Annotated in this window: 50 protein-coding genes and 2 pseudogenes; 19 read left to right on the forward strand and 33 right to left on the reverse strand. The window is 69.3% G+C overall.

Features of this window, described 5'->3' with window-relative positions:
- Positions 1 to 126 precede the first annotated feature (126 nt).
- Entirely contained in the window at positions 127 to 867 is a 741-nt protein-coding gene (hisA, locus tag C463_RS02210; RefSeq protein ID WP_008440700.1) for a 1-(5-phosphoribosyl)-5-[(5-phosphoribosylamino)methylideneamino]imidazole-4-carboxamide isomerase, read from the forward strand.
- 132 nt (positions 868 to 999) lie between these two features.
- Here the strand turns inward: hisA and C463_RS02215 are convergent, their stop codons facing one another.
- Positions 1,000 to 2,112 (reverse strand): hypothetical protein, encoded by a 1,113-nt coding sequence (locus tag C463_RS02215; protein ID WP_137695503.1) that lies wholly within the window; start codon positions 2,110 to 2,112, stop codon positions 1,000 to 1,002.
- Between the two features lie 500 nt (positions 2,113 to 2,612).
- Here C463_RS02215 and hisB point away from each other — a divergent pair, with 500 nt between their 5' ends.
- From hisB to C463_RS02230, 3 genes are all read left to right on the forward strand, one after another.
- Positions 2,613 to 3,209, forward strand: a complete 597-nt coding sequence (gene hisB, locus C463_RS02220; protein ID WP_008440702.1) for an imidazoleglycerol-phosphate dehydratase HisB — start codon at positions 2,613 to 2,615, stop codon at positions 3,207 to 3,209.
- A gap of 68 nt (positions 3,210 to 3,277) precedes the next feature.
- Positions 3,278 to 4,165 (forward strand): YkgJ family cysteine cluster protein, encoded by an 888-nt coding sequence (locus C463_RS02225; RefSeq protein ID WP_008440703.1) that lies wholly within the window; start codon positions 3,278 to 3,280, stop codon positions 4,163 to 4,165.
- 111 nt (positions 4,166 to 4,276) lie between these two features.
- Positions 4,277 to 6,064 carry an L-aspartate oxidase gene (locus C463_RS02230; protein ID WP_008440704.1) on the forward strand — a complete coding sequence of 596 codons (1,788 nt, stop codon included), beginning with the start codon at positions 4,277 to 4,279 and terminating at the stop codon, positions 6,062 to 6,064.
- Positions 6,065 to 6,116: 52 nt separating this feature from the next.
- Here C463_RS02230 and C463_RS02235 read toward each other — a convergent pair whose 3' ends face one another.
- From C463_RS02235 to larE, 8 genes are all read right to left on the reverse strand, one after another.
- Positions 6,117 to 6,407: a DUF7861 family protein gene (locus tag C463_RS02235; protein ID WP_008440705.1), complete on the reverse strand. Its 291-nt coding sequence runs from the start codon at positions 6,405 to 6,407 to the stop codon at positions 6,117 to 6,119.
- The gene (locus C463_RS02240; RefSeq protein WP_008440706.1) at positions 6,404 to 7,024 is read right to left on the reverse strand and encodes a GNAT family N-acetyltransferase; all 621 of its coding nucleotides are present in this window, start codon (positions 7,022 to 7,024) and stop codon (positions 6,404 to 6,406) included. Before C463_RS02240 ends, C463_RS02235 begins: the two co-directional genes overlap by 4 nt.
- A 74-nt stretch (positions 7,025 to 7,098) precedes the next feature.
- The gene (locus tag C463_RS02245; RefSeq protein WP_008440707.1) at positions 7,099 to 8,238 is read right to left on the reverse strand and encodes a Brp/Blh family beta-carotene 15,15'-dioxygenase; all 1,140 of its coding nucleotides are present in this window, start codon (positions 8,236 to 8,238) and stop codon (positions 7,099 to 7,101) included.
- Positions 8,231 to 9,061 (reverse strand): lycopene cyclase domain-containing protein, encoded by an 831-nt coding sequence (locus tag C463_RS02250; protein WP_008440709.1) that lies wholly within the window; start codon positions 9,059 to 9,061, stop codon positions 8,231 to 8,233. The genes C463_RS02245 and C463_RS02250 overlap by 8 nt, the downstream gene beginning before the upstream one ends.
- Positions 9,062 to 9,191: 130 nt before the next feature.
- Positions 9,192 to 9,839 (reverse strand): phosphoserine phosphatase SerB, encoded by a 648-nt coding sequence (gene serB, locus C463_RS02255; protein WP_008440712.1) that lies wholly within the window; start codon positions 9,837 to 9,839, stop codon positions 9,192 to 9,194.
- Positions 9,840 to 9,913: 74 nt separating this feature from the next.
- Positions 9,914 to 10,102 (reverse strand): hypothetical protein, encoded by a 189-nt coding sequence (locus C463_RS02260; protein ID WP_008440715.1) that lies wholly within the window; start codon positions 10,100 to 10,102, stop codon positions 9,914 to 9,916.
- A gap of 88 nt (positions 10,103 to 10,190) precedes the next feature.
- A complete protein-coding gene (locus C463_RS02265) occupies positions 10,191 to 10,394 on the reverse strand; it encodes a hypothetical protein (RefSeq protein ID WP_008440718.1) in 204 nt (67 codons plus the stop codon).
- Between the two features lie 95 nt (positions 10,395 to 10,489).
- Positions 10,490 to 11,461 (reverse strand): ATP-dependent sacrificial sulfur transferase LarE, encoded by a 972-nt coding sequence (gene larE, locus C463_RS02270; protein ID WP_008440719.1) that lies wholly within the window; start codon positions 11,459 to 11,461, stop codon positions 10,490 to 10,492.
- A 141-nt stretch (positions 11,462 to 11,602) separates the two neighbouring features.
- On the opposite strand from larE, the gene C463_RS02275 reads away from it, so the two are divergent.
- Positions 11,603 to 13,630 carry a MutS-related protein gene (locus C463_RS02275; RefSeq protein WP_008440721.1) on the forward strand — a complete coding sequence of 676 codons (2,028 nt, stop codon included), beginning with the start codon at positions 11,603 to 11,605 and terminating at the stop codon, positions 13,628 to 13,630.
- Positions 13,631 to 13,663: 33 nt separating this feature from the next.
- Here C463_RS02275 and C463_RS02280 read toward each other — a convergent pair whose 3' ends face one another.
- The 3 genes from C463_RS02280 to tatC form a co-directional block, all read right to left on the reverse strand.
- Positions 13,664 to 14,044, reverse strand: coding sequence for a RidA family protein (locus tag C463_RS02280; protein WP_008440723.1), 381 nt, complete (start codon positions 14,042 to 14,044; stop codon positions 13,664 to 13,666).
- Positions 14,045 to 14,132: 88 nt separating this feature from the next.
- Complete coding sequence (gene uvrA / locus C463_RS02285; protein ID WP_008440725.1) at positions 14,133 to 17,084, reverse strand: excinuclease ABC subunit UvrA; 2,952 nt, start codon at positions 17,082 to 17,084, stop codon at positions 14,133 to 14,135.
- Between the two features lie 116 nt (positions 17,085 to 17,200).
- Positions 17,201 to 19,429 carry a twin-arginine translocase subunit TatC gene (tatC, locus tag C463_RS02290; protein ID WP_008440727.1) on the reverse strand — a complete coding sequence of 743 codons (2,229 nt, stop codon included), beginning with the start codon at positions 19,427 to 19,429 and terminating at the stop codon, positions 17,201 to 17,203.
- 156 nt (positions 19,430 to 19,585) lie between these two features.
- On the opposite strand from tatC, the gene C463_RS02295 reads away from it, so the two are divergent.
- Together C463_RS02295 and C463_RS02300 are read left to right on the forward strand one after the other, a co-directional pair.
- The gene (locus tag C463_RS02295; protein ID WP_008440729.1) at positions 19,586 to 20,839 is read left to right on the forward strand and encodes a twin-arginine translocase subunit TatC; all 1,254 of its coding nucleotides are present in this window, start codon (positions 19,586 to 19,588) and stop codon (positions 20,837 to 20,839) included.
- 200 nt (positions 20,840 to 21,039) lie between these two features.
- On the forward strand, positions 21,040 to 21,948 hold the full coding sequence (locus C463_RS02300; protein ID WP_239638837.1) for an EamA family transporter: 909 nt from the start codon (positions 21,040 to 21,042) through the stop codon (positions 21,946 to 21,948).
- An 88-nt stretch (positions 21,949 to 22,036) separates the two neighbouring features.
- On the opposite strand, the gene argF is transcribed toward C463_RS02300, so the two are convergent.
- The 13 genes from argF to C463_RS02370 form a co-directional block, all read right to left on the reverse strand.
- Positions 22,037 to 22,936, reverse strand: a complete 900-nt coding sequence (argF, locus tag C463_RS02305) for an ornithine carbamoyltransferase (RefSeq protein WP_008440733.1) — start codon at positions 22,934 to 22,936, stop codon at positions 22,037 to 22,039.
- A 58-nt stretch (positions 22,937 to 22,994) separates the two neighbouring features.
- On the reverse strand, positions 22,995 to 24,158 hold the full coding sequence (locus tag C463_RS02310) for a [LysW]-lysine hydrolase (RefSeq protein ID WP_008440734.1): 1,164 nt from the start codon (positions 24,156 to 24,158) through the stop codon (positions 22,995 to 22,997).
- A complete protein-coding gene (locus C463_RS02315) occupies positions 24,158 to 25,285 on the reverse strand; it encodes an aspartate aminotransferase family protein (RefSeq protein WP_008440736.1) in 1,128 nt (375 codons plus the stop codon). Before C463_RS02315 ends, C463_RS02310 begins: the two co-directional genes overlap by 1 nt.
- Positions 25,282 to 26,232 carry an acetylglutamate/acetylaminoadipate kinase gene (locus C463_RS02320; RefSeq protein ID WP_008440738.1) on the reverse strand — a complete coding sequence of 317 codons (951 nt, stop codon included), beginning with the start codon at positions 26,230 to 26,232 and terminating at the stop codon, positions 25,282 to 25,284. Before C463_RS02320 ends, C463_RS02315 begins: the two co-directional genes overlap by 4 nt.
- Entirely contained in the window at positions 26,229 to 27,275 is a 1,047-nt protein-coding gene (argC, locus tag C463_RS02325) for an N-acetyl-gamma-glutamyl-phosphate reductase (RefSeq protein WP_008440740.1), read from the reverse strand. The genes C463_RS02320 and argC overlap by 4 nt, the downstream gene beginning before the upstream one ends.
- Entirely contained in the window at positions 27,272 to 28,207 is a 936-nt protein-coding gene (gene lysX / locus C463_RS02330; RefSeq protein WP_008440743.1) for a lysine biosynthesis protein LysX, read from the reverse strand. Before lysX ends, argC begins: the two co-directional genes overlap by 4 nt.
- A gap of 79 nt (positions 28,208 to 28,286) precedes the next feature.
- Positions 28,287 to 28,475, reverse strand: a complete 189-nt coding sequence (lysW, locus tag C463_RS02335) for a lysine biosynthesis protein LysW (RefSeq protein ID WP_004599337.1) — start codon at positions 28,473 to 28,475, stop codon at positions 28,287 to 28,289.
- Positions 28,476 to 28,695: 220 nt separating this feature from the next.
- A complete protein-coding gene (gene argH / locus C463_RS02340) occupies positions 28,696 to 30,219 on the reverse strand; it encodes an argininosuccinate lyase (protein ID WP_008440745.1) in 1,524 nt (507 codons plus the stop codon).
- Entirely contained in the window at positions 30,220 to 31,467 is a 1,248-nt protein-coding gene (locus C463_RS02345; RefSeq protein ID WP_008440747.1) for an argininosuccinate synthase, read from the reverse strand.
- 360 nt (positions 31,468 to 31,827) lie between these two features.
- A complete protein-coding gene (hemL, locus tag C463_RS02355; RefSeq protein ID WP_008440749.1) occupies positions 31,828 to 33,165 on the reverse strand; it encodes a glutamate-1-semialdehyde 2,1-aminomutase in 1,338 nt (445 codons plus the stop codon).
- Positions 33,166 to 33,264: 99 nt separating this feature from the next.
- A complete protein-coding gene (locus tag C463_RS02360) occupies positions 33,265 to 34,983 on the reverse strand; it encodes an ammonium transporter (RefSeq protein WP_008440750.1) in 1,719 nt (572 codons plus the stop codon).
- Positions 34,984 to 35,480: 497 nt separating this feature from the next.
- Entirely contained in the window at positions 35,481 to 36,512 is a 1,032-nt protein-coding gene (gene radA, locus C463_RS02365) for a DNA repair and recombination protein RadA (RefSeq protein WP_008440752.1), read from the reverse strand.
- Positions 36,513 to 36,727: 215 nt separating this feature from the next.
- On the reverse strand, positions 36,728 to 37,228 hold the full coding sequence (locus C463_RS02370) for an amino acid-binding ACT domain protein (protein ID WP_008440754.1): 501 nt from the start codon (positions 37,226 to 37,228) through the stop codon (positions 36,728 to 36,730).
- A gap of 147 nt (positions 37,229 to 37,375) precedes the next feature.
- On the opposite strand from C463_RS02370, the gene C463_RS02375 reads away from it, so the two are divergent.
- Positions 37,376 to 39,604, forward strand: coding sequence for an ATP-dependent DNA helicase (locus C463_RS02375; RefSeq protein WP_008440757.1), 2,229 nt, complete (start codon positions 37,376 to 37,378; stop codon positions 39,602 to 39,604).
- A 33-nt stretch (positions 39,605 to 39,637) separates the two neighbouring features.
- On the opposite strand, the gene C463_RS02380 is transcribed toward C463_RS02375, so the two are convergent.
- A complete protein-coding gene (locus C463_RS02380) occupies positions 39,638 to 39,997 on the reverse strand; it encodes a DUF7473 family protein (protein WP_008440763.1) in 360 nt (119 codons plus the stop codon).
- 78 nt (positions 39,998 to 40,075) lie between these two features.
- Positions 40,076 to 40,636, reverse strand: a complete 561-nt coding sequence (locus C463_RS02385; protein ID WP_008440764.1) for a TATA-box-binding protein — start codon at positions 40,634 to 40,636, stop codon at positions 40,076 to 40,078.
- An 83-nt stretch (positions 40,637 to 40,719) separates the two neighbouring features.
- On the opposite strand from C463_RS02385, the gene C463_RS02390 reads away from it, so the two are divergent.
- The 3 genes from C463_RS02390 to rpiA all read left to right on the forward strand — a co-directional run bounded on the left by C463_RS02390 (position 40,720) and on the right by rpiA (position 43,834).
- The gene (locus tag C463_RS02390; RefSeq protein ID WP_049905429.1) at positions 40,720 to 41,802 is read left to right on the forward strand and encodes a methyltransferase domain-containing protein; all 1,083 of its coding nucleotides are present in this window, start codon (positions 40,720 to 40,722) and stop codon (positions 41,800 to 41,802) included.
- 105 nt (positions 41,803 to 41,907) lie between these two features.
- Positions 41,908 to 43,032 (forward strand): ORC1-type DNA replication protein, encoded by a 1,125-nt coding sequence (locus tag C463_RS02395; protein WP_008440766.1) that lies wholly within the window; start codon positions 41,908 to 41,910, stop codon positions 43,030 to 43,032.
- 43 nt (positions 43,033 to 43,075) lie between these two features.
- Entirely contained in the window at positions 43,076 to 43,834 is a 759-nt protein-coding gene (gene rpiA, locus C463_RS02400; RefSeq protein WP_008440767.1) for a ribose-5-phosphate isomerase RpiA, read from the forward strand.
- A 117-nt stretch (positions 43,835 to 43,951) separates the two neighbouring features.
- Here rpiA and C463_RS02405 read toward each other — a convergent pair whose 3' ends face one another.
- Positions 43,952 to 44,119: a hypothetical protein gene (locus C463_RS02405; RefSeq protein WP_008440768.1), complete on the reverse strand. Its 168-nt coding sequence runs from the start codon at positions 44,117 to 44,119 to the stop codon at positions 43,952 to 43,954.
- 293 nt (positions 44,120 to 44,412) lie between these two features.
- On the opposite strand from C463_RS02405, the gene larB reads away from it, so the two are divergent.
- The 3 genes from larB (at position 44,413) to C463_RS02415 (ending at position 45,844) form a co-directional block, all read left to right on the forward strand.
- Positions 44,413 to 45,180, forward strand: coding sequence for a nickel pincer cofactor biosynthesis protein LarB (larB, locus tag C463_RS02410; protein WP_008440769.1), 768 nt, complete (start codon positions 44,413 to 44,415; stop codon positions 45,178 to 45,180).
- Positions 45,181 to 45,315: 135 nt separating this feature from the next.
- On the forward strand, positions 45,316 to 45,468 hold the full coding sequence (locus C463_RS19120; RefSeq protein ID WP_008440770.1) for a DUF7563 family protein: 153 nt from the start codon (positions 45,316 to 45,318) through the stop codon (positions 45,466 to 45,468).
- Between the two features lie 109 nt (positions 45,469 to 45,577).
- Entirely contained in the window at positions 45,578 to 45,844 is a 267-nt protein-coding gene (locus C463_RS02415) for a GIY-YIG nuclease family protein (protein ID WP_008440771.1), read from the forward strand.
- Positions 45,845 to 45,864: 20 nt separating this feature from the next.
- On the opposite strand, the gene hisG is transcribed toward C463_RS02415, so the two are convergent.
- From hisG to C463_RS02435, 4 genes are all read right to left on the reverse strand, one after another.
- Positions 45,865 to 46,755: an ATP phosphoribosyltransferase gene (gene hisG / locus C463_RS02420; RefSeq protein ID WP_008440773.1), complete on the reverse strand. Its 891-nt coding sequence runs from the start codon at positions 46,753 to 46,755 to the stop codon at positions 45,865 to 45,867.
- Positions 46,756 to 47,142: 387 nt separating this feature from the next.
- The gene (locus C463_RS02425) at positions 47,143 to 47,577 is read right to left on the reverse strand and encodes a PIN domain-containing protein (protein WP_008440774.1); all 435 of its coding nucleotides are present in this window, start codon (positions 47,575 to 47,577) and stop codon (positions 47,143 to 47,145) included.
- On the reverse strand, positions 47,574 to 47,870 hold the full coding sequence (locus tag C463_RS02430) for an AbrB/MazE/SpoVT family DNA-binding domain-containing protein (protein WP_008440777.1): 297 nt from the start codon (positions 47,868 to 47,870) through the stop codon (positions 47,574 to 47,576). The genes C463_RS02425 and C463_RS02430 overlap by 4 nt, the downstream gene beginning before the upstream one ends.
- Before the next feature lie 164 nt (positions 47,871 to 48,034).
- Positions 48,035 to 48,439, reverse strand: coding sequence for a hypothetical protein (locus tag C463_RS02435; protein ID WP_049905431.1), 405 nt, complete (start codon positions 48,437 to 48,439; stop codon positions 48,035 to 48,037).
- 128 nt (positions 48,440 to 48,567) lie between these two features.
- Between C463_RS02435 and uvrB the strand changes: the two genes are divergently transcribed.
- The 5 genes and pseudogenes from uvrB (at position 48,568) to C463_RS02460 (ending at position 55,133) form a co-directional block, all read left to right on the forward strand.
- On the forward strand, positions 48,568 to 50,622 hold the full coding sequence (uvrB, locus tag C463_RS02440; RefSeq protein ID WP_008440781.1) for an excinuclease ABC subunit UvrB: 2,055 nt from the start codon (positions 48,568 to 48,570) through the stop codon (positions 50,620 to 50,622).
- 67 nt (positions 50,623 to 50,689) lie between these two features.
- A complete protein-coding gene (locus C463_RS02445; protein WP_008440783.1) occupies positions 50,690 to 51,220 on the forward strand; it encodes a hypothetical protein in 531 nt (176 codons plus the stop codon).
- 75 nt (positions 51,221 to 51,295) lie between these two features.
- Positions 51,296 to 51,886 carry a hypothetical protein gene (locus C463_RS02450; RefSeq protein WP_008440790.1) on the forward strand — a complete coding sequence of 197 codons (591 nt, stop codon included), beginning with the start codon at positions 51,296 to 51,298 and terminating at the stop codon, positions 51,884 to 51,886.
- Between the two features lie 544 nt (positions 51,887 to 52,430).
- Entirely contained in the window at positions 52,431 to 53,459 is a 1,029-nt protein-coding gene (locus C463_RS02455; protein WP_008440791.1) for a ribonucleotide-diphosphate reductase subunit beta, read from the forward strand.
- 2 nt (positions 53,460 to 53,461) lie between these two features.
- Positions 53,462 to 55,133, forward strand: a pseudogene (locus tag C463_RS02460) (ribonucleoside-diphosphate reductase subunit alpha).
- A 186-nt stretch (positions 55,134 to 55,319) separates the two neighbouring features.
- Here C463_RS02460 and C463_RS02465 read toward each other — a convergent pair.
- Positions 55,320 to 55,709 (reverse strand): annotated as a pseudogene (locus C463_RS02465) (SPFH domain-containing protein); the annotation flags it as partial.

The following is a 55,709-nucleotide window of genomic DNA, read 5'->3' on the forward strand; positions in this document are numbered from 1 at the left end:
GTTCGTGGTCGATCCGCAGTCACCTATTTATAAACAAGCAACTGCGTCTTCGGAGCCGTTCACCGCGTAACCCTCCGTTTCGTCTCGAACCGACCGGTTTAATCGCCGGCCGCGACTCCCCTCCGTATGAGCGACGTTCCCGAGTTCGAGGTGATCCCCGCCGTCGACGTGCAGGACGGCGAGGTCGTCCAGTTGGTCGGCGGCGAGCGCGGGACGGGCAAACGCTACGGCGACCCCGTCGCGGCCGCCGAGCGCTGGATCGAGGCGGGCGCGCGCACGCTCCACCTCGTCGACCTCGACGGCGCGTTCGAGGGCGAACGCGTCAACGCGGCGGCGATCGAGGCGGTCGTCGAGAGCGTTCCGGACACGGTCGGCCTCCAACTGGGCGGCGGCATCCGAACGGCCGAGGGCGCGCGCGACCTCCTCGATATCGGCCTCGACCGTGTCATCCTCGGCACCGCGGCCGTCGAGACGCCCGAGATCGTCGCCGAGATCGACGAGACGCACCCGGGGAGCGTCGTCGTCAGCCTCGACGCGAAGGACGGCGAGGTCGTCGTCTCGGGCTGGACCGAGGGGACCGGGCTGGACCCCGCCGAGGCCGCGGCGCGCTACGAGGAGCTGGGCGCGGGCGCGATCCTCTTCACGAACGTCGACGTTGAGGGGCAACTGGCGGGGATCGACCGCGAGGCGGTCGAGAGCGTCGTCGACGCGGTCGGGATCCCCGTGATCGCGTCCGGCGGCGTCGCGACGGTTGAGGACGTGGTCGCGCTGAAAGAGGCCGGCGCGGCCGCGGCCGTCGTCGGCACCGCGCTGTACGAGGGCGAGTTCACGCTGCGGGAGGCGCAGGACGCGGCGGACGGGGTTTAAATTTAGCGCGCGGGTTCGGCGTTGATATCTTATAAATAACTGGCTGCGCATGAGGGTGTCGCAATACGATGTATATCTCTGTTGACCGACCTGTGAACTGGTCAGTACAGCAGTAGCGGCTGACGGATTCAATCAGGTATTGGCGAGAAATAGTTGGAGAGCTTTCGGAATGACGATGCTGAGGAGGAGTTGTGTCCAGATGCTGAAAGTCGCAGGGAATTCACGAGTGCCACTCACCGCATTAATTCGCTGTCGGATGTCCTCGACTTGGTCGGCTGTGTCTTCCGGGATTGTATACTGCCGGACATTCCAAGGGTTCTCGATGTAGTTTCGAAGTTCGGCTTCAAGCCGTTGAAGTTCCTTACGCTTCTCGCGGTGGAGGAAGCGGTGGAGGACGAAGACAGCAAACGCGACGGTGAGAATCGTGGCGATCCATACCCCGGTAAAGATTGCGCCTGCTGTGGGAGAAATCTCCCAGCCAGCGATGCTTGGCGCGTATGTGATCAGTGCATACGCGATTAGTCCAGCGACGACGAAGTAGTATGCTTTCTTGACTAACTCACCGAGAGGCCGAAGCCCACCGACGCCATGGGGGTCCAGAAAGTGGATGCCGACGTCGGAGGAGTACAGCCGCCAGGGAGCGATAAATTCGATGCTCACGTAGACGACGCAAAACTGGACAATAATTGGGGCGTAGACAAACGGAAAAATGACCCCGTTCGCAATCACGCCGGTGGTGGTGAAATCAGCGAAATCGGCAATCGTTCGGATGAGTTGTAGGCTTGCTGCCAAGCCAAACAGCGCCCATGGCAGCCATGGGGGCGTAAGGTTGGTAAACTGGTCGGGATCACTGGTGCGTTGTGAAATCCGCATCTCGCTGATCGCATGCTGATACGACTGGGTGAGTGAGTGAGCGGCGTAGACGCCCCCGAGGAGGACGATTGGTTGTAACAAGAAGTACGGGTTTCGTACGTAGATGGGGGTGTTGTTGAAAATGAAGAGGTCCAAACTGGCAGAGAGAAGTGTCCACCCGATAACCATCACTACCGCGTACACGTACGATGGCTGAACCGACGGACCGATTCGTTGCGCGATGTATCCACAGCCGAGTAGGCGAGCGAATCGGTCTAACCATAACTCTTCGCTGCCTTCCAGAGCGGAGGTGACAATCGGGGGATCGGGTCGGTTCTGTGCCGAAGCGTTGGGGACCGGTGCCTCCGGATCGGCGTCTGTCGTGTTTGTCATATATCTATATTGTCCAGAACACTGGTATAGTCTTTACCACAGAGTTGAAAATGTCCTTCTATTGTCCTATTAGCTTCGTGCCAATAGAGGTAGTAGGAAAGTTCTGACGGCTTATTTACCGGGTCTCGAATGAAACCAAAGCATAGCGCATAGTTCTATGACCCTTTTAATCACGGGTCGTTGGTGATAATCAACAAAGCCCCAGTCGCGAGACGGGCACACGCTCGTTGCGCTCCTCAGTCGCTCGCGTTGCTCGCTCCCTGCGGTGCTTACGTCGCCTGCGCCCGTCTCGCGACTGCCCCTTTGAGTCCCGCCCCGCACGGCACCGCAGCCTCACGCCTCCCCAGCCTCGTCGGTGGTCCTCCGCTTCGCTCCGGACCACCGACTCCCTCGCGCGTGCTAGCTTCGCGGCCGCCGGGGGCGGCCGCTCGCAGGCACGCGCCACCGCAGGGCGCGATTCCACCCGCAACCGACTTACGAATCCCCCGCGACGGGCCGGTATGAGCGAGCACGACCGGACCGCGGCCGTCACCCGCGAGACGAGCGAGACGACGATCGAACTCACCCTCGCGGTCGACGGCGACGGTGACAGCGAGGTCGACACCGGGATCGGCTTCTACGACCACATGCTGGAGTCGTTCGCCAAGCACGGCCTCTTCGACCTCACGGTCCGCTGTGACGGCGACCTCGCGATCGACGACCACCACACCGTCGAAGACGTGGCGATCTGCCTCGGTGAGGCGTTCGACGAGGCACTCGGCGACAAGCGCGGCATCCGGCGGTACGCCGACCGGCGGGTCCCCCTCGACGAGGCGGTCGCGAGCGTCGTCGTCGACGTGGCGGGCCGCCCCTACTACGAGTTCTCCGGCGAGTTCTCCCAGGAGTCCGTCGGGGAGTTCACGAGCGTCATGGCCGACCACTTCGCGCTCTCGTTGGCCCACAACGCCGGCCTGACCCTCCACGCGACGGTCGAGAAGGGGGACAACGCCCACCACGAGGTCGAGGCGCTGTTCAAGTCGCTGGCCCGCGCGCTCGACGACGCCACCCGCCTCGACGAGCGGCGGAGCGACACGCCCAGCACGAAGGGCGAACTGTAGGCCGGAACCTCACGTCTCCGTCTTTCCCGCCGATCCCTTATCACCTCGGGAACCGTTACCACAGACGTATGGAACTCGACTGCGAGGGCTGTGCCGGCTGCTGCGTCGACTGGCGCCCGCTCGACCCGGCCGCGGCGGGCTCCGACCGCACCGGGCCGCGCCCCCCGCTCGACGACGTCTACGACCTCGCGCCGCTCACCCGCGACGAGGTCGCCCGGTTCGTCGACGACGGCCTCGGCGACGCCCTGATCCCGCGCCTCTTCGAACCGGCCGAGCGCGACGACAGCGTCCGGATCGACGGGGTCGACCTCGCCGCGGTCGACGGCCGCCCCGTCTTCGTCGTCGGCCTCCGGAAACCCTCCAAACCGGTCGCGCCGATCGGGACCGACGAGCCGCGCTGGCTCGACGCCTGCGCATTCCTCGACCCGACGACGCTCCAGTGCCGGGTCCACGGCTCCGACCGGTACCCCGACACTTGCGCGAGCTACCCGGGGCACAACCTCGACCTCGGCGCCGAGACGGAGTGCGAACGCGTCGAGGCCGCGGGCGGCGGCGACCGCCTCCTCGACGACGCCCCCCCGGACGACCTCCCGTCGCCGGCGTTCGGCCCGCAGGCGCTCGGCGCGACGGTGTTCGCGTATCCCGATCCGGACGCCCTCGACGGCGTCGTCGCCCGACTCCGCGACGGGGCGGCGACCGCCGCCGACCGCGCCCGCTTCGCCGGCGCCGCCGTCGGCTCCCGCCCGGGGTCGCTCTCCGTGAACCGCGAGCGCATGGCCGACGCTCGGGAGGGCGCCCGCGAGGCCGACTCGTGGGTCGGAGCGGCGATCCGCGAGTGGACCGATCGCGCCGGCGACGACGGCGATCCGGTCGGCCTCGACGCCGACGCTCGCGCTCGGCTCGTCCGCGAGGTGGAAGCCGACGCGGGCGCGCCGGGTACGCCGGGCTGGGACTGACAGGGCGCGGCGACCCGCGTTCGCGACGCGACGAACGGTCGAGTGGCTCTCTTGCGTGCGCGCACGCACACGCGCGTGAGACTTACCCGTGCGCGGCCCCTCCGACATGATATGGCCGAACGCACACCCGCAGACGACGAGCCGGTCGAGTACGCCCGCGAGGACGTGTCCGTCCTCGTCGTCGGCGCCGGCGCGGCGGGCGCGCGCACTGCGATAGAGCTCGCCGAGCGCGGGGTCGACGACGTACTCGTGCTCGGCAAGCGCGGGCACGGCGACGCGCACACGACGTGGGCGCGCGGCGGGATCAACGGCGCGCTCGGCACGCACGATCCCGAGGATTCGCCGGCGATCCACGCCGCCGACACCCTCAACGAGGGCCACCACGTCAACGACCCCGCGAAGGTCGAGACGGTGACCGAGCAGATGCCCGAGCGCCTCCGCGAGCTCGACGAGTGGGGGATGGAGTACTCGCGGACGGACGACGGCGCGATCGACCAGCGCTTCTTCGGCGCGCAGTCGTTCCGCCGGACCGCCTTCGCCGGCGATCACACCGGCGAGTCGATGCTGAACACGCTCGTCGAGCGGGCGCAGGCGCTGTCCGTCCCGTACCGCGAGAACGTGATGATCACGAAGCTCGTCTCCGACGGCGACGCCGCGTACGGCGCCGTCGGGTTCGACATGGACGACGGCGAGTTCGTCCTGTTCAACGCCGGGAGCGTCGTCCTCGCCGCCGGCGGTCACGCGGCGATCTACGACCGCCACACCTCCCGCGACGACGAGAACAACGGCGACGGGGCGGCGCTGGCGTACGACGCCGGCGCGTCGCTGATGGACATGGAGTTCATGCAGTTCCACCCGACCGGGATGGCCGTCGACGAGGACGACCCCGAGTGGGAACCGTGGAGCGGCCGCCTCGTGACCGAGGCGGTCCGCGGCGAGGGGGGCCGCTTGTTCAACGCCGAGGGTGAGCGCTTCATGGAGCGCTACTCGCCCGACCAGATGGAGCTGGACGCCCGCGACGTGGTCGCGCGGGCGATCGCCCGGGAAGTCGCCGAGGGGCGCGGCACGGAGAACGGGGGCGTCTCCCTCGACATCTCCCACCGCGACGCCGAGTTCATCAAAGAGCGGCTCCCGCGGATGTACGAGCGGTTCCACGACCTCGGCGTGGACATGGCCGAGGAGCCGGTCGAGGTGGCGCCGACCTCTCACTACGGAATGGGCGGCGTCGCCGTCGACGATCACGGTGAGACCGACGTGAACGGCCTCTTCGCCATCGGCGAGACGATGGCGGGCGTCCACGGCGCGAACCGGCTCGGCGGGAACTCGCTGGCCGAGACGGTCGCGTACGGCGTCGTCGCCGGCGAGCGGGTCGCCGAGCGCGCGGACGGCCCCGGGACGGTCCCGGACGACCTCCGCGAGTCGCTCGTCGAGCCGCACTTCCGCGACCTGCGCGCGATGGCGAACCGCGACGGCGAACACGACGTGGACGCGGTGCTCGCCGACCTGCGCGAGCTGATGTGGGACCACGCCGGCATCCTCCGCGACGAGGCGTCGCTCCGGGAGGGGCTCGACCGCCTCGCCGACGTGCGCGAGCGCGTCGCCGACTTACGCGTCGGCCCGGTCACCAGCGAGTCGTTCGAGTTCGCCGTCGACCTCGGCTTCATGACCGTCGCCGCCGAGGCGGTGCTCCGCGGGGCGCTCGAACGCGAGGAGTCTCGCGGCGCCCACTTCCGCACCGACTTCCCCGACGTCGACGCCGACTGGCAGCGGAACGTCTACTTCGAGGCCGCCGACGTGGGCGGCATGCGACTCCGGACCGAGTCGGTCGATGAGCCGAGCGCGGCGGTCCAGGCCGCCCTCGACGAGGGCCACGAGCTGGACTACCACCAACTGGAGTAGCGGCGTCGACGCCGGCGGGGACGCGGGCTACCTGCGGACCCGCCTCGCCGACTCACCCGCCCCGCTTCCGGTACCAGACGCGCTCGCCGACCGGCGACTCGTCGTCGTCGATCGCGAGCCGGCTCACGAACAGGTCCCGCACCGCGAGCGTGAGCGTCAGCTCGACCAGCTCCCCGCGGCCCGCGTCCGCTGCCGTTTCGTCCCCCTCCTCCCCCTCCGGAGCGATCGGTCGAACCGTCACGACGCAGTGGCCGTCGCGCTCGCCGATCGACTCGACGACGCCGACCGTCCACCGGTCGACGTGGTGCGACGGCTCCCGAGCGTGGACGCGGTCGTGGTTCATTGGCCCGCCTCGGCTGCGCTCGCACTTCCTCCCCCATCGACGCGCCGCACGGCGAGCGCGCCCTCGCAGGTACACGGCTCCTCGCACTTCGGGCACTCCGTCGCGGGCCGCTCGATCGGGTCGCGGTGGACCGTCTCGTAGCCGTGCGCGTCGAACAGCTTCTCCGGCGAGTCGTCGCCGCCGTGGTACCACGAGTCCGCGAGGAACAGGTCGACGCCGCGTTCCGCGCCGACCTCGTGGAGCCGGGCGAGCAGCCGGCTCCCGATCCCCCGCCCGGTCGCACCGTCCCGGACGTACCCCATTTCGAGGTGGCCGTACAGGTCCGCGGCGGGGAGCAGGCCGGGGTCGTCGAAGAAGTACATCTCGTCGGCGACGGCGGCTGGCTCCGCGAACTCGCGGAGCGCCATGACGCCGAGGATCGCGTCGTCGGGGTCGTTTTCGCCCGCTCGCGTGTCGGCGGCAGTTTCCCCTTCGACCGCGACCAGCACGTGGTACGTCGGGTCGTCGAGCCCGAGGTCGACGCCGTAGGAACTCCCCTCGCTGAAGTGCGAGGTGATGAGCGCCTCCAGCGGCTCGGCGTCGCCCGGTCGCGGGTCGCGGATCGCGATCTCGTCCATCTGTCGGAGAGACGCCGCCACGGAGTAAGAGCGGTGCGGTGTCGGCGCCCGGACGATGCCTCGTCGCGCTCGGGTCAGCTCCCGGCGCCCGGCCGCCAGACGCCCTGTCGCCGGTCGAGCCACGCGACGACGACGACGTGCGGCAGGGTCATGGCGGCGATGGCGACCAGCGACACGGCGAGCAGATCGCCGGGCGCCGCCACGCCCGCGGGCACCGAGACCCCGACCGCGGCGACCGCGAGGAACCCGCCGAGCGTGAGCGGCGCGGCGTCCCGGCCGAAGCGGGCGAGCGCGCCCACCGCGTCGCCGGCGGACGCCGCGCTCGCGGCCTCGGGATCGACGAGGACGAGGCGCCCGACGTGCCGGAGCGCGTGCCACAGCGCGAAGTACACCCCGATCGCGAACACCGGCGCCGCCAGCAGGAACCACGCCCACAGGACCGCGAGTTCGCCGACATCGCGCCGCCAGCCGCCGGGATCGCGCCCGTTCCCGACCCGGTAGTAGCCGAGCCCGACCGACGCCAGCGTCGCGGCCGCCATCCCCACGCCGACACCGATCCGCACCGCGGGCGTGAACAGGGGGTTGACCGCGGTCGCCGCCGCGCCCGCGTCGACGAGGAACAGGCCGACGATCCACTCGGCCACCAGCCGGTACTCCTCGGGGTGCGCGAGCAGGGGGACGCCCATCGGGAGACCGCCGCGGACGACGAGCGCCAGCCAGCGCTCGGCCGACGAGGGCAGGTGGCCGACGCCGGCGACCGCGAGCGTCGCCACGTCTCCCTGCCCCCAGTGGAGCCACGTGAGCGCGATGAAGCCGACGAACGCGGCGACGGGCGCGGCGAAGAACGCGGCCACGACCGCCCCGCCGAGGACCGCGTAGACGACGGAGACGACCGCGATCGACCGCGGGAGCGACACGTCCGGCGCACCGCGGAGGGGAACGAGGTGGTCGACCGCGCCGTGCGCCATCCCGACGGCGAGGGTGCCGAGCGCGAACGTCGCGACGCCGACTTCGACCGGAAATAGGGGGGTGACGGCCCCGATCGGCAGCAGCGCGGCCAGCGCCACCGCCGGCCGGCGCGCGAACCAGCGGTCGACGCGTTCGCTCGCGGCGGTCACGTCACCGCGGACCGTCGCGGCCCCCGGTTCCGGCCCCCGCTCATGCCTGTCTGCGGACCCGGACTCGCTCGCGCCCGCTGACGGCGCCTCAGTCATCGACCACGTCGGGGTCCGGGTCGGTCGGCGGCTCCGGGCCAGGTACGTCCCGCTCGGCCTCGCCCGTCGCTGCCGGCTCCGCGACCCCGCCCCGACCGTCGTTCCAGTCGAGCACCCACTCGAAGAGGACGAGCCCGTTCACCGTCATCACGCCGGCCGAGGCGAAGAAGAGCATCTCCTCGATCGGGAGCCCGAGGACGGCGATTCCGGTCGTGAACTCGGTCGAGAGCTGCCACGTCCCCATCGCGATCGCGATCCGGTCCGCGACCCAGAAGTACGCGGCCGGGATCAGCGTCGCCGCGAGCCACATCCGCGGCGTGCGGACGAGGTACCCCCCGCCGACGGACCACTGGAGCGCGAACACCGGGCCGACCCACGCGATCAGCCCGCCGAGGTAGAGGTACGAGGGGTCGACGGTCGTGAGCCAGAGCCCCGCGACGACCATCGCGAGCCCCGCGACGACGCCGGCAATCCGCGGGGCCCGGTCGAAGTCGCCTTCGCGGAAGGTCGGGTCGAACCCGATCAGGTGCAGCGCGAACGCCGTGACGACGGTCTGGATGGTGAAGAAGAGGTACTCGCCGAGGGGGATCGACAGCGCCCGGACGAGCACCGCGCCGTCGGCGTACCACCACGCACCGCGCCGGATCATGTAGCTGATCCACGGCGTCGTGTAGAGGTACGCGATGGCGACGAGGATCGCGATTCCGACCGTCGCGCGTCGCCGCCGGACGGCGTCGTACCGCGGCGCGAGGTACCACAGCAGGGCCAATACGGGGAGACTGAAGACGAGGTGGAACTGGAGATACGTCAGCGTCGGTAGCATCGGATCACCCCGGCGAGGACGCTCATGCCAATACGTTCGGTGCGTCGCTCATTAACCCTTGAGCCAAACATGGTCAGGTATCGGGCGCTCGCGGCGAGCGCCGCGAACTCCCGGCGGCCGCCCCGCGGTCTCACTCCTCGTCGAGCACGCCGTGCGCCTCCAGCACCTTTCCGAGCCGGTACATGGAGGCGACGACCGAGTCGCAGACGGGCCGCACCGCGGACTTGGGCACGAACCCGACCGCGAGCCCTGCCACCTCCAGCATCGGGAGGTCGTTCGCGCCGTCGCCGACCGCCACCGTCTCCGCCATCGGCACCCCGACGTCGGCCGCGAGGTCGGCGAGCGCGTCGTCCTTCGTCCCCTCGATGAGCGGCCCCTCGGCCTCGCCGGTGAGCGCGCCGTCGGCGTCGGTCGGGAGTCGGTTCGCGACGATCGTATCGACCGAGACGCCCTCGCGGGCGAGCGCCGCCTCGACGCCGCGTTCGAATCCGCCCGTGAGTACGGCGACGTGGTGGCCCTCCTCGCGCAAGCGCTCGATGAGGCGCGCGGCGCCCGGGCGGATCCGGACCGCGTCGAACGCGTCTTCGACGTCCGCCGCCGAGAGGCCCTCCAAGAGTTCCGCGCGCTGATAGAGGCTCTCGGCGTAGCTGAGTTCGTCGTTCATCGCCCGCTCGGTGATTTCGGCGACCTCGTCGGCGACGCCCGCCCGCTCGGCGAGCAGGACCGTCATCTCGGAGTCGGAGAGCGTCCCGTCGAAGTCGAACGCGATGAGGCTCATAGCCCCCGTTCGTCGTGGCGGGGCCTTGAAGCGCGCGGTCGGCCGCGAGCGCTACCGACGGTCGGACCGTCCGCTCACAGCCGCTCGCCGCGGTACTCGAAGTACGTGACTTCCTCGGCACACCAGGCGCAGCCGCACTCGCTGTAGTAGCCGCTCCGCCCGGTGAGCCGGTCCGGGTGGGTGATCTCGATGCCGCGCCGGAACCGTTCCGCGAGCTCGTGGTATCGGTCACAGTCCCGCCAGAACGACGCCGCAGCGGCCATCACGTACACTCACGTGGAACTCGTACGTGAGCGTTGCTCCGGAACTCCCCCGCTCGGCGCCGCTGTGACTCCCCTCACGGCGCTCCGGTCACTCGCCGTCTGCGTCGGCGAGGAACTCTACATCGCCGGCGATCACCGCGCTCGCGATGACTCCGACGCCGACGAGGAGCGCGACCCCGAGCGTCGTCAGCATCACCGAGACGGCGGACCCACCGACCGCGACGCCGACGAAGGCCCCCACGGCCCCGCCGACGCCGCCGGCGATCACCGCCAGCGTCTGTGCCTCGCGCATAGCTGTCGGTTCAGTAACACGGGTTATAAGCGTTCCTGCCGGGTTCTCTCGGCTGATAACGCCGCGAGCGCGGTTCGAACTCGTTCGGCGCCGTCTCAGCGCGGATAGCTCCGACCGAGGTCGGCGCCGCCGGAATCGTCGTCTGCCTCCTCAGCGTCGGCGTCGCCGTCCGCGCCCTCGCTGCCGTCGCCGTCCACGCTGGCGGAACCGCCCTCGTCCCCGCCGCCTGGGCTCACGCTCCCGGTCCGGTAGCCGGCCATGTCGAGGGTGACGTACTCGAAGCCGAGGTCGGTGAGGTGTTCGTGGACGGCGTCGGCGAAGGCGGGGTCGAGCGCGCGCTCCAACTCGTCGGGCGCTATCTCGACGCGCGCGAGCCCGTCGTGGTCGCGGACGCGGAACCCCTCGAACCCCCACTCGCGGAGTACCCGCTCCGCCTTCTCGACGCGGGTCAGCCGCTCCTCGGTGACCTCCAGCCCGGTCGGGATCCGCGAGGAGAGGCACGCCATCGAGGGTTTGTCGGCCACGGAGAGGTCGTGAGAGTCGGCGATCGCGCGGACTTCCTCCTTCCCGATCCCGGCGTCGAGCAGCGGCGAGAACACGTCGAGCTCCTCGACCGCACGGAGTCCCGGACGATGCCCCTCGCCGGGGTCGTCCGCGTTCGTCCCGTCGCAGACGGTGTCGATCCCCAGCTCCGTCGCCGTCTCGTACATCCGCCCGAGCCGCATCGTCCGGCAGTGGTAACAGCGGTCGCCGTCGTTGGCGACGAAGTTCGGGTCGTCCAGTTCGGAGAACGTCACCGTCTCGTGGCGGATCCCGATCTCCTCGGCGACCCGCTTCGCGTCGTCGAGCTCCGCGGCGGGGAGCGTCTCGCTGCGAGCGGTGCACGCAACGGCGTCGTCGCCGAGCGCGTCCGCCGCCAGCGCCGCGACGACCGCGGAGTCGACGCCGCCCGAGAACGCGATCAAGACGCCGTCGCGCTCGCCGAGCGCGTCGCGGGCGCTCGCGGCCTTTTCCGCCGTCTCGGGTGCGAGCGACCCGTCGCCGACCGCTCGCGCATTCCGGCTCATGGCCGGCGTTCGCCGCGAGCGCGAAAAAGCTCGTCGCACGCGGAACCGACTGTGACCGCCGCCTTCCGCCCCGGTCGCGCGCCGCCGGACCGCGCGAGCGACCCGCACGCTTTAGACCGTTGCCGCGATACCGGCGAGTAGATGGAGCTGGAGGCGATCCCCGGCGTCGGCGCCAAGACGGCCGCGGCCCTGCGCGAGCTCGACGATCCGACCGCGACCGTCGAGTCCGGCGACGTGGCCGCCATCGCCCGCGCACCGGGCGTCAACGAGGCCCGCGCGGCCCGCATCGCCCGCGGGGCGATCCGCCGCCGCCACGGCGACGACGGGCGCGTGCTGGCCACCGACCGCGCCCGCGAGCTGTACCGGGAGGCGATCGACCTGCTGCGCGAGCGCACCGTCACCGACTACGCGGCGAAGCGGCTGGAGACCTTCTACCCGAGCGCGTCCGCCTCGCGGATCGATGAGGCGCAGGCGTTCGCCGCCGCCGCGACCGCGCGCGACCCCGACCCGGCGGTCCGCGAGGCGCTCGCCGACTGCGCGCCCCTGTCGGACCCCCCGACCGTCCGCGTCCGCGACCGCTGCCTCGCGACCGCCGACGCGGAGACGCTCGCGCGCGCCGAGGCGGAGGTGCCAGAACTTTCCGTCGAGACCGTCGAGGACGCGCGCGACGTCTCCGAGCTGGGCCGCTCGTACGCGTCCGTGATCGTCCTCGACGAGTCGTTCGCCGGGCTCGACGTGGAGGGCGACGTGGTCGTCCGGCCGGACGCCCTCGAAACCCCGGCCGAGACCGTCCCGGAGCGGCTGCTCGCCTTCTTCGCCGAGAACCGCGAGCGGCTGGAGGCGGCCGCGGCGGTCCACGAGGCGGCCGCGGCGGCCGGTGACCCGGTCTCCGCTGACGGCGACGGCGACGCCGCCCCCCCGGTCGACCTCGACCGCCTGCGCGACGCGCTCTCGCGGCTCGACGACGACGGCACGATCGCCGGCGACGCGGAGCTGGACCGACTGACCGCCGCCGTCGACGACCTCGACGCCGCGGTGTCGACGGCGGCGTCCGTCGCCGACGACCGGCTGCGCGAGGCGATCCGCGAGCGCGACGTCACCATCGAGGGGACCGACTTCCTCTCCCTCGTCGAGCAGGGCGCGCGCGTGGACTCGCTGCTGGACCGCGAGCTCGCCGACGAGTACGACGAGGCGGTCGACGCCGCCCGCGAGCACCTCGCCGACGCGCTCCGCTTGGAGCCCGAGGAGGCGGAGCTGGCCGAGCGCGTCTTCGGCGGCGCCCCCTCCTTCCCGGTCGACCACGACGAGAGCGCCGTCTCGCGGCTCCGGACGGAACTCTCGGCGGCCCGCGACCGCCGCGCGGCGACGCTGAAGGCCGACCTCGCGAGCGACCTCGGCGACCTCCGCGAGCCGGCCGAGGAGCTGGTGCGCGACGCCCTGGAACTCGACGTGGAGCTCGCGATCGCGCGGTTCGCCCGCGACTTCGACTGTACGCTGCCCGAGGTCGTCGGCCCGGGAGAGGGGTCGTCATCGGGCTTCCGTATCGAGGGGGGTCGCTCCCCGCTGCTCGACGTCGACTTCGCGGCGGTCGAGCCCGTCGACTACGCCGTCTCGGGCGCGACGCTGCTGTCGGGAGTCAACTCCGGCGGGAAGACCTCGACGCTCGATCTGGTCGCCCTTGTCGTCGTCCTCGCGCAGATGGGGCTGCCCGTGCCGGCCGAGTCGGCGACCGTCGAGCGGTTCGAGGAGGTTCACTACTACGCGAAGTCGCAGGGGACTCTCGACGCGGGCGCGTTCGAGGCGACGCTCCGCGACTTCGGCGACCTCGTCGACGGCGCGGACGGTCGGCTCGTCCTCGTCGACGAGCTGGAGTCGATCACCGAACCCGGCGCCTCCGCGAAGATCATCGCCGGCATCTTGGAGGCGCTCGACGAGCAGGACACGACGGCCGTCTTCGTCTCGCACCTCGCCCGCGAGATCCGCGACGCCGCCGACTTCGCGGTCGCCGTCGACGGCATCGAGGCAGCGGGGCTCGTCGACGGCGAACTCCGGGTGAACCGCTCGCCGAAAAAGGGGCACCTCGCGCGGTCGACGCCGGAGCTCATCGTCGAGAAGCTCGCGGACGACCGCGGCGGCGAGTTCTACGGTGACCTGCTGGAGAAGTTCTGAGCCGCGAGCGGTCCGTCCCGGCGGCCCGCGAACTCAGCCGTCGTCCCGCTCGACCGTGACCGTGATCTCGACGTCGAGCGGCGCGGGGAGCCGAGACACCTCGACGCAGGTCCGGGCCGGATACGGCTCCGAGAGGAACGCCCGGTACGCCTCGTTGACCGCGTCGTAGTCGTCCATGTCCGTGAGGTAGACCGTCGCCGACACGATCGCGTCCGGGCTCGTCCCGGCCGCCTCCAGTATCGCGGCGACGTTTTCGAGCGTCTGCGTCGTCTGTGCGGCGACCGACTCGGGCGCCTCGCCCGTGTCGGGGTCCACGCCCGTCTTCCCGGAGACGTGGACCGTGTCGCCCGAGACGATCCCCTGCGAGTACGGTCCCAGCGCCGCCGGCACGTCGTCGGTTGTTATCTCTCGCATCGGCCGGAGCGACGGCGCGTCGCGGTATCAAGCTGCGGGTCGCCGTAGGCGGACGGCGGGACGACCCGTTCGACGGGGACGAGCGGCCTCAGTCGTCGTCTGCGACCGCGGGCTTCCGGCGGTCGTCGCGGGGGCCTTCGAGGTCGACCTTCGGTAGCATGTCGCGGAGGTAGCGGCCGGTGTGCGAGGCGTCCTCGCGGGCGATCTCCTCGGGAGTACCGCTGGCGACGAGTTCGCCGCCGCCGTCGCCGCCCTCGGGGCCAAGATCGATCACGCGGTCGGCGTTCTTCACGAGGTCGAGCTCGTGTTCGATGACGACCACGGTGTTGCCGGCGTCGACGAGCCGGTGGAGCACGTCGATCAGCTTGCGCTCGTCCGCCTTGTGGAGCCCCGTCGTCGGCTCGTCGAGGAGATAGAGCGTGTCGCCGGTCGCGCGCTTGCCGAGTTCCTCGGCGAGCTTGACGCGCTGGGCCTCGCCGCCCGAGAGGGTGGTGGAGGGCTGGCCCAGCTCCATGTAGCCGAGGCCCACGTCCTTCAGCAGCTTCAGCCGGCGTTCGAGCCCGCGGTGGCTCTCGAAGAAGTCGTACGCCTCCTCGACGCTCATGTCGAGCACGTCAGCGATGGTCGCCCCCTTGTACTCCACGTCGAGCGTCTCGTCGTTGTACCGAGCGCCGCCGCACTCCTCGCAGGGGACGTACACGTCCGAGAGGAAGTTCATCTCGATCTTGACGGTCCCCTGCCCGCCGCACTCCTCGCAGCGCCCGCCCTTCACGTTGAACGAGAAACGCCCCTTCTCGTAGCCGCGGCGCTTCGAGAGCTTCGTCTCCGCGAACAGCTCGCGGACGTGGTCGAACACGTCCGTGTACGTCGCGGGGTTCGAACGCGGGGTCCGCCCGATCGGCGACTGGTCGATGAGCCGCACCGTCTCGATCCCCTCCAGCCCCTCGATCGCGTCGTGCTCGCCGGGGTCGACCGAGGTGTTGTCGTTCATCTCGCGGGCGAGCCCCTTGTAGAGGATGTCGTTGACGAGCGTCGACTTGCCGGAGCCGGAGACGCCCGTCACGGTCGTCAGCGTGCCGAGCGGGATCGGCACGTCGAGGTCCTTCAGGTTGTGCTGGCGGGCGCCCCGCACCGCGAGTTCGCCGTCGGCGTCGCGGCGCTCGTCGGGCACCGGGATCTCCTTCCGGCCCGCGAGGTAGTCGGCCGTGACCGACTCGTCGGTCCCGACTACCTCGTCGAAGTCGCCCTGCGCGACGACCTCGCCGCCGCGTTTGCCGGGACCGGGGCCCATGTCGATGATCTCGTCGGCGCGCCGCATCGTCTCCTCGTCGTGTTCGACGACGAGGAGCGTGTTGCCGAGGTCGCGGAGCCCTTCGAGCGTGTCGAGCAGGCGGTCGTTGTCGCGCTGGTGGAGGCCGATGGAGGGCTCGTCGAGGACGTAGAGGACGCCGACCAGCCCGGAGCCGACCTGCGTGGCGAGCCGGATGCGCTGGCTCTCGCCGCCGGAGAGCGTCGACGCTTCGCGGTCGAGCGTGAGGTACTCCAGCCCGACCTCCTCCATGAAGCCGAGCCGCGCGCGGATCTCCTTTAAGATCTCCTCGGCGATGGTCGTCTCGCGCTCGTTCAGCTTCGCCTCCATGCCCTCGAAGTGTTCCCGGGCGTCGGCGATCGACAGCTCGTTCACGTCCGTGATCGACGTGTCGGCGACGAGGACGTGTCGCGACTGCTCTTTCAGGCGGGTGCCCTCGCACTCGGGGCAGGTGGTGACGGCCATGTACTCCTCGATGTGGTCGCGGGCGCGCTCGGAGTCGGTCTCGACGTGGCGGCGCTCCAGGTTCGGGATCACGCCCTCGAAGCGCTCCGTCTTCTCGCGCGTGCCGTTCTTCGTGGTCCACTCGAAGTGGACGAGGTCGTCGGTGCCGTAGAGGAACTGCCGCCGGATCCCCTCGTCGAGCTCCTCGAAGGGCGTGTCGAGGTCGACGCCGAAGTGGTCGGCGACGTTGTCGAGCTGGCGGGAGTAGTAGGTGCGGTCGTAGCTCCACGGCTCGAACACGTGTTTCAGCGGCTTCGAGGGGTCTTCGACGACGAGGCCCTCGTCGACCTCCTTCGTCGAGCCGATCCCCTCGCACTCGGGGCAGGCGCCGTACGGGCTGTTGAAGGAGAACGAGCGCGTCTCTATCTCGGAGAACTGGACGTCGGAGTTCGGGTTACCCAGATCCTCGGAGAACTCGAGGACGAGCCGGTCGTCGCCGTCGGCGTCCGCCGCGAGCGACCCCGTCGAGCGCGCGTTCGACGCGAACGGGACGTCTTCGGGCGGATCGGGGACGATCAGCTTGAGTGCCCCGTCGGCCTCTTCGAGGGCGGTCTCGACGGAGTCCGTGATCCGCGAGCGCGCGTCCGGCGAGACGCGAACGCGGTCGACGATCACGTCGATCGTGTGGTCGTAGTTCTCGTCGAGGTCGGGGTCGTCGAGGGTGAGATCCACCGGTTCGCCGTCGACCTCGACGCGGCTGTACCCGTCGCTCACCAGCTCCTCGAACAGGTCCTCGAAGGCGCCCTTCTGGTCGCGGACGACCGGGGCGGCGACCTTCGCGCGGGTGCCCTCGGGCAGGTCGAGGATCTGGTTCACCATGTCTTGGGCGGACTGCTCGCCGACCTCCTCGCCGGTGACGGGGTCGTACTGGGTGCCGATCCGGGCGTACAGCAGCCGGAGGTAGTCGTGGAGTTCGGTGACTGTCCCCACCGTCGACCGGGGGTTGTTCGCGGCGTTCTTCTGGTCGATCGAAATCGCGGGCGAGAGCCCCTCGACGGACTCCACCTGCGGCTTGTCCATCTGCCCGAGGAAGTTGCGGGCGTACGCGGACAGCGACTCGATGTAGCGGCGCTGCCCCTCGGCGTAGACGGTGTCGAACGCGAGCGACGACTTCCCCGACCCGGAGAGGCCGGTGACGACGGTGAACTCCTCCCGTGGAATCCGGACGTCGAGGTCCTTGAGGTTGTGTTCCTCGGCGCCGCGGACCTCGATGTAGTCCTTGCTCATCTTACCACCCCGTTGCGGGCGCGCGCGGGAATACCCGTCGGTCGCGGGAACCGTGATCGCCCGTCGCGGGGGCCGCGAGGCCTGTTCCCGCCGTCGCCGCGCCGAGCCCGGGGGACCTACTCCCCGATGAACTCCGCGGGCGGCGAGAGGTCCCGCCGGCCCCCGAAGGTGACGAGGAAGAGGACGCCGATCCCCACGCCGTACGCCAGCATGAGCGGGACCGTCGCGAGGAACATCGTGATCACGTCGGCGGGGGTGAACACGGCCGCGACGAGCAGGATCCCGATCGTCACCTCGCGCCAGCGAGCGCGGAACACGCGGTACGGGACGCCCGCGTTGTTCAGCAGCACCATCGCGATCGGGATGTCCGCGAGGAAGCCGATCCCGATCGTGGTGTAGATGACGAGCCAGAGGAAGTCGCTCACCTGGTAGGTGATCACCATGTCGGCGAGGCGCGCGTCGGTGACGAGCCAGCCGATGAGGCCGGGCGCGATGTACGCGTAGCCGAGCGCGAAGCCGCCGATCATGCCGGCGCCGAGCGCGCCCGCCCAGAGGTACACCTGGTAGACCCGCCCGGCGACGAAGCCGCGCTCGCGGAGCGCGGGCCACGCGTAGTAGAGGGCGACGGGGAACGCGGCGAAGATCCCGAGCATCACCGAGAACTTCACCATGAAGATGAGCGCCTCGACCGGGTGGAGGGTGATGATGTTGATCCCGCCCTCGATCTCCGCGGGCACGCGCCGTTCGAGGTCGCCGCGGACGGTGCCGAGGCCGCCGAGGTACAGCCACGTGAACGCGGCGGCCATCACGGCGCCGAAGACGGCGACGATCCGGAACGACCGCGTGCGCAGCGAGTCGAAGATGAACTTGAGGTCCGTGTAGTAGCCGCCGATGTCGTCTTCGGCCGCCTCCTCCTCGCCGTCCGTGAGCTCCGCGAGGAACGTCGAACTCGCGCGAGAGGTCCGGTTCTGGACGGAGCCGACCAGCCCGTCGGCGCCGTCGTCGGCCGCGCCGCCCGCGTCTCCGGCGTCGGCCGCGTCGCCGTCGGCCGCGTCACCGTCCCCGTCGCTCCCCTCGTTCACCTCGTCGAAGCGGTCGAGGATCGCCTGCGCCTTCTCCGGGTCGTCGTCGTCGATCGCGGCCTGCGCCAGCGCGAGCGACTCCTCCTCTCCCATCTCGGTGAAGGCGTCGTCGGGGGCCGCTCGCACGCCGGCGGCGTCGAGTTCGCCCACGTCGATCGCCGTCGGATCGCCGTACTGGTAGCCCGCGCTCGCGGTGTCGAGGTCGGTGTACACCGCCCACAGCGTCGCGACGGCGGCGAACGCGAGCGCCCACAGCGCACCGTAGATCCCGAGCGCGGTCGTCGGGTCGACGCCGAGGCCGGCGCCCGGTTCGAGGAACCGCCGGCTGCTCCCCGCGAGCCGCAGGAGGTCGTTGAACGCGGTCCGACCGCCGTACTCGTAGAAGCCGTACACGAGCGCGCCGCCGAGGACCGTCGTTCCGCCGACGACGTTCCAGTGGTTCCGGATCGCGCCGAACACGTCGATCCGGTCGGAGCTCCGCTTGGCCGTGACGACGAGCTTCGCGAGGTAGAGGCTGAACCCGTACAGCGCGACCAGCGGGAACGCCCACAGCAGCTGGGTGAACGGGTCCGGCGGCGAGAAGACGGCGCCGAAGACGAAGATGGCGACGACCGCGTAGCGCCACTTGTCGCGGAACGTCTCGTAGGGGACGATCTCGGCGTACGACAGGCCGGTGATGACCATCGGCATCTGCCCGGCGAGGCCGAAGGAGAGCGAGAGGAAGACGATGAACTCCGTCCACATCACGATCCCGTAGGTTGGCTGGATGTCGGCTTCGAGGCCGAACTCGGCGAGGAAGCCGAACATCAGCGGGAAGAACGCCAAGACGCCGTAGGCGACGCCGGCGGTGAAGAGGCCGGCCGCGAGCAGCCCGAGGAGTGCGAGCTTCCAGCGGGCGATCGGCGACTGCGGCCACATGCCGCGGCGCCGCAGTTCGTCGCGGGTGACGTAGATCAGCGGCGGGACCGCGACGATCGCGCCCACGACCAGCCCGATCTTCGCTTGGAGGAGAATTACCTCGAACGGGGTCGTCGCGATGATGTCCGCCTCCTCGGCGACCGCGGCGCTCATGTTCGACTCCGTGACCTCCCGGAGCCGGTCCCAGATGTACGTGCGGAGCGCCCAGAACGTCGCGAGGAAGCCGATCAGGAAGACGACGAACACCTTCTGGAGGTCCTTCTGGATCGACCGAAGGAACGCCTTCGCCGTCTCGCGGCCCTCTGCGATCGACTGCTGGGTGTCTTCGTCGAGGGCGCTCGCCATACGGAGGGCGAAGGCCGTCGCCGTTATCAACCTTTTCGACCGCGGGCGCTCCCACCCGCGACGCTCCCGGACGCGCCGGCGAACGGAACCGATCGACCCCGCGCGGCGGCGCTATCCGAAAAGGTTGATAACCGCCCGGTTTCGTACAGCAACTGAATGGACGACTCGGACCGGTCGCGCGACGACGACTCGGCCGCCGCCGATGGGTCGACCGACGCCGTCGACACCGACGGCGCCGTCGACGAGGGGTCCGAGACAGGCGCATCCGACGACGGAGCCCGCGATCCCGCCGATACGGACCCGGACGGCGACGGGTCCGACGAGGGTTCGGAACCGGATCCGGACCCCGACGGGAGCCTCGAACCGGACGAGGTCGTGGCCGCCGAGGACGCCGCGCGCGCCGAGGCCGTCGGGGATGACGGCGACGAGAAGGACGCCGTAGGCGACGAGGCGGACGACCCGGACGACGCGGGAGACGGCGGGGCGGACGACGGCGGGGCGGATGACGGCGAAGCGGACGACGCGGGAGACGGCGACCCGGACGACGACGGAGATGCCGCGGACGACGCCGAGAGCCTCGGCGACGGCGGCACCCCGGCCACGGCCGCGGACGGGTCGACCGCCGACGCCGCGACGGCGGTCGACGGCGAGGTGACGGCGGTCGACGACGAGCCGTTCGAGGGGATCGAGGGGCCCGAGACGGACGAGGAGATGCCGCTGGCGGCCCACATCGAGGAGATGATGCGGCGGCTGGCGGTCGTGTTCCTCATCGGCGGACTCGCCACGCTCGTCGTCGTCACCGAGTCGACCGAGCTGATCAACTACTTCTGGAGCTACCACATCCCGGCGCCGATGGAGAACCGGCCGCGGCTGTACGGGCCGCTGGAACTCCCCCTCACCCAGCTGAAGGTCGCCGGCCTCGCGGGCGTCGTGGTCGGGCTCCCGGCGTTCGTCTTCCAGACGTACCGGTTCATGCGGCCGGGGCTGTACCAGACGGAGCGGCGCTACTACCTCGCCGCGGTGCCGACCAGCCTGGTTCTCGGCGGGATCGGCATCGCGTTCGCGCACTTCCTCGTGTTGCCCGCGATCTTCTCGTACTTCACCACCTACACCGCCGACGCCGCGACCATCGCCTTCGGGCTGGCGGAGACGTTCAACCTGATCGTCATCATGCTGGCGTTCATGGCGATCGTCTTCCAGATCCCGCTTTTCATCATGCTCGCGATCATGATGAACCTCGTCACCCGGCAGTGGCTGGAGGCGAAGCGGCTGATCTTCTGGGGGTCGTTCCTCGGGATCGCGTTCCTGTTCAGCCCCGACCCGACCGGGATGGCGCCGATCATCGTGACGCTCACGATGATCGCCCTCTTCGAGGGGACGCTCGCGATACTGCGCTGGACCGGAAACTAAGCGCTCCTCCGCGTTCGAACGTTCTCTCGATCGCCGTGGCCCATGTTACATGATACCATATGTCGTCAATATTTTATGTTCCTCCGAACGCCTTCTACCGGCACGATGATCAGAAGGAAAGCAAAATCGTATCTGTTTGATCGAGTATTTGGCCGTTTACGCGAGAAAATACGTAAGAAATGCGAGAGAATGTTCAGATAGTGCTATTCGAATTCGCTTCCCTGGTCGGACTCTGCCTCGCGGTACTTGCCGCCGTCCTCTTGGCCGTCCAAAACCTCCTGATTCGGGTGGCCACCGACGGCGGTGATGTCGGTGACGCCGTCGTCGTCATGATGGGTGTCAACCTCCTGCTCGTCGTTCCGGTGGCCGTCGTCCGCCACCATCCGGCGTACGGCCTGTCGCCGGTCGCCGTCGGGGCGTTCGCCGCGGCGGGGATCACCGGCCTCGTCCTCGGGCGCCTCTGCCTGTTCGCCGGGATCGAGACGATCGGCGCGAGCCGAACGACGCCGATACTCTCGGCCTCGACGCTGGTCGCCGCGGTCTTGGCCGTGCTGCTGTTCAGCGAATCGCTCACGCCGCCTCACGTCGTCGGGATCGCGCTCATCGTCGCGGGGATCGCCGTTATCTCGTGGGTGACCGCTGTAGACTCCCGGTCGACCGCCTCGCCGCGGAGCGTCGGCGTGTCGCTGCTGTTCCCGGTCGCCGCCGCGGCGTTCACCGGTATCGAACCGATCCTCGTCCGGATCGGGCTCGACGCCGGAACGCCGATCCTCGCCGGCCTCGCGGTGATGATGACCACGGCGTTCGCCGGTTACACGGGATACCGTCGGCTTCGCAGAATCCCTTTTCCCACGCTCGTCAGGAATCCGCACGCGCGGTGGTACGTCGGTGCGGGGGTAGCGAGCACGGTCGGACTGCTCGCGTACTTCGGCGCCCTCGCGTCCGCCCCGGTGGTGATCGTGGTCCCGATCACGCACACCGCACCGCTGATCGTTATCGCCCTGTCGGCCGTGTTCCTACCTAACCACCTCGAGCGAGTCACCTGGCCGCTGGTCGCCGCCGCGTTCGTCGTGGTCGTGGGTGCGTCGCTCGTCACGCTCTCCGGGTGAGCGTCCGTGCCGAGTTTCGCGCGTCCGCGATCGCGCCGCGACCGATCTCTCGGTCGCGATCGGGGCCCAGCCGACCGCCGTTTTCGCCTCACTCCCCGCCGAGCAGTTCGACCAGCAGCGCGTTCTGCGCGTGCATCCGGTTCTCCGCCTGATCCCAGACGAGGGCGCGGTCAGATTCGAGCACGTCGTCGGTGATCTCCTCGCCGCGATGCGCGGGGAGGCAGTGCATCACCTTCGCGTCGGTGCCCGCGAGCAGGTCGGCGTTCACCTGGAATCCGTCGAAGGCGGCCAGCTTCTCGTCGCGCTTGTCTTCTTGGCCCATCGAGATCCACACGTCGGTGTAGACGACGTCGGCGCCGTCGATTGCCGTCGCCGGGTCCGTCGTCGGGGTCACATCCCCGCCGAACGCGGCGGCGCGGTCGAACACGTCCGGGTCCATCCCGTAGTCGGCGGGCGTGGCGACCTCCACGTCGATCCCGGCCATCGCCGCGCCGACGACGAACGACTGCCCGACGTTGTTGCCGTCGCCGACCCACGCGACCGTGGCGTCCTCGCCGACCGTCTCGCGGATCGTGAGCAGGTCGGCGAGCGTCTGACAGGGGTGCGCCTCGTCGGTGAGGCCGTTGATCACGGGGCAGTCGGCGTACTCGGCGAGGACCTCGACGTCCGCGTGGTCGAACAGGCGCGCCATCACGCCGTCGACGTACCGGCCGAGGACGCGCGCGGTGTCCTTCAGGGGCTCGCCGTGGCCCAACTGGATGTCGTCGGGGCCGAGGAACATCGCGTGGCCGCCGAGTCGGGTCATGCCCGTCTCGAAGGAGACGCGGGTGCGCGTCGAGGGCTTCTCGAAGATCATCCCGAGCGTCGCGTCCGCCAGTCGGGGGTCCGTCTCGCCCGCCTTCATCGCGGCGGCGCGGTCGAGCAGGGCGTCCAGTTCGGCTGGCGTCACGTCGTCGATGTCGAGGAAGTCGTCGGTGGCGAGTGGCATCGTTGGGATAGTGGTGTGGTGTCGTTCGAAAAGGTCGGTTCCGGAGCGGTGCGGCGGGTTACAGTCGCTCGCGACAGACGTCGGTCAGCACGCGCACGGCGCGGTCGAGGTCCGGCAGCGGCAGCCGCTCGTCGGGCGCGTGGTCGAGGTCGGAGTTGCCGGGGCCGTAGGTGACCATCGGGCAGTCCCACGCGGCCGCGAAGAGGTTCATGTCGCTCGTGCCGGTCTTCCGGAGCAGGCGCACGTCGCCGCCCGCGCCCCGGATCGCGACGCGGAACGCCCGCGCGAGGTCGGTCCGCGGGCTCTCCATCACCGGGGGCATCGGCTCGCCCCAGTGGACCGAGCCGGTCGACAGCTCCGCCTCCGCGAGTTCGTGGATCTCGTCGACCGGCCGCGACGGCGGGATCCGGAGCTGGACGTCCATCGTCGTCTCCACGGCGAGGCCGTCGTCGCTCAGGCCGCCGTCGACCGAGATTGGCTTCGTCGTCACTTGGTCGAACACGGCGGTCTCCGCGTCGTCCGGCGTGAACGCCGCCTCGACGCCGTGCCACCAGTCGATCGCGTGCTGGATCGCGTTCGGCTCCGGCCGCGAGGAGTGCCCCGACTCGCTCGTGTTCACGTAGGTGCCCTCCAGCAGGCCGCGGTAGCCGAGGGTGATCCCCTGCCAGCCCGAGGGCTCGCCGTTGACTACCGCGTCGGGCGCGTCGCGGTCGTCGATGAGGGCGCGTGCCCCGCCGGAGTCGACCTCCTCGCGGACGACGCCCGCGAAGGAGACGCCGGTCTTCACCGCCGCGACCGCCATCGAGACGAGCGGCCCGGTCGCGTCGACCGCCCCGCGGCCCCACAGCACCGGATCGCCGGGCTCGCCGACATGAACGTCCGAGGGCTCGGGCAGTTCGCCCTCGGGCGGGGCGGGCCGCACCTCGACCGGGATGTCCCCGGGGACGGTGTCGACGTGCGAGGTGAGGAGGACGGCGTCGTTCGCCGGCGCGCGGACGTTGCCGACCTCGTCGATCCACGCCTCCCGGCCGTTCGCCTCGAAGAAGTCGACGAGGCGCTCGGCCGCGCGCTCCTCGTCGCGCGACGGCGAGGGGATCGACACCATGTCGTACAGGAGCTTCCGCGCCGGCGTGTCGCAGGCCGCGGGGTAGCCGCCGCCGGCGACGACGTCGGTGCCGTCCTCGGACTCGACTTCGGCCTCCCGCTCCTGTCCGGCCGCCATCAGCCGATCACCTCGGCTATCGCGTCGACGACGGCGTCGGCGTGTTCGCGCTCGATCGTCAGCGGCGGGAGCAGCCGCAACACGGTCCGCCCCGCCGGGAGCGCGAGGATCTGGTGGTCGATGGCGAGGTCGCGCAGGAGCCGGTTCGAGCCGCGGCGCACCTCGATCCCGACCATCAGCCCGTCACCGCGCACGTCGCGTACGTCGTCGCCGAGGCGGTCGCGGAGTTCGCCGCGGAGATAGTCCCCGATCTCCTCGGCGTGTGCGGGCAGATTATCGCGCTCGATCACGTCGAGCGTGGCGCCCGCGGCCGCCGACACCACGGGCCCGCCGGAGAACGTCGAGCCGTGGTCGCCGGAGTCCTCGGCGATCCAGTCGCGACACAGCGTCGCGCCGATCGGGAGCCCGCTGCCGAGTCCCTTCGCAGTCGTGAGGATATCGGGTACCACTTCGTGGCGGTCGGCGGCCCACATCGAGCCGGTCCGCCCGAGCCCGGTCTGGATCTCGTCGAGGATCAGCGCCGCGCCGCTCGTCGCGGTCGCGACGCGGACCGCTTGGAGGTACTCGGTCGAGACGGGATTGATCCCGCCCTCGCCTTGGAGGGGTTCCAAGATGACCGCGGCGGTGTCCTCGTCGACCGCCTCGCGCATCGCGTCGGCGTCGCCGTACTCGACGAACTCCACGCCGCCAGCGAGCGGGCCGAAGCCGTCCTTGTACTTGTCCTTCCAGGTCGTCGCGAGCGTCCCCATCGTCCGGCCGTGGAACCCCTGCGTGGTCGCGATTATCTTCTCGCGGCCCGTCGCGTGCCGGGCGAACTTCAGCGCAGCCTCGTTCGCCTCGGTGCCGGAGTTACAGAGCCAGACGTTGTCGACGTCAACCGGTGCGACGTCGGCCAACTGCTCGTACAGCGCCGTCCGCGCCGCGTGCGGGTACGACGCCTGAACGTACATGAGATCCTCCAGCTGGCTCGTCGCGGCGTCGACGACCTCCGGGTGGCAGTGACCGACCGGCGTGCAGGCGTAGCTGGCGCCGAAGTCGAGGTACTCCGTGCCGTTCGTGTCGGTGAGGTGTACCCCGTCGCCCGACGCCATCTCGATCGGCTTCTCGGAGAAGACGAAACCGCTCACGCGGTCTCACCCCCTTCGGTCTCGGCGGGTTCGCCGTCGTCCGCGCCGTCGCCGTCCGCGTCGCCAGTGTCGCCGTCCGCGTCGCCGAGCGCCGAGCGCTCGACCGTCGTCCCCTCGCCGCCCAGCGCGGCGACGACCGGGTCGCGGACGTTGGCGTCCGCGATCACGACGCGGCCCGAACCCCCTTCGAGCGCCTCTCTGGCGGCCATCACCTTCTTGCCCATGAACCCCTCGGCTGCGTCCTCGACGGCCGCCAGTTCGTCTGGCGTCGCGGCCGAATCGATGCGCGTCTCGGGGTCGTCCGGGTCGGCGTACACGCCCGACACGTCGGTCAGGAGGACGAGGTCGGCGTCGAGCGCGCCCGCGACCGCCGCGGCCGCGCGGTCGGCGTCCGCGTTGACCGGGGTGACCTCGCCGTCGCCCTCGTCGCCCGCCATCGGCGGCGAGACGACCGGGGTGTAGCCGCCGTCGAGGAGGTCGGCGAGGAGGTCGGCGTTCACCGACTCAATTTTGCCCGAGTGGTCGCCGCGCCGGATCTTCTTCTTCCCGTCCTCCACGACGCGGACCGCCGACTTGCGCGGGCCCGAGAGGAGCCCGCCGTCGACGCCGCTCAGCCCGACCGCATCGACGCCGGCCGAGCGGAACGCCGCCGTCAGTTCGGTGTTGAGCTTGCCGGCCATCGCCATCGAGAACGCTTCCATCGTCTCCGCGTCGGTGAACCGCCCGGTGACGCCCGAGGCGGACTCGACGTACTCGGGCTCGATACCGAGCCGTTCGAGCGTCTCGTCGACGACCGTCGAGCCCCCGTGGACGACGACGACGGAGCGCCCGTTGGCCGCGAGGTGCGCGACGTCGCCGACAGCGCCGGCCGGATCCACGGCCTTCGCGCCGCCGATCTTGACGACGACCGGCGGCTCGGCCGCCGATTCGACATCGCTTCCCGTCACGGCGATCCCACCGGGTGGAGCCCGTCGAACTCGAGGCCCGCCGTCTCGGGCAGTCCGAGCGCGACGTTCGCCGCGTGGACCGCCTGCCCCGCGGAGCCCTTGGTCATGTTGTCTATCGCCGCGAAGACGACGACGCGCCGGTTCTCGGGGTCGAGTTCGAAGCCGACCTCGCCGTGGTTCGTCCCGGCGACCGACTTCGGCTCGGGGTAGCGGTAGACGCCGCCCCCGCCCGAGACGATCCGCATGAACGGCTCGTCGGCGTAGGCGTCGCGGTACGCGCCCCACAGGTCCCCCTTCGAGACCGGGTCGTCGGGGAAGACGTGACAGGTCGCGCTCGCGCCGCGGACCATGTCGACCGCGTGGACGGTGAAGGAGACGGAGAGCCCGAGGTACGCCTCTATCTCCGCCTCGTGGCGGTGCCCGGTCGGCGCGTACGGACGCACGACGCCCGAGCGCTCCGGGTGCGAGGAGGCCGCGCCGCCGCCGGCGCCGCCCTCCGAGGAGCCGACCTTCACGTCGACGACGACCTCGCCGGTCTCGGGGCCGAGCGCGCCCGCGTCGACGAGCGGCTTGAGGCCGAGGATCGTCGCGGTCGCGTTACAGCCGCCGCCGGCGATCAGGTCGGCGCCGGCGAGGTTCTCGCGGTTGATCTCGGGGAGCGCGTACTCCGCGCGCTCCAAGTACTCCGGCGACTCGTGGCCGTCGTACCACTCGTCGTAGGCGTCGGCCTCGGGGAGCCGGAAGTCCGCCGAGAGGTCGACGACGGTGTCGGCCGCCTCGAAGAACTCGTCGATCCGACCCATCGAGACGCCGTGCGGCGTCGCCGCGAAGAGGACGTCGACCGATTCCAGATCGTCGGGGTCCGAGAAGCGCAGGTCGAGCCCGCGCAGGTTCGGGTGCGAGCGCCCGACGGTCATGTTGTCGGCCGACCGCGAGGTGGCCTGAACGACCTCGAAGCCCGGGTGGCCGGCGAGGATCCGCAGCAGTTCGCCGCCGGTGAACCCGGTGCCGCCGACGACGCTCGCGGTGTACGTCTCGCTCATACCACCACCTCTCCGTCGTCGGCCAGTTCGACCGCCTTCGCCTCCAGCCAGTCGACGACCCGCGCCGGGACGTCGACGTCGGTGGCCGCGTCGAGCGCCTTGAACTCGACGGTGTGGTTCACCTCGTGAACGGTGTAATCGTCGGCTGTGCCGTCGCCGTCCGCGTCGACGCCCGTCTCGGCGGTGTCCGCTTCCGCCTCGACTCCCACCTCCATCAGGTCGACGCCGAGCATGCCGCCGCCGACCGCGTCGGAGGCCTTCTCGACGAGTTCGGTCGCGCGCTCGTCGAGGTCGAAGGACTCCGTCTCGCCGCCCTTCGCGGCGTTCGTGAGCCAGTGGTCCGAGGAGCGCGTCATCGCGGCGACCGGCTCGCCGTCGACCGCCAGCACGCGGATGTCACGGCCGGGCTTGTCGACGAACTCCTGAACGTAGAACACCTTGTGTTCGTAGTGGCCGAGCGTCTCCTTGTGTTCCAAGATCGCCTCGGCGGCGTTCCGCGAGTCGATCTTCGCCATCAGCCGCCCCCACGAGCCGGTGACCGGCTTGAGGACGCACGGGTAGCCGAACGACTCGATCGCCTCCAAGGCAGCGTCCTTCGTGAACGCCACCTCCGTCGCCGGGGTCGGCACGTCCGCCTCGGCGAGCGCGAGCGAGTTCTTCGCCTTGTCGGCGCAGACGTCGCCCGTCTCCGGGCCGTTAACCACCGGGACGCCGTAGCTGTCGAGGCACCGCGTCGCGTACAGCGACCGGCTCGTCGACAGGCAGCGGTCGACGACGATGTCGAGGTCGCCGACGGCCGCCGTCGTCGAGTCCAGGCCGAACCGCTCCTTGCGGACGTCGATCTTCTCGACCTCGTGGCCCCGCTCGCGGAGCTCGCCGAGCAGGAGCTTCTCGTCTTTCCGGATCCGGGAGTAGAGGACCCCTACGCGCACGTCGATCCCCCTCCGTTCGCGTCGGCGCTCACAGACATATCGACCACTCGCGTGTCGCGGCCGTGGCGGTCGTCGCCATCTACTCGCCCCAGTCCTCCTCGAGCTCGGGCGCCTCCTCCAAGACGACCGGATCGAGCGAGATGACCTCCAGTTCGGTCCCGGTGACCGGACTGTCGATGATCTCTCCGACCTCGACGTCGGCCGGAATCTCGATTTCCTCGCCCGTGATCGGGTCCTCCGCGGTCAGCGTGTCGGTGTCGCTCGTCATCGTGCCCCGACCTCCGCGGCGAGAACGCATAAAGGCTTCGAACTTATTAGATAGTTTACATAAAGTGGATAGGCAGCTAACGGAAGAATGATCGCGAAATCGGGCCGTTTCGAGATCGGATATCAGATCTCGGTAGTAAATATGTCCCCCCTACGGGGACGGTCGTCGGCGTCGGTCGGGTCGGCGCCGACCGAGCCGACGGGCTCGCGGTCGTCGTGGCTCAGACATAGCGATCGACCTCCGCGTCCAGCGCCTCGGTCGCGGCGGCGAGCGCGTCGCGCTCGGCCGCCAGCGCGTCCTCGTCCGCCTCGATCCCGGCCTCGGCGGCGGCGAGTTCGTCGGCGACCGCCTCGGGGGCCGGCCCGCCGGCGGAGTCGCGGCTCGCGGTGCTTTCGGCCGGGTCGAGCGCGGACTCCACGTCCTCGCGGCTCACGTACGCGGAGAGGGGTTCGCCGGTGACCTTTCGAGCGGCCTCGTCAACTTTTGCGGCCGCCGCGTCCGGCGAGTCGCCGTCTTCGACCGCCTCCGCGGCCGCAGCGACGATCTCGTGGGCCGTGCGGAAGGGCATCCCGCCCATCGCGAGCAGGTCGGCGACGCCCGTCGCCGTCGAGAACCCCTCGCCCGCGGCGGCCGCGAGCGCGGCCTCGTCCCAGTCGGCGGTCGCGACCGCGCCGGCGGCGACTTCGGTCGCCTCCCGCACGTCGCCGGCGATCTCGAAGACGCTCGCGTGGGCGCGCTGGAGGTCGCGGTTGTACGCGCGCGGCAGTCCCTTCAGCAGGCTCAGCGTCCCGGTCGCCTCGCCGATCGCGTCGCCCGCGACGCCCCGGGTCAGCTCCAGCGTGTCGGGGTTCTTCTTCTGGGGCATGATCGAGGAGGTCGAGGCGTACGCGTCCGCTAGCTCCACCACTCCCTTGTTCGAGAAGACGATCAGGTCCTCCGCGAGCCCCGACAGCGTCGTCGCGAGCGTCGCGAGCGCGCTCGCCGACTCCGCGAGGAAGTCGCGCGTCGAGGCCGCGTCCATCGAGTTGCGGACCGTCCCGTCGAACCCGAGCAGCTCGGCGGTGCGGTCGCGGTCGACGTCGAACGGCGTCCCCGCGAACGCGGCCGCGCCGAGCGGCGACCGGTTCACCCGGTCGTACGCGGCGCGCAGGCGCTCCGTGTCGCGCGCGAGCCCGCCCTCGTACGACAGCAGGTAGTGCGCGACCGTCGTCGGCTGGGCCGGCTGGAGGTGGGTGTACCCCGGCATCACCGTCTCGGCGTGTTCGTCCGCGACCTCGACGAGCGCCTCCCGGGCCGCGACGGTCGCCTCGACCGCGTCCAGCAGGTCCTCCCGCAGGCGGTGGCGGATGCAGGTCGCCACCTCGTCGTTGCGCGAGCGGGCGGTGTGCATCCGGCCGCCGTCGGGGCCGATACGGTCGATGACGGCGGTCTCTACCGCCTCGTGGACGTCCTCGCCGTCCGGGAGCGCGCCGTGGCCGGCGGCCTCGACGTCGTCGAGCGCGGCGAGTATCTCGCCCGCGACCGCGCCGTCGACGATCCCCTGCTCCGCGAGCATCACCGTGTGCGCACGGTCGACCGCGAGGTCCGCCTCGAAGATGGCGGCGTCGGCCGCGAGGCTCGACAGGAACTCGCGGGCGGGGCCGCCGCTAAAGCGGTCGCGGCGGACGGCGGTGTCGCCGCCGGACGTGCCCGTCGTCTCGCCCGTGTCGGCGTCCGTCGCGGCGTCGGGATCGTCGTCGGTCATTCAGTTTCCGTCGTCGGTTTCGTCGGTCTCGTTCCCCTCGCCGCTCCCGTCCGTGGCGAGTTCGGGATTCGAGACGCTCGCCTTCACGTCGTTGGCGAGGCGCTCCTGGAGCCCGTGGTACTTCGCGACGCCCGTCGCGTCCGACTGGGCGATGCCGGCGACGTCCTCGGTGTTGAACGAGGCCATCTCCTCGGAGTAGACCGCGTACTCGGAGTCGCGGGCGACGACGCGGCAGTCGCCGCCGGAGACCTTCACGGTCGCCGTGCCGGTCACGACGTCCTGCGTCTCGTCGACGAAGGCGTTGAGCGCGTCGACGACGGGCGCGAACACGAGCCCCTGATACGCCTTCTCGGACCACTCCTGTTCGATCCCCTGCTTGAACGAGCGCTCGTTCTTCGTGAGGACGAGGTCTTCGAGCGCCTGGTGGGCCGTCAGCAGCACCGTCGCGGCCGGGTGTTCGTAGTTCTCGCGCACCTTCAGCCCGAGCATGCGGTCCTCCATCACGTCGGTGCGGCCGACGCCGTAGCCGCCGGCGTACTCGTTGAGGTGCTGGATCAGCGGGACCGGGTCCATCGCCTCGCCGTCGACGGCGACGGGGATTCCCTCCTCGAAGGTCACCTCGATGGTGGTCTCGCCCGCCGGCTCCGCGGTCCACTCGTAGATGTCCTCCGGGGGCTCGTAGTCCGGGTTCTCCAGTTTCCCGCCCTCGACCGCGCGCGACCAGATGTTCTCGTCGATGGACCAGACGCCGCCGTCGCCGGCCTCGACGGGCAGGTCCTTCTCGGCGGCGTAGTCGATCTCCCACTCGCGGGTGAGGCCGAGTTCGCGCACGGGGGCGATCACTTCGAGGTCGGAGCCGCGCCAGACGGCCTCGAACCGGAGCTGGTCGTTCCCCTTGCCCGTACAGCCGTGGGCGATGGCGTCACAGCCCTGCTCCTCCGCGACGCCGAGGATCGCCTCGGCGATGACCGGGCGCGCGAGGGCGGTCCCGAGCGGGTAGCCCTGATAGCTGGCGTTGGACTTCACCGCGTCGAAACAGAGGTCCGCGAACTCGTCTTTCGCGTCGACGACGTGGATGTCGAGCCCCAGCGCCTCCGCGGTCTCCTCGGCCTCGTCGAACTCCTCGGTCGGCTGGCCGACGTCGACGTTGACGCCGATGACCTCGTCGTAGCCGTACTCCTCTTTCAGTAGCGGTACGCACACTGTCGTGTCGAGTCCCCCGCTGAACGCGAGTGCAACGCTCGTCATTACCAGTGTACACCCGGCCTACTCCCTTAAATTCAGCGGTTTTGATATTGTATGAAAAAGACGGAGCGGTCGCTCGCGGCGACGACAGTCGAGACTGCTCGGAACGGAACGGCGCGAACGCGACGAGGGATGAAGATTATTGGCCCGAGGGGCCTCGTCGTCGCGCCGCGCCGGAAGCCGGTCGCGGCGGTCGGACGTCTCGTCGCGGTCGCAGGGCTCGTCGGCCTCGGAAGAGGGTGACGCCGGAACGAGCCGCTGCGGTCATCACCCGTACGTACCGATCTTCGGTATAAAACTGTTCCGCACCTGTCGGCGCGCGCAATGTTTGCCGGCCGGTCCGGTCGACGCCGGTCACCCGGCTTACAGCGCTTCGCGGTACGCCTCCAGCGTCTTCTCGACGTCCTCCTCGGTGTGCGCGTAGGAGGTGAACTGGCACTCGAACTGGTTCGCCGTGAGGAACACGCCCCGATCCTTCATCTCCTGCCAGAACACGCGCTCCCAGCGGTCGGTCGCGGCCGCGGCGACGTCCGCGCCGGTCTTCGGACACGAGTCGTACCGGGCGCAGTCCGGGTCTTGTCGACAGCCGCCCGCGCAGCAGGCGTCCGGGTCGTCGGGCGCGTCGCGGGTGAAGATCGTCTTGAACATCGAGTCGGTGCCGACGACGGTGTACTCGGGCGCGCGCTCGGCGCAGATCTCGGCGATCCCCTCCCGGAGCTTCCGCCCGAGTCGGTTGACGTGTTCGTACACGTCGTTCTCGGCGGCGTACTCCAACCCGGCCTTCCCGGCGGCCATCGTCACCGGGTGCCCGGAGAAAGTGCCGGACTGGAACACCTCGCCCGCGGGCGTGAACCCCTCGATTATCTCGGCTTTCCCGCCGATGGCCCCGACCGGGAAACCGCCGCCGACGATCTTGCCGAACGTCGTCACGTCGGGGGTGACGCCAAACTTCGACTGCGCGCAGCCGAGGCCGCCGACCCGGAACCCGGTGATCACCTCGTCGAAGATCAGCAGCGAGCCGTAGTCGTCACAGAGGTCCCGCAGCGTCTCGTGGTAGCCGTCGACCGGCATCACGATCCCCTTGTTGGCGAGGATCGGCTCGACGAGGACGGCCGCGATGTCGTCGCCGTGCTCCGCGAACACCTCCTTGGCCGCCTGCGGGTCGTTGAACGGGATCGGGAGGGTGTGCTGGGCGAACGCCTCCGGGATCCCCTTCGTGGACGGGTGCGCGTCCCCGGGCGACCCCTCGACGAGCGTCGACTCCTGTGCGCCGTGGTACCCGCCCCGCATCACGACGATCTTGTCGCGGTCGGTGTGGCCGCGTGCCAGCCGCACCGCCGAGACGGTCGCCTCCGTGCCGGAGTTGACGAACCGGATCGACTCCACGCTCGGGACGTGTCGCGCCACGAACTCGGCGTGTTCGACCTCGACTTCGGTCGGGGCGCCGTACATCGGCCCCTCCGCGACGTGCGACTGGACCGCCGCCTCCACCGGATCGGGCAGGTCGTGGCCGTACAGCAGCGGCCCGTACCCCATCACCCAGTCGACGTAGCGGTTGCCGTCGGCGTCGATCACGTGGCCGCCGTCGCCGCGCTCGACGAAGAACGGGTGCGGCATGTTCGCCCGGACCGAGGAGTTGACTCCCCCGGGCAGCACCGACAGCGCGCGGTCGTACAGCCCGCGCGAGCGCTCGTGGTTCATACCGAACGCTTGGGGCGTCGGGCTGAAAGTAGTTGCCGAACCGATCGAGCCAGGTTCGGTCCGCGAAAAAGAGCGACGGTCGGCTCGCGCGCTACGCGCCTACACCGCCTCCGGGCCGGTCGCGCCCGTGCGGACCTGAAGCGCGTCTTCGACCGGCATGATGAACACCTTGCCGTCGCCGGGCTCTCCGGTCTCGGCGGCGCCGGCGATCGCCTCCGCGACCTCGTCGGCCGGGATGTCGGCGACGACGACCTCGACCTTCACCTTCTGGTGGAGGTCGACCGTGAACTCCTCGCCGCGCCACTGGCCCTTCTTCGCGGGCTGGCTGCCGCGCCCCGAGACGTTCGTCACGGTGAGCGACGGCGCGTTGATCTCCGCGAGCGCCTGCTTGATGGCCCCGAGCTTGTCGGGGCGGACGACCGCGGTGACCATCTTGATCTGCGAGCCGGCCTCCGCGCCGCCGTCGGCGCGCGGGGAGCCGTCGGTGGTGTCCACGACGTCCGGGCCGCCGTCGGTCGCGACGCGGTCGCCGCCGAACTCGGGGTAGGTCTCGACGCCGTGTTCGGAGATGTCGAGGCCCTCCTGCTCGTGTTCCGGAGTGACGCGTGCCTCGCCGCTCGCCTTGAGGACGTACCAGACCGCGGCGGTCGCGGTGAGCGTCCAGCCGCCGATGATGACGACGCCGACCAGCTGGGCGATGAAGTGCGCGCCGATGCCGGCGCTGAGTTCGCCGGGTGCGGCGACGAAGGGGAAGAGGAGCGTGCCGAGTACGCCGGCGCTGCCGTGAACCGGGAACACCGCGCAGACGTCGTCGATCTTGAGCGTGTCGGAGACGAACTCGAAGACGAGCGGGAGCTGTCCGCCGGCGAGGAGACCGACGACCAGCGCGCCCCACCACGCCGTGGTGTCCGGAATGGCGGTGATGCCGACGAGCCCCGCCAGCAGTCCGTTGGCGACGTAGAGCGTGTCGACCTTGCCGGTGCGGAGCCACACGACGGCCGCGGCGCCGATCCCGCCGGCCGCCATCGCGATCGTCGTCCCCATCGCGACGAGGTTGAGCGTCAGCGTGTTGAACACGCCGCCGCTGACGACGGAGGCCGTGCCGACGTTAAAGCCGTACCAACCGAACGCGAGGACGAGCGTCCCGAGGACGGCGAACGTCAGCGAGTGGCCGGGGATGACGTTCGTCGACCCGTCATCGGTGTAGCGGTCCATCCGCGGGCCGAGGACCGCCGCGGCCGTGAGGCCCGCGATCCCGCCCATGCCGTGGACGATCATGCCGCCGGCGAAGTCGTGGAACGCGGTCCCGGTCAGCTGGGCGACGAGCCCGTCACCGGAGGCCGACCACGTGAACGCGATGACCATCGGGTAGATCACCGCGGCGAGCAGGAACGTGTAGGTGACGTACGCACGGAGCTTCGCACGCCCGGCGACCGCTCCCGAGACAATCGTCGCGGCGGTCATCGCGAAGACGGCGCCGTAGAGCCAGTTGACGTACGGACCGACCACGCCGGACTCGACGGCCATCTCGCCGCCGGAGAACAGCGAGCCCGCCGCGGAGGCGATCCCCGGCGACCCGTTCACGAGGCTCGTGAACGCCGTGCCGATGAGGAAGAACACCGTCACCCCGACGCTCCACGTCAGGAGGTTCTTCGTCAGCTGGTTGGCGACGTTCTTCGACCGCACCTGCCCGGCCTCCAGCATGGCGAAACCGGCGTGCATGAAGAAAATGAGGAACGTCACGACGAGGATCCACGTTCCGTTCATGGCGGACGCGAACGTACTCGGGTCGATCGTGGCGAGAACGTTGGCCGTCACGCTTCACCCACCTCTACTGAACGCTCGTCCGATTCAAACCGCGTTTCGCTCGTGTTCATGTGCTGAATCACGTTTCGACTTCCGGGAACGCCCATACATAAACGTTCGAGTTGAGTTTCACAAAAAATACAGTTGATAATACGGTGGTCGTCCGATATAAGGACATGGCTATGGAATATAAGGGCGTTCCTCCGAGGATTTCGCGGCAATCGTTGCGCTCGAAGCGACCGACTGTTGTGTAAGATATCTATCTATTCCACCGTGATCCGTCGCCGACGGCCGCTCTGTGCCCGTGCGCGGCCGGTTCTGGCGAGTATTGCCACACCGCCGTCTCGCGATTCGCCGTCAGATAGACCGTCCACCGCGAATTCGGACGGCTGGGGACTTCTCGATGAAAATTGACGTTCGTCAACCCGATTCCGCATCCGACGGCTGATCCGCTCGATCGGCGGCGGATCGACGCGCTCACCGATCGACTACCACCCGCGAAATGTCGCTTACTCCGGTTTCAGCCCCTCGTTCTGGACGCGCATCACGGCCTCGCCGTCGGCGAGGTTCGGCGCGTCGACGAGGCGGACGATCCGCTTGTCGCCCTTCGACTTCCGGAGGTACATCCGGAACGTGGAGGCGTGGCCGAGGATGTTGCCGCCGATCGCCTGCGTCGGGTCGCCGAAGTAGGAGTCGGGGTTCGACGCGACCTGATTGGTGACGAGGATGGCGGTGTTGAACAGGTCGCCGATCCGCATCAGGTCGTGGAGATGTTTGTTGAGCTTCTGCTGGCGGTCGGCGAGTTCGCCCCGACCGACGTACTCCGCGCGGAAGTGCGCCGTGAGCGAGTCGACGCAGACGATCCGGATCGGCCACTCGGTCTCCTCGTGTTCGCCGGCGAGCTCCTTCGCCTTCTCGGCGAGCAGGATCTGGTGGTTGGAGTTGAACGCCTTCGCGACGTGGATCTGGTCGAGGAACGCCTCGACGAGCTCCTCCATCGCCTCCTCGTCGCTCGGCGTGCCCTCGATCTCGCGGCGCTCCATCTCGTCGGCGAGGATCTCGTCGTCGAGCCCGCGGACCATGTCGTCGATTCGCTCCGGGCGGAACGTGTCCTCGGAGTCGACGAAGATACAGCCGCCGTCGAGGCCGCCGTGTTCCGGGGGTAGCTGAACGTTGACGGCCATCTGGTGGGTGACCTGCGACTTCCCGGAGCCGAACTCGCCGTACACCTCGGTGATCGACTGCGTCTCGATCCCCCCGCCGAGCAGCTCGTCGACCTCGTCGATCTGCCAGGAGAGCTTCCCGATCTCCTCGCGGCGTTCGAGCACGGTCGCGCCCGTCTCGAAGCCGCCGACGTCGGCGGCCTCGCGGGCGGCGTTGATGATGTCGCTGGCGGACGACTCGCCGATGTCGGCGGTGTTCGACATCTCGCCGGGGCTCGCGACGGCGATCGACTGGTAGCTCTCGAATCCGTTGTCAACGAGCTTGTCCGCGGTCGCCGGGCCGACGCCGGGGAGGTCCTCGAGTTCGTCTTCAGGCATGTACACGTGGCTTGTTCGCCATCCCGTATAAAGACTGGTTTACACCCCAGTGAAAGTGAAATTCAAGCGGCGCCGCCGCTCGGTCGCGGCTCGCTCTCTCTCGAACGGGCTCGCCGGAGCGGACGGACAAATCGGGTAGCGAAACTGATCGACCTCCGCGCGCTCGCACAGATTGTCGGGCCGCCGCGCGAGGATGCGAACCGACCGTCAGGCCCTCAGAAGCCGACGCGGCGGACGTAGTCGAGGTCGCGGATCTCCACGAGCAGGTCGCCCGAGAGGTCGGCGTCGGTGATCACGTACAGCTTCGGGTCGTCGGTGAACTCGGGATCCTCGCTCAACACTTGGCGGATCGAGACGTCGCGGTCGGCGAGGATGCCGGTCACCTCGGCGACGATCCCGGCCTCGTCGGCGGCCGCCACCTCGATGGTGAGGACCGTGAGGTCGAGGACCGGCGCGAGGTCCATCAGGCTCGGGATCGACGAGATGTTGGTGAAGATGCGCTTCAGTTCCGGGTCAGCGAGTATCGCGTCGGTCGTCGAGTCCACCACGCGGCGGTCGACGTCGAGTTCGCGCGCGATGCCGGTGTACGGGATCTCGATCCCGCCGGAGACGACCCGCCCCTCCTCGTTGACCGAGAAGCCGCGCTCCAAGAACAGTCGGATCACCGCCTGCTGGCTGGGTGACCCCTCGAACTTCTCGAGGATCTCGTCGAACATTCGTCTCCGGATGCTCGCCGCGCGCTGTTAAATTAGCGGGTGCGTCGCGGACGGCCACGACGCGGCCGTCCGGCGACGCCGCCGGCGCCGGACCACTTTCGCTCCGCCACCCGACTCCTTTTGCCCGGTGGCGCCGAACCCCACCCCGTGTCAGAGTCGCCGCACCTGCGGTTCTTCCCGTACGAGGAACCCTATCCGAACCAGCGCGAGGCGATGGACAGGGTCGCCAACGCGCTGGACCGCGGGCAGGACGTGCTGTTCGAGGGCGCGCCCGGGACGGGGAAGACCCTCTCCGCGCTCGTGCCCGCCTTGGAGCACGCCCGGGAACACGACCGGACGGTCGTCATCACGACCAACGTCCACCAGCAGATGCGGCAGTTCGTCGAGGACGCGCGCGCCATCCCCCGCGAGGAGCCGATTCGCGCGGTCGTCTTCAAGGGGAAGTCGTCGATGTGCCACATCGACGTCGACTACCAAGAGTGTCAGACCCTCCGGGACACCACCCGCGAGATGGTCGAGACGGAGAACGCGGTGCGCGAACTGGAGTCGCGCCAGCGCGAGTTGCTGGCCGAGAGCCGCGAGGGCGACGCGGGCGCCGCGGAGGCCCGCGAGGCGATCATGGAGGAGCTCGACGAGCTGGAAGCCGAGGTCGACGAGTACGAGGCCGCCAACGTCTGCGAGCACTACCGCAACAACCTCACCCGCGACACGGACGAGTTCTTCGGGTGGCTCTTCGAGGACGTCCGGACCCCCGACGACGTGTACGAGTACGCCGACGAGCGCGAGCTGTGCGGCTACGAGCTGCTGAAGGAGGGGATGGAGGGCGTCGACCTCGTCGTCTGTAACTACCACCACCTGCTCGACCCGAACATCCGCGAGCAGTTCTTCCGCTGGATCGACCGCGACCCGAGCGAGATAATCACCGTCTTCGACGAGGCGCACAACATCGAGGACGCCGCCCGGGACCACGCCACCCGGACGCTGACCGAGAACACGCTCGACGCCGCCTTGGACGAACTGGCCGACAGCGACGACTCCCGCGCCGAGCCCGCGGAGAACGTCCTCCGAGCGTTCCGCGACGCCCTCGTCGAGACGTACGAGGACGGGCTCGGGTTCGGCGGCGTCGACGAGAACTGGGAGGACGTCTCGGTCGCCAACGACGACCGCCGCGACGACCTCACGCTCGCGTTCCTCCGCAACTACGAGGGACGGGGAATCGACACGGAGGCGGAGCTCGCCGTCCAGCTCGGGCAGGCGATAGACGAGGAGTACGAGCGCCGCTACCGCGACGGCGAGGCGACCACCCGGTCGGAGTCGCAGACGCTCGCGGCGGCTCGGTTCGTCGCGACGTGGATGGACGAGGGGGCGGAGTTCGGCCAGTATCCGGTTGTCTCCGTCCGGCGCGACGCGGGCACCGACGAGGTGTACGGTCGGGCGGAGCTGTACACCTGTATCCCGCGGAGCGTCACCAGCGAGCTGTTCGACGAGGTGGCCGCCTCGGTCCTGATGAGCGCGACGCTGCGCCCGTTCGACGTGACGGAGGACGTGCTGGGGCTGGAAGACGTCGCGTCGATGGCTTACGAGATGGGCTACCCCGAGGCGAACCGCCGGACGTTCGCCGCCGACGTGCCGCCGCTGTTCGCCTCGGACCGCAACGACCCGGAGACGCAGGAGGCGGTGTCGTCGCTGCTCCGCGACGCGATCCGCTTTACCCCGGGCAACACGCTCGCCTTCTTCCCGTCGTACGCCGAGGCCGAGCGCTACCACGAGCGGCTCGCGGGCAGCGGCGGTGCGGCGGACGCTCCCGGCGGTGGCGACGCGAGGCGCGGGGCGGACGGGAGCGGCGACGCCGACCTCGGTCCGATCCACCTCGACGGCCCGGGCGAGGACGAGGAGCGGCTCCGCAGCGAGTTCGTCGAGAGCGACGGCGCCGCGCTGTTCACCTCGCTGTGGGGGACGCTCGGCGAGGGCGTGAGCTTCGACGGCGACGACGCCCGCACGGTCGTCGTCGTGGGCGTCCCGTACCCGCATCTCTCGGACCGCACCGAGGCGGTCCAAGACGCCTACGACCGGGCGTTCGCCGACCGCGACCGCTCCCGTGACCCGGGGTGGATGTACGCCGTCGAGATCCCGACGATCCGCAAGACGCGGCAGGCGCTCGGTCGGGTGATCCGCGGCCCGGACGACTTCGGCGTCCGGATCCTCGCGGACCGCCGCTACACCACCGCCGACATGGGGAAGTACTCGGTCCGCTCCGCCTTCCCGCCCGAGGAGCGCGAGGAACTGCTCGACGTCGACCCCGCGAAGCTGAAGTTCGCGATGCTGAACTTCTACCAAGACCACGACGCGTACGACGGGCCGCCGCCGTCGCCGTGACGCGAGCCGCGAGCGATGGCCGCTCTGACGGCCCTACCCCGGCATCGACGCGAGCAGGACCGAAATCAGGAGCAGGAGCCCGCTGAGAATCGTCGTGACCACGGTGTGGATCAGCGTCATCGCGGCCACGGCCCGCGGGGGTTGCTGGTAGCTCCACCAGAACATCGTCCCGTCGACGAGGAGCGCGGCGAGGAGGATGAGCGCCCCGGGGAGGTCGAACGCGTTCCCGACGACGCTTATCACCGCGGGCAGCGGCCCGATGTAGAGGGCGCGCCGCGGGTCGACGTCGCCGAGGACGTTCCGGGCCGCGATGTGCGCGGTGACAGAGAGGAACAGCGCCAACAGGACGGTCGTCCCGAGCACGGAGACCGGCGTCACCGTCTGTAAGAGCATGGTCGACCTACGGGACGGGGGATAAAAGTGGTCGCGGAACGCGCCCGGCTTCGCCCGGGACGCCCGGCGGTCGCCGCGTCAGTCCAGCAGTCCGAGCCCGTTCAGCTCCTCGACGATCACGTCGACGGCGGCCGCCGCGTCGTCGGGGGTCGTGCCGCCGGTGACGACCACCTTGCCGCTGCCGAACAGCAGCGCGACGACCTCCGGGTCGTCGAGCCGGTAGACGAGCCCGGGGAACTGCTCCGGCTCGTACTCGATGTGTTCCAGGCCGAGCCCGATCGCGATCGCGTTCAGGTTCAGGCTCTCGCCGAGGTCGGCCGACGTGACGATGTTCTGGACCGTTATCTTCGGGTCCTCGATCGGGATCTGGAGCGCGCGGAGTTCCGCGAAGACGATATCGAGGCTCTCGTGGACCGCCTCGATCGAGTTCGCGCCGGTGCAGACGATCTTCCCCGACCGGAAGATCAGGGCGGCCGACTTCGGGTCCGTGGTGCGGTAGACGAGGCCGGGGAACTGCTCGGGGTCGTAGTCGGCTCCCTCGAGGTCCATCGCGACGCTCTGGAGATCGAGCTCCTGTCCGATCCCCGTGGAAGCGACGACGTTCTCTACGGTGATCGTCTCCTTCGGGTCGGCCGTCATTACCTCGTTTCTCGCCCGAACGACCTAAAAGGTGGCTGGTCGGAACCGCCACGCTATTGACGCCGCCGCGCGGAGCGGGCGGCGTGTACTGGCTCGAACTCGCCGGCGAGACCGACGCCTTCGCCGCCCGTGAAGCCGCGACCGCGGCGACCGGCGTCGACCTCCTCGCGCCGGGTGTCGCGCGAACCGGCGGGATCGACGCCGCCCGCGTCCGCCGGCTCGCGTACACCCGCGCCGCCCACGAGGCGGTCGCGCGGACCGACGCCGACATCGACGCCGCGGCCGCCGCCCTCCGGGCCGCGTCGCTCGACCGCTCCGGGAGCGTCGCGGTCCGCGCTCGGAACGTCCGGGCGACGGCCGACGTCTCGACGGAGGCGGCCGAGCGCGAACTCGGCGGCGTCCTCGTCGACCGCGGGTTCGACGTCGACCTCGACGACCCCGACCACGTCCTCCGGGCGCTGTTCGCGGCCGGCCCGCGCGCCGAACACGATTCGGTGGCCGGCGCGGACGGCGGCGAGGCGGACCTGTGCGCGCTCGGCTGGGTCGCGGTCGAGGCCGCCCGCGACTTCGCCCCGAAGCCGACCGACCGCCCCTTCTTCCAGCCGGGGAGCATGGCCCCGGCGGACGCCCGCGCCTACGCCAACCTCGCGGGCGCGGCCCCCGGGCGGACCCTGCTCGACCCGATGTGCGGCACCGGCGGCCTCCCGCTGGAGGCGGGGATCGTCGGCGCCGACGTCGTCGCCTGCGACGCGCAGGCGAAGATGGTCCGGGGTGCCCGGGAGAATTTCCGGGAGCACTTGAATGATGACCCCAGCACCGAGTGGCACGTCGCGCGCGGCGACGCGACCGCGCTCCCGTTCTCCGACGACGCGGTCGACGGCGTCGCGTTCGACGCCCCCTACGGCCGGCAGTCGAAGATCGCCCGCCACGAGCTCGCCGACCTCGTCGCGGGCGCGCTCGCCGAGACGGCCCGGGTCGCGCCGCGCGCGGTGTTGGTCGCCGACCGCGACTGGCGCGGCCCCGCCCGCGACGCCGGCTGGACCGTCGACGCGGCGTTCGAGCGCCGAGTGCACCGGTCGCTGACGCGCCACGTGCTGGTGTTGCGCCGCGGAGACGCGGGCGAGAGCGCGGCGACCGAGGCCGCGATCCGGGCGGACCGAGAGTGAACGCCAGATCGGCGGAATCGCTCTGATCGGCGGCTCGCGCGACAAGTTTCAGTTTCGCCCCGGCTCCGGGCAACGGTTAAGTGCGCGGCCTCTCGTGGTACTCGCATGACCGGGGACGCCGGGGACATGCTCTCGTGGGACGAGTCCGTGTTCCGCGACGAGTCGGTGTTCGAGATCGACCACGTCCCCGAGACGTTCCGCCACCGAGAGAGCCAGCTCGAGAACCTCAAGTACGCGCTCCGCCCCGCGGTCCGCGGCTCCCGGCCCCTCAACACGATGGTCCGCGGCCCGCCGGGGACCGGGAAGACCACCGCGGTCCAGAAGCTGTTCGGCGAGCTCGGCGCCCGGACCGAGGTCCGCACGGTGCGGGTCAACTGTCAGGTCGACTCGACGCGCTACGCGGTGTTCTCTCGGCTGTTCGAGGGGATCTTCGAGTACGAACCCCCCTCGTCGGGCATCTCCTTCAAGAAGCTGTTCGGGCAGATCACCGACCGGCTCGTCGAGGAGGACGAGGTCTTGGTCGTCGCCCTCGACGACGTGAACTACCTCTTCTACGAGAACGAGGCCTCGGACACGCTGTACTCGCTCCTGCGCGCCCACGAGGCGCACTCCGGCGCGAAGATCGGCGTCATCGTCGTCTCCTCCGATCTGGGCCTCGACGTGATCGACGACCTCGACACCCGGGTCCAGTCCGTCTTCCGCCCTGAGGAGGTGTACTTCCCCGTCTACGACGCCACCGAGATATACGACATCCTCGCCGAGCGCGCCAAGCGCGGCTTCCACGAGGGGGTGATCGGCGACGCCGAGTTGGAGCGCGTCGCCGACCTCACCGCGGAGAGCGGCGACCTCCGGGTCGGGATCGACCTCCTTCGCCGCGCCGGGCTCAACGCCGAGATGCGCGCCTCGAAGACGGTCTCGGAGGAGGACGTCGAGGACGCGTACGACAAGTCGAAGCACGTCCACCTCTCGCGGTCGCTCCGGGGCCTCTCGGAGTCCGAGCGCGACCTCGTCCGCGTCCTCGCCGAACACGACGGCGAGCGCGCCGGCGCGGTGTACGACGCGTTCAACGACGAGACCGACCTCGGCTACACCCGCTACTCGGAGATCATCAACAAGCTCGACCAGCTCGGCGTGATCGACGCGGAGTACGCCGACGTCGACGGTCGCGGCCGCTCGCGGGAGCTCTCCCTCGCGTACGACGCCGAGGCGGTGCTGGACCGACTGGAGTGACGGCGACGACGCCTTTTCAACGCCCCCGCACGCAGTCGACGCCATGAAGACGAGCGGCGGGAGCGACGCGATGAAGCGACGCGCCGGCGAGTCGGCGGCCGCGGCCGTCTCCGACGGCGACGTGGTCGGACTGGGGACCGGGTCGACCGCGGCGCACGCCATCCGGCGGCTCGGCGACCGGGTCGACGCCGGCCTCGACGTGCGCGGCGTCCCCACCTCCTTCGCGAGCCGCGAACTCGCAGTCGAGGAGGCGATCCCCTGCCTCGACCTGCCGGACGCGGTCGGCCCCGACGGGCCGGGGATCGACCTCGCCATCGACGGGGCCGATCAGGTGGCGACGGGCGGGGGGGAAGAAGACACCGGGAGCGGCGCTCGCGGCGACGCTCCCGTCTCCGGCGGCGCGCTGATCAAGGGCGGCGGCGCGGCGCACGCCCGCGAGAAGCTGGTCGACGCCGCGGCGGACCGCTTCCTCGTCGTCGCCGACCCCTCGAAGGAGTCGCCGCGGCTGGACCGATCGGTTCCAGTCGAGGTACTCCCCGCGGGACGGACCGCCGTCGCCGCGGCGGTCCGCGAGGCCGGCGGCGAGCCGACGCTGCGGCGCGCGGAGCGGAAGGACGGCCCCGTCGTGACCGACAACGGGAACCTCGTGCTGGACTGCGCGTTCGGCGAGATCGACGCCCCCGCCTCGCTGGCGGCCACCCTGTCGTCGATCCCGGGCGTCGTCGAACACGGCCTCTTCGTCGGGCTCGCGGACGAGATCCACGTCGGGACCGAGTCGGGCGTCCGGGTCGACGAGGCCTGAGACCGACGAGATCTGGAGTCGGCGAAGCCTGCTCCGTCGAAGAGCACCGTTGCGACCGACGGCGCCGCCGCTCGGCGGGCAGCGTCTAAATAAAATGAAACGGAAACGAGTTCCGTCTTAGAGGTCGCGCGGCTGGACCGTCTTCCGGTCGTTGGCCTCGGCGCGGCGCGCGGCGTCTTCGAGCAGCTCGTCCACTTCGTCGTCCAGCGCACCGTAGAAGTCCGAAGAGACGTTCTTGTCGTCCAGGGCTTCCTTGACGGCCGCTTTGACAATGAGGTCTGCCATGCGACCGGGCCTACCCGGTGATGGTTAATAAGAGTTCCTGAATTCGACCGCGAGGGACGCCGTGAAGCCGTTTCGCGGGCGGTTCCGAACGCAGTCGCTTATAAATCTTGTGAGATTATCGTCTCCGCTCCGGCTCGAACGCGCTCCCAACTGTCCTCGAATCCGATCCGATCGGCCCGCGGCCTCCGTCACGCGACCCTTCCCGGCGCGTTCGGGCTCCGGTCGGCTTCGCCCGCGGTACTCTCTCGGGGCGAACCGACAGGTTCGACGGGCTCCCCCGACGACGGTCCGCCATGCGAGAGACGCTGGCGGCGCTCGAAGCGGGCGAGATCGGCGTCGAAGAGGCGGAGTCGCGGCTCGCGGGCTACGCGACAACTGACGCGGGGCGGTTCGACGCCGCCCGCGAGCGGCGGCGCGGGATCCCCGAGGCGATCCTCGCGGAGGGGAAGACGCCCGCGGAGGTCGCCGCGCTGGCGGCGACGGCGCTCGACACCACCGGCCGGGCCTTGGTGACCCGCGCCGACGAGGCGACGGCGACGGCGGTCGCGTCGGCGGTCGGCGACGCGGAGACGGACCCGACCGTCGACCGCGACGAGCGGACCGGTACCGTCGTCGTCCACGCGGCCGGCTTCGAGACCCCGTCGCTCGACGCCGCGGTCGCGGTCGTGGCCGCCGGCACCGCGGACGCGCCGGTCGCCGGCGAGGCGGCGGTCGTCGCCAGCGAGGTCGGGGCCGCGGTCGACCGGGTCGACGACGTGGGCGTCGCCAACCTCGACCGGATCCTCGACCAGGTCGACCGGATCCGCGAGGCCGATGTCGTCGTCGTCGCGGCCGGCCGCGAGGGGGCGCTTCCCACGGTCGTCGCCGGCCTCGTCGACGCCCCCGTGATCGCGCTTCCGGTGTCGACCGGCTACGGCGTCGGCGGCGAGGGCGTCGCGGCGTTGGAGGGGGCGCTCCAGTCGTGTTCCGTGCTCACGACAGTCAACGTCGACGCCGGCTTCGTCGCCGGCGCGCAGGCCGGGCTGATCGCCCGCGCGGTCGACGCGGCGCGGACCGAGTGAGCGACGGGGATCGAGCGGGGAGCTCGCCGGTCTCCGAGTTCGCTTACCCGCGCGAATACCGGCAGCCGGCGGGGTCGAACAAGGGTATTAGTTCGTCGAGTCCGTATGATAGCTGCCGACGCACGTCGGCATCACATGCCACGCTGTGACCACTGCGGGTCGCACGTCTCGGACCGCTTCGCGCGCGTCTTCGCGGACGAACGCGGCGACCTGAACGCGTGCCCGAAGTGCTCCGCGAACGCGGGCATCGCAGAGGTGTCCCGCGAGCGGACGCGAACCGGGGACTGACCGGCGAAACGCCGATCGGAGACCGAGCGCACGGAGAGCGGCGGCTCCGTCTCGTCCCCGCCGCGGGCACATCCGCACCCACTTTGCGCTCGCGCTCGGACGGCCGCCCGTGGCCGACCACCACGTGTACGTGATCGAGTGCGCCGACGGCACCCTCTACACCGGGTACACGACCGACGTGGAGCGGCGCGTCGCCGAACACGACGCCGGCGAGGGCGCGAAGTACACCCGCGGCCGGACCCCCGTCACCCTGCGCCACGTCGAGTCGTTCGACTCGAAGTCGGCGGCGATGTCGCGGGAGTACGCGATCAAGTCGCTGTCGCGCGCCGAGAAGGAGCGGCTGATCGGCGAGACTGACGGCGACGCGGGGAACTGACCGCGCCGACCGCCTCTCTCTCACTCCACGAGCCGCTCTATCTCGGTGACGAGGATGCCGGTCGCGCCGACCGACCGCAGCTCCGAGATGGTCTCGAACACGTCGCGCTCGTCGACGACGGCGTGGACCGCGACCATCCCGTTCCCGTTCTCGTCGGCCTCGACGTCCATCACCGTCGGGCCGCCGAGCCCGGGGATCACGTCTTTCACCTCGTCGAGCCGGTCTTTCGGCGCGTTCATCATCAGGTAGCGCCGACCGTCGGCCGCGAGGACGGACTCGAAGGCGGTCAGGACCTGCTCGACCTTCGGGTCGTCGACGACGTCCGGGCGGGCGAACAGCCGGACCGAGGAGTCGAGCACGTCGTCGATCACCGCGAGCCGGTTCACCTTCAGCGTCGTCCCCGTCGAGGTGATGTCGACGATGGCGTCGGCCATGTCGACGTGCGGGGTCAGCTCCGTCGCGCCCGTCACCGTGACCACGTCGGCGTCGACGCCCACGCGGTCGAGGTAGTCGCGGGTGACGTTCGGGAACTCGGTCGCGACCGTCTTGCCGGCGAGGTCATCGATGTTCGACACGTCGCCGTCCTCGGGTGCCGCGAGAACGAGCCGACAGGAACCGTACCCGAGATCGAGCAGGTCGGCGAGATCGTCATCGGCCGCCTCGCTCGCGGCGTCGACGACGCCGCCCGACTCGGCCGCCTGATCGAGGCCGGTGACGCCGAGGTCGGCCGCGCCGTCGCGGACGTACTCGGGGATGTCGGCCGCCCGCGCGAACAGCACCGTCACGTCCTCGTCGACGGTGTCGGCGTACAGCTGTCTGTCGGCGGTCTCCTCGACGTGGAGACCCGCGCGTTCCAGCAGCGAGAGCGTCGGCTCGTGTAGGCGGCCCTTGTTGGGGACGGCGATTCGCATACGGGGAGCGTCGCGGGGGGAGGGGGAAACGTTTTCGTCCGCGAAGTGGGGGGCGTCGACGCGAAACCGTTCACTGCCAACTGATGCGGTGGCGCGTGCCTGCGAGCGGCCGCCACCGGCGGCCGCGAGTCGCACGCGCGAGGGAGTCGCTGGCGCCNGCCAGCGACGAGGCTGGGGAGGCGTGAGGTGCGGTTGCGGTGCGGTCGGGCGGGACTCAAAGGGGCAGTCGCGAGTCCTCGCGACTGGGGCTTTAGAGCTGTTTGCCGTCGATCAGTGGACACCCACGTATGGCCGAGCGGCTGGGGCTTTAGAGCTGTTCGTCGTCGTTCCGGCGTGACTCGCTCACGAACGAGTCTCTGGGGCCTCGGAAGCAGTGCTATCCGCGCTCTACACGCCGTGGTCTCGAAATCGACGAACGTCGACCTCGACTGGGAGGTCGTCGAAGTCGTCGTCCGCGCCGGCGACGAGCGTCGCGCCGCGCTCGTGGGCGAGCGCGACGGCGTACGCGTCGGCGAGCGAGATGTCTCCGTGCGCCTTCACCTCGGCCGCCAGCCGCCAGTCGGCCGGTTCGATCGCCAGCCCGCGCCGCTCCAGCGCGCGGAGGTCTCGGTCGGCCGCCCGGAGCGAGGCGTCGGTCGGTTCGTCGTCGACGCCCTCGAACCGGGAGACAGGGTAGAAGACCTCGGCGGCGTTCGTCTCCGCGAGCGCCCCCGCCGACTCGCCGGCGAACACCTCGTCGAGAAGCCGGGCGACCGCCTCGTGACCGGCCTCTCCGTAGAGGTACGCGACGACCGCCTCGGTGTCGAAGACGTAGCCGCTCATTCGTCGTCGGAGGGGCGGAGCCGCTCGGCCCGTTCCGCCTCTTGGCGCTTCTCCTCGCTTTTCAGTTCTCGAACCCGCTCTATCGCCGCACCGCGCTCGTGGTCGGCGGCGTGGATCCCGTGGAGTTCGTCGGGAGCGGGTACCGGTTCGATGACGATTCGCCCCTCGTCCTCGTAGACGAACACCTCGCCGGGCGCCTCGATTCCGAACTTCTCGCGCAGTCCCTTCGGGATCGTGGCCTGTCCCTTCTGCGAGACGCGTACTACCGTTGGCTCATCTGTACTACTCGGCATTACACGTTGTACTCACAATGCCTGTATTACTAAATCCNGATCGTGGCCTGTCCCTTCTGCGAGACGCGTACTACCGTTGGCTCATCTGTACTACTCGGCATTACACGTTGTACTCACAATGCCTGTATTACTAAATCCACCGCCCGTCCACGAACGTTCGTTCGTCAACGACCGACGGTTGCTCCTTCGCCAGCGCCGAACCGCCGTCTCACCAGCCAGTACGCGACGGGGAGACAGCAGGCGAACGCGACCGGCCAGAAGATCAACTGCGAGATCGGGTCGGGCGGCGAGAAGACGGCCCCGGCGACGAATCCACCGAGGCCGGCGACGGCAACGGCCGCGGTGGCCCGCTCCCACCGGGACGGCGGATATCGACGGGGCCGGCCGCGACGCCACCACAAGAGGTAATAACACAGTACCACGCCCGAGACCGGCGCGAGCACGCCCCAGAACCCCGGACGGTCGCTTCCCCGGGCGTACGCGTCGAAGTTGACCCACATGCCGATCGCGACCCAGACGAACAGGAGGAGGGCGACGCTGACCGTGACCACGGGTGTGAGGAGGGACACGAGTCTACCAGCGTTCGGGCGACAGGTAGGTCTTCGCCCCGAACCGGAGCTCTCCGTCGTAACCGCTTCCCCGCCATCACCCACGTAGCCGCGCCGCTCAAGTGCCTCGCCCCCCAACGACGCGTATCGTGAGCGACGCCGACTCCCCCCTCTCGGAGGACCGCCCGACCGTCGACCGCCCGCTCCGCGTCGACGCGCCGTTCGAGCCCGCGGGCGACCAACCCGAGGCGATAGAGCAACTCGTCGAGGGGTACGAGTCGGGCGCGAAAAAGCAGACCCTGCTCGGTGTGACGGGGTCCGGGAAGACGAACACCGTCTCGTGGGTCGCCGAGGAGTTGGACCAGCCCACTCTCGTGTTGGCCCACAACAAGACGCTCGCGGCCCAGCTGTACGAGGAGTTCCGCGAGCTGTTCCCGGATAACGCCGTCGAGTACTTCGTCTCCTACTACGACTACTACCAGCCGGAGGCGTACGTCGAACAGACGGACACGTTCATCGACAAGGAGATGTCGATCAACGAGGAGATCGACCGCCTGCGCCACTCGGCGACGCGCTCCCTCCTCACCCGCGACGACGTGATCGTCGTCGCCTCGGTCTCCGCGATCTACGGGCTCGGCGACCCGGGGAACTACCGCGACATGGCGCTCCGCTTGGAGGTCGGCGAGCAGGTCGGCCGGGAGGAGCTGCTCACCCGGCTCGTCGACCTGAACTACGAGCGCAACGACGTGGACTTCACGCAGGGCACGTTCCGCGTCCGCGGCGACACCGTCGAGATCTACCCGATGTACGGGCGCTACGCGGTCAGGGTGGAGCTGTGGGGCGAGGAGATCGACCGGATGATCAAGGTCGACCCGATGCACGGCGAGGTCGTCTCCGAGGAGCCCGCGGTGATGCTCCACCCGGCGGAGCACTACTCGATCCCGGACGACAAGCTAGAACAGGCGATCGCGGAGATCGAGGACCTGATGGAGAAGCGGGTCAGCTACTTCGAGCGGCAGGGCGACCTCGTGGCCGCCCAGCGCATCGAGGAGCGGACGACCTTCGACGTCGAGATGCTGCGTGAGGCGGGCTACTGCTCCGGGATCGAGAACTACTCCGTCCACATGGACGACCGCGAGTCGGGCGACGCCCCCTACACGCTCCTCGACTACTTCCCCGACGACTTCCTCACCGTCGTCGACGAGTCCCACCAGACGATCCCCCAGATCAAAGGCCAGTACGAGGGGGACAAGTCGCGGAAGGACTCGCTCGTCGAGAACGGGTTCCGGCTCCCGACCGCCTACGACAACCGCCCCCTGACGTTCGAGGAGTTCGAGGAGAAGACGGACCGCACCCTCTACGTCTCCGCGACGCCCGGCGACTACGAGCGCGAGACCTCCGACCGGATCGTCGAGCAGATCGTCCGCCCCACCCACCTCGTCGACCCGAAGGCGGAGGTGACGGGCGCGACGGGGCAGGTCGACGACCTCCTCGAACGCGTCGACGACCGGATCGAGCGCGACGAGCGCGTCCTCGTCACCACGCTCACGAAGCGGATGGCCGAGGACCTCACGGAGTACCTCGAAGAGGCCGGCGTCGACGTGGCGTACATGCACGACGAGACGGACACCCTGGAGCGCCACGAGATCATCCGCGACCTCCGGCTCGGCAACATCGACGTGCTCGTCGGCATCAACCTGCTGCGCGAGGGACTCGACATCCCCGAGGTGAGCCTCGTCGCCATCCTCGACGCCGACCAGGAGGGGTTCCTCCGCTCCACCACCACGCTCGTCCAGACGATGGGACGGGCGGCGCGCAACGTCAACGGCGAGGTCGTCCTCTACGCCGACGAGGTGACCGACTCGATGGAGGCGGCCATCGAGGAGACCCAGCGCCGCCGCGAGATCCAGCTGGAGTACAACGAAGAACACGGCTACGAGGCGACCACCATCGACAAGCCGGTGAGCGAGACGAACCTCCCGGGGTCGAAGACGGACACCTCATCGGTCAGCGTCGGCGACGTGGAGAGCGAAGACGAGGCGAGAGCGCAGATCGAGGCGCTCGAAGACCGCATGGACGAGGCCGCGAGCAACCTCGAGTTCGAGCTGGCGGCCGACATCCGCGACCGGATCGCCGAGCTCCGCCGCGTGTTCGAGCTCGACGGCGGCGACGACGGCGTGCCGGCGCCGATGATCGACGAGTAGCGTCCGATTCTCAGCTCGCGTCACCGTGACGGCGGGGTTTTTACCTCGGTGTGCCACACTCCGGAGCGTGTACCGCCGCGCGGTCGTCGCCGGAACGCTCGCCGTCGCCACCGCCGGGTGCGTCGATCGCCTCCACGACGTCGCCGCCTCCACCCCCCGCGACCTCGGCGTGCGGAGCCGGTACGTCGACGGCAACCCGATGGTCGACGAGCGCAGCGTCCTCGCCCGCCCCGCGGAGCTGTTGACCCACGCGGCCTCCTTCCGCTCCGCCTCGTCGGCCCGTAGCGCGCTCAAGCCCGACGCGATAGAGTCGCGCGAGTTCGTCGACCGCACCGAGTTCGTCGACGACGGCGGCGACGCGATCCTCGTGATCGCCCAGCGACTCACCCCGCCCGAGGTCCGACTCCGTCTCGGCGGGATCAGCCGGACGGGCGATCACTCGCTCCGGATCGCCGTCGACCAAGGCGGCGTCCGCGGCGAGGTCGAGACCGACGAGCCGGTCGTGAAGACGCTCCTGCTGCGGCTCACCGACGAGCGCGGCCCGCCGGAACGCGTGATCGTCGTCATCGGCGCCGGGCGCGCCGGTATCACGGTGTGATGGCGACCGGTTCGAGGCGGAGTTTCCCGGCCCCGTCCCGCGATCGTTTTGTGCCCGGAACGCCTCCGGCCGTCCATGTCACTCCGCAGTCGACTCCTCGGATCGGCCCTCCTCGTCGCCGGCGCGGCCATGTTTGCGGCGACGGTTTCTCTCGTCCCCACGGTCCCGCCCGAGTCGGGGGCCGACGCCGTGTCGCTCATTGCTCCCACGCCGTACTCCTTCATCGCCACCCCGCCCCTCCTCGCGGTCGGGTCGGTGCTCCTGATCGGCGGGGCCGCAGCGCTCGCCGGCGCGGACCTCTCGGCGCGGGCGACGCTCCTCGCGCCCGCTCTCGGCGGGATCGCGGCCTTCGCTCTCGTCGTCGGCGTCGTCAGCGCACCCGCGGCGATCCTCCCGGGACTCGCCGAGGCCGACGCGCTCGCGGCCGCCGTCGCCGGGCCGCCCGGTACCATCGCGACCGGCGCGGTCGTCGGCGCGGCCGTGGCCCCGGTGATCCGTGCGACGACCACGGAGGACACCGTCGCGCTCCTCGCCGGCTCCGTACTCCTGCTCGCGGCGCTCGCGGCGGGCGCGTCCGACCCTATCTCACTCGTCACCGGCGGCGTCGGCGGCGCGGTCGCCGTCGGCCTCCTCTGGGCGGTCGACCCCGAGCGCTGGCGGCCCTGAGCCTATTTTCCGCCCGTTCGCTCGCCGCCGATCCGTCGCCCGGCCGCTCGCGTTCGGCCCCCAGTTCGATGTCGCGGTCGGCCTCGCGGGTCCCGTCCTTCTGCCGGATGATGTCGACGTCGTTCGAGTCTCACGTCTCGTCGGCTTCTCCCTCGCGTCCGGTTCCGGGCTCGCACCCTCGCCGAACTGTTCGGCGGAACCATCGCGATCGGACTCCCGTGGGAGCTTGACGCCGCCAGTTGGGTACTGTAGCGACCCCCCGTAACCGGAGATCTCCGCTCAGTCTCCGTCTCGGCAGCGCCCGTTTGTGGACTGGAAGAAGGGCTCCGCTCCCCTGTCTGAAAGTGAGATTGTTATACTACAATTCTGTTGGTAATACTTATACCAATGGAGTCAGTGTGGTCCGATACGGTTCACACGGCTACACTCACGGTACGCTGTACGACCGTCCCCCGAGCGATACGACTGCGGTCGGACTCACCGGACTGATGCTACACAGTGGCAGCGGTAATCCAACGCGATCGGTCACGTTCGAGATGGCCAAATGAGTGACAGCGAAAACGCAACCACCAACACGAGTACAGACGCAGAGACAGAGACGGACATCTTCTCGGAGAGAAGACAGCTGAAGCCCTACGAGTACGGCGAGTTCCTCGACTACGTCGAGGCGATCCGGAACAGCTACTGGGTGCACACGGAGTTTAATTTCGACGGAGACGTCCAAGACTTCAAGGTCAACACGACTCCTGCCGAGCAGACCGTTATCAAGCGGACGATGCTGGCTATCGCGCAGATCGAGGTGCAGGTGAAGACGTTCTGGTCGGACATCTACGAGGAGATGCCCAAAGCCGAGGTCGGGAACGTGGGGATGACCTTCGCGGAAAGCGAGGTGCGGCACATGGACGCCTACAGTCACCTCCTCGACGTCTTAGGTATCACGGACGATTTCGAGCAGGTGACTGCGGAGCCGGCGATGAGAAAGCGGATCGAGTACCTCGACGAGTATCTGGAGAAGAGCGAGAGCGACGACGAACGGGAGTACGTGATGAGCATCCTGCTGTTCAGTACGTTCGTCGAACACGTGTCGCTGTTCAGCCAGTTCCTCATCATGACGAGCTTCGACAAGCACGAAAAGAAGTTCAAGGGGATAGCGAACGCCGTCGAAGCGACCAGCAAGGAGGAGCAGATTCACGGCCTGTTCGGGGTCGAGCTGGTGGAGACGATCAGGGAAGAGAACCCGGACCTCTTCGACGACGAGTTCGAGGCAGACGTCCAGGAAGCCTGCCAGCAGGCCTACGAGGCAGAGACGGAAATCCTAGATTGGATATTCGACGACGGCGAGCTGGAGTTCCTTCCCAGAGCGCACGTCGACGCGTTCCTGCGAGACCGCTTCAATCAGAGTCTCGAAAACGTCGGCGTGGAACCGATATTCGAGACGGACGACGACCTGCTCGAAGAGACGCGCTGGTTCGACGAGGACATCATGATGACGAAGGATAACGACTTCTTCAGCAAGCGGTCGACCACGTACAACAAACACACGCAGAGCGTTACCGCCGAGGACATGTTCTAACAATGGCACAAACAGCACTTGACAGCGTTGAGCAACAGCATACAGAACCGTTTTACTGGCTGAACGAGGACAGCAGGGAGTTTCTCAGAGAGGGATACCTGCTCGAGGGCGTCGAAGCGGAAGAGCGGGTCAGACAGATAGCGGAGCGCGCCGAGGAGATCTTAGGCGAGGAGGGGTTCGCGAACAAGTTCTACGAGTACATGAGCCGCGGCTTCTACAGTCTCGCCAGCCCGGTGTGGTCCAACTTCGGACTGGACAGAGGCCTTCCCATCAGTTGCTTCGGCAGCTACATGGAGGACAACATCGAGAGCATTCTCTACNGAGATGACCAAGCAGGGCGGCGGCACGAGCGGGTACTTCGGAGAGCTGCGCCCCCGAGGCAGTCCGATAACGAACAACGGCAAGAGCAACGGAAGTTACAGTTTCACAGAGCTGTTCGATACGATCATCAACGTCGTCAGCCAGGGCGAAACCCGGCGCGGGCAGTTCGCCGGCTACATCGACGTCGAACACGACGACTTGGAAGAGTGGCTCAACATCAAAACCGAGGGGGACCCCGTACAGGACATCTACTACGGCGTCATCGTCGGTGACGACTGGTTCCAAGCGATGATCGACGGCGACGAAGAGAAGCGAGAGACCTGGGCGGATATCATCGAGACCCGGATCAACATCGGCGTCCCGTACATCATCTTCCGGGGCAACATGAACGAGGGGAAGCCGCAGGTCTACAAGGACAAGGAGTACCAGATAAACGCGTCCAACCTGTGTACCGAGATAGCGCTGCCGGCCACGGCGGATGAAAGCTTCGTCTGCTGTCTCTCGAGCATGAACGCGCTCCACTACGACGAATGGAAGGACACCGACGCGGTGGAGACGCTGACGCGGTTCCTGGACGCGGTGCTGGAGGAGTTCATCCAAGAAACGGAGGGCGTCCGGTTTATGGAGCGCGCTGTGCGGTTCGCGAAGCGACACAGAGCGATAGGGATCGGCGTCCTCGGGTGGCACAGCTACCTCCAGCGCAACATGATCCCCTTCGACAGCATGGAGGCGATGGAGAAGAACGAGGAGCTGTTCCGGACGATCAAAGAGCGGAGCTACGAGGCGAGCGAAGCGCTCGCCGACGAGTTCGGAGAACCGGAGGTTCTCGAGGGCTACGGCCGGCGGAACACGACGACGATGAGCGTGGCGCCGACGAAATCGAGCAGCGTCATTCTGGGTCAGGTCAGCCCGAGCATCGAGCCGCTGAAATCGAACTACTTCGTGCGAGACGGTGCGAAGCTAAAGTCGACGCAAAAGAACAGATTCCTTCAGGCGATACTGGCGGAGCGGGGCGAAGACACGCGCGAAGTCTGGGACAGCATCGCCAACAAAGACGGGAGCGTTCAACACCTCGAGTGTCTGACGGACCACGAGAAAGACGTGTTCAAGACATTCGCCGAGATTCCACAGATGGCGATCATCAACCAAGCGGCACAGAGACAGAAACACATCGACCAGGCACAGAGCGTGAACGTCTCGATCGACCCGAGCGAAGTGAGCGTCAAGGAGATCAATCAGCTCTACATCGAAGCGTGGAAGAAAGGGGTCAAGAGCCTCTACTATCAGCACAGCGTGAACGCTGCACAGAAGTTCAGTCGGGATATCCTCGAGTGTCGAGCCTGTGAGAGCTGATCGCCGCTCGTAGCGGCTCGCCCGCCGTCTCCGTTATTTCGTCTCCGACTCCAGATCGGCGCCCCGATCGCCTCGTGGTCGACGTCTTCGGACCCGGGACCGGTCGCGACCCGAGCGGCGTCGGCGACGCGGTCGCGGTGGCGGCGAGCTTCTCCATCGCCGACGTGTGGCGGCCGGGAGTCGGGCCTACGTGCCCGGCCGCTCGCTCTCGGTCTCCAGTTCGATGTCCCGGTCCGCCTCGCGGGTCTCCGACTCCTGCCGGGCGAGGTCGACGTCGCGGGCCGTATCCGCGTCCCGGTTCTCGTCGGTCCGGAGGTCGCTGTCGGCGACGGTGTCGAGCTGTTCGAGGGCGCTCTCGATGTCCTCCAACCCGAGCAGCTTCTCCGTCTCCTCGTCGAACTCCTTGCTATCCAGCCCCTCCATCTGCTGAACGTCGGAGCCGGAGAGGGCCTTCCCGTAGCGGCCGATGAGGCTGGTAAGCTCCTGCGGGAGGACGAACGTGGTGGACTCGCCCTTGCCGATCTCTTCGAGCGTCTCCATGCCGCGCTCGATGATGGCGCGCTCGCCCATCGACTC

The organism is Halorubrum californiense DSM 19288 (assembly GCF_000336875.1).
Lineage (GTDB): Archaea > Halobacteriota > Halobacteria > Halobacteriales > Haloferacaceae > Halorubrum > Halorubrum californiense.

What these genes read in the sequence shown, in the direction of transcription:
- hisA (WP_008440700.1), top strand. Translation starts at nt 127, where the DNA reads ATGAGCGACGTTCCCGAGTTCGAGGTGATCCCCGCCGTCGACGTGCAG.
- C463_RS02215 (WP_137695503.1), bottom strand. Translation starts at nt 2,112, where the DNA reads ATGACAAACACGACAGACGCCGATCCGGAGGCACCGGTCCCCAACGCT.
- hisB (WP_008440702.1), top strand. Translation starts at nt 2,613, where the DNA reads ATGAGCGAGCACGACCGGACCGCGGCCGTCACCCGCGAGACGAGCGAG.
- C463_RS02225 (WP_008440703.1), top strand. Translation starts at nt 3,278, where the DNA reads ATGGAACTCGACTGCGAGGGCTGTGCCGGCTGCTGCGTCGACTGGCGC.
- C463_RS02230 (WP_008440704.1), top strand. Translation starts at nt 4,277, where the DNA reads ATGGCCGAACGCACACCCGCAGACGACGAGCCGGTCGAGTACGCCCGC.
- C463_RS02235 (WP_008440705.1), bottom strand. Translation starts at nt 6,407, where the DNA reads ATGAACCACGACCGCGTCCACGCTCGGGAGCCGTCGCACCACGTCGAC.
- C463_RS02240 (WP_008440706.1), bottom strand. Translation starts at nt 7,024, where the DNA reads ATGGACGAGATCGCGATCCGCGACCCGCGACCGGGCGACGCCGAGCCG.
- C463_RS02245 (WP_008440707.1), bottom strand. Translation starts at nt 8,238, where the DNA reads ATGACTGAGGCGCCGTCAGCGGGCGCGAGCGAGTCCGGGTCCGCAGAC.
- C463_RS02250 (WP_008440709.1), bottom strand. Translation starts at nt 9,061, where the DNA reads ATGCTACCGACGCTGACGTATCTCCAGTTCCACCTCGTCTTCAGTCTC.
- serB (WP_008440712.1), bottom strand. Translation starts at nt 9,839, where the DNA reads ATGAGCCTCATCGCGTTCGACTTCGACGGGACGCTCTCCGACTCCGAG.
- C463_RS02260 (WP_008440715.1), bottom strand. Translation starts at nt 10,102, where the DNA reads ATGGCCGCTGCGGCGTCGTTCTGGCGGGACTGTGACCGATACCACGAG.
- C463_RS02265 (WP_008440718.1), bottom strand. Translation starts at nt 10,394, where the DNA reads ATGCGCGAGGCACAGACGCTGGCGGTGATCGCCGGCGGCGTCGGCGGG.
- larE (WP_008440719.1), bottom strand. Translation starts at nt 11,461, where the DNA reads ATGAGCCGGAATGCGCGAGCGGTCGGCGACGGGTCGCTCGCACCCGAG.
- C463_RS02275 (WP_008440721.1), top strand. Translation starts at nt 11,603, where the DNA reads ATGGAGCTGGAGGCGATCCCCGGCGTCGGCGCCAAGACGGCCGCGGCC.
- C463_RS02280 (WP_008440723.1), bottom strand. Translation starts at nt 14,044, where the DNA reads ATGCGAGAGATAACAACCGACGACGTGCCGGCGGCGCTGGGACCGTAC.
- uvrA (WP_008440725.1), bottom strand. Translation starts at nt 17,084, where the DNA reads ATGAGCAAGGACTACATCGAGGTCCGCGGCGCCGAGGAACACAACCTC.
- tatC (WP_008440727.1), bottom strand. Translation starts at nt 19,429, where the DNA reads ATGGCGAGCGCCCTCGACGAAGACACCCAGCAGTCGATCGCAGAGGGC.
- C463_RS02295 (WP_008440729.1), top strand. Translation starts at nt 19,586, where the DNA reads ATGGACGACTCGGACCGGTCGCGCGACGACGACTCGGCCGCCGCCGAT.
- argF (WP_008440733.1), bottom strand. Translation starts at nt 22,936, where the DNA reads ATGCCACTCGCCACCGACGACTTCCTCGACATCGACGACGTGACGCCA.
- C463_RS02310 (WP_008440734.1), bottom strand. Translation starts at nt 24,158, where the DNA reads ATGGCGGCCGGACAGGAGCGGGAGGCCGAAGTCGAGTCCGAGGACGGC.
- argC (WP_008440740.1), bottom strand. Translation starts at nt 27,275, where the DNA reads ATGAGCGAGACGTACACCGCGAGCGTCGTCGGCGGCACCGGGTTCACC.
- lysW (WP_004599337.1), bottom strand. Translation starts at nt 28,475, where the DNA reads ATGACGAGCGACACCGACACGCTGACCGCGGAGGACCCGATCACGGGC.
- argH (WP_008440745.1), bottom strand. Translation starts at nt 30,219, where the DNA reads ATGACCGACGACGATCCCGACGCCGCGACGGACGCCGACACGGGCGAG.
- C463_RS02345 (WP_008440747.1), bottom strand. Translation starts at nt 31,467, where the DNA reads ATGACGAGCGTTGCACTCGCGTTCAGCGGGGGACTCGACACGACAGTG.
- hemL (WP_008440749.1), bottom strand. Translation starts at nt 33,165, where the DNA reads ATGAACCACGAGCGCTCGCGCGGGCTGTACGACCGCGCGCTGTCGGTG.
- radA (WP_008440752.1), bottom strand. Translation starts at nt 36,512, where the DNA reads ATGCCTGAAGACGAACTCGAGGACCTCCCCGGCGTCGGCCCGGCGACC.
- C463_RS02370 (WP_008440754.1), bottom strand. Translation starts at nt 37,228, where the DNA reads ATGTTCGACGAGATCCTCGAGAAGTTCGAGGGGTCACCCAGCCAGCAG.
- C463_RS02380 (WP_008440763.1), bottom strand. Translation starts at nt 39,997, where the DNA reads ATGCTCTTACAGACGGTGACGCCGGTCTCCGTGCTCGGGACGACCGTC.
- C463_RS02385 (WP_008440764.1), bottom strand. Translation starts at nt 40,636, where the DNA reads ATGACGGCCGACCCGAAGGAGACGATCACCGTAGAGAACGTCGTCGCT.
- C463_RS02395 (WP_008440766.1), top strand. Translation starts at nt 41,908, where the DNA reads ATGACCGGGGACGCCGGGGACATGCTCTCGTGGGACGAGTCCGTGTTC.
- rpiA (WP_008440767.1), top strand. Translation starts at nt 43,076, where the DNA reads ATGAAGACGAGCGGCGGGAGCGACGCGATGAAGCGACGCGCCGGCGAG.
- C463_RS02405 (WP_008440768.1), bottom strand. Translation starts at nt 44,119, where the DNA reads ATGGCAGACCTCATTGTCAAAGCGGCCGTCAAGGAAGCCCTGGACGAC.
- larB (WP_008440769.1), top strand. Translation starts at nt 44,413, where the DNA reads ATGCGAGAGACGCTGGCGGCGCTCGAAGCGGGCGAGATCGGCGTCGAA.
- C463_RS19120 (WP_008440770.1), top strand. Translation starts at nt 45,316, where the DNA reads ATGCCACGCTGTGACCACTGCGGGTCGCACGTCTCGGACCGCTTCGCG.
- hisG (WP_008440773.1), bottom strand. Translation starts at nt 46,755, where the DNA reads ATGCGAATCGCCGTCCCCAACAAGGGCCGCCTACACGAGCCGACGCTC.
- C463_RS02425 (WP_008440774.1), bottom strand. Translation starts at nt 47,577, where the DNA reads ATGAGCGGCTACGTCTTCGACACCGAGGCGGTCGTCGCGTACCTCTAC.
- C463_RS02430 (WP_008440777.1), bottom strand. Translation starts at nt 47,870, where the DNA reads ATGCCGAGTAGTACAGATGAGCCAACGGTAGTACGCGTCTCGCAGAAG.
- C463_RS02450 (WP_008440790.1), top strand. Translation starts at nt 51,296, where the DNA reads ATGTCACTCCGCAGTCGACTCCTCGGATCGGCCCTCCTCGTCGCCGGC.
- C463_RS02455 (WP_008440791.1), top strand. Translation starts at nt 52,431, where the DNA reads ATGAGTGACAGCGAAAACGCAACCACCAACACGAGTACAGACGCAGAG.